Annotated in this window: 55 protein-coding genes, 1 other RNA gene and 1 pseudogene (1 of these 57 running past the window's edge); 26 read left to right on the top strand and 31 right to left on the bottom strand. The window is 62.3% G+C overall.

Translation table 11 applies throughout. From position 1 onward, the window contains the following. Window positions 1-605, bottom strand: partial view of a dienelactone hydrolase family protein gene (locus WD767_00920; GenBank protein MEX2614633.1) — the 5' portion only. The gene continues 109 nt to the left of window position 1, outside the view; the window shows 605 of its 714 coding nt (coding positions 1-605); the start codon lies at window positions 603-605; its stop codon lies beyond the left edge, outside the window. A 218-nt stretch (window positions 606-823) separates the two neighbouring features. On the opposite strand from WD767_00920, the gene WD767_00915 reads away from it, so the two are divergent. Beyond that, window positions 824-2026: a CoA transferase gene (locus WD767_00915; GenBank protein MEX2614632.1), complete on the top strand. Its 1203-nt coding sequence runs from the start codon at window positions 824-826 to the stop codon at window positions 2024-2026. Window positions 2027-2040: 14 nt separating this feature from the next. On the opposite strand, the gene WD767_00910 is transcribed toward WD767_00915, so the two are convergent. From WD767_00910 to WD767_00900, 3 genes are all read right to left on the bottom strand, one after another. Next, a complete protein-coding gene (locus WD767_00910; GenBank protein ID MEX2614631.1) occupies window positions 2041-2331 on the bottom strand; it encodes a type II toxin-antitoxin system RelE/ParE family toxin in 291 nt (96 codons plus the stop codon). A 10-nt stretch (window positions 2332-2341) separates the two neighbouring features. Beyond that, entirely contained in the window at window positions 2342-2587 is a 246-nt protein-coding gene (locus WD767_00905; GenBank protein ID MEX2614630.1) for a type II toxin-antitoxin system prevent-host-death family antitoxin, read from the bottom strand. An 81-nt stretch (window positions 2588-2668) separates the two neighbouring features. Next, window positions 2669-4762 (bottom strand): 3-hydroxyacyl-CoA dehydrogenase NAD-binding domain-containing protein, encoded by a 2094-nt coding sequence (locus WD767_00900; GenBank protein MEX2614629.1) that lies wholly within the window; start codon window positions 4760-4762, stop codon window positions 2669-2671. Window positions 4763-4863: 101 nt separating this feature from the next. Here WD767_00900 and WD767_00895 point away from each other — a divergent pair, with 101 nt between their 5' ends. Further along, the gene (locus WD767_00895; protein ID MEX2614628.1) at window positions 4864-6006 is read left to right on the top strand and encodes a CaiB/BaiF CoA-transferase family protein; all 1143 of its coding nucleotides are present in this window, start codon (window positions 4864-4866) and stop codon (window positions 6004-6006) included. A gap of 76 nt (window positions 6007-6082) precedes the next feature. Here the strand turns inward: WD767_00895 and WD767_00890 are convergent, their stop codons facing one another. Next, the gene (locus WD767_00890; protein MEX2614627.1) at window positions 6083-7183 is read right to left on the bottom strand and encodes a Gfo/Idh/MocA family oxidoreductase; all 1101 of its coding nucleotides are present in this window, start codon (window positions 7181-7183) and stop codon (window positions 6083-6085) included. 123 nt (window positions 7184-7306) lie between these two features. Continuing rightward, window positions 7307-8113 carry an amidohydrolase family protein gene (locus tag WD767_00885; GenBank protein MEX2614626.1) on the bottom strand — a complete coding sequence of 269 codons (807 nt, stop codon included), beginning with the start codon at window positions 8111-8113 and terminating at the stop codon, window positions 7307-7309. Between the two features lie 107 nt (window positions 8114-8220). Between WD767_00885 and WD767_00880 the strand changes: the two genes are divergently transcribed. Beyond that, on the top strand, window positions 8221-9021 hold the full coding sequence (locus tag WD767_00880; GenBank protein ID MEX2614625.1) for an alpha/beta fold hydrolase: 801 nt from the start codon (window positions 8221-8223) through the stop codon (window positions 9019-9021). 82 nt (window positions 9022-9103) lie between these two features. Here the strand turns inward: WD767_00880 and WD767_00875 are convergent, their stop codons facing one another. After that, window positions 9104-9670: a GNAT family N-acetyltransferase gene (locus tag WD767_00875; GenBank protein MEX2614624.1), complete on the bottom strand. Its 567-nt coding sequence runs from the start codon at window positions 9668-9670 to the stop codon at window positions 9104-9106. A gap of 200 nt (window positions 9671-9870) precedes the next feature. On the opposite strand from WD767_00875, the gene WD767_00870 reads away from it, so the two are divergent. Next, window positions 9871-10563 carry a CBS domain-containing protein gene (locus tag WD767_00870; protein ID MEX2614623.1) on the top strand — a complete coding sequence of 231 codons (693 nt, stop codon included), beginning with the start codon at window positions 9871-9873 and terminating at the stop codon, window positions 10561-10563. Between the two features lie 96 nt (window positions 10564-10659). Beyond that, complete coding sequence (locus WD767_00865; GenBank protein MEX2614622.1) at window positions 10660-11370, top strand: hypothetical protein; 711 nt, start codon at window positions 10660-10662, stop codon at window positions 11368-11370. 40 nt (window positions 11371-11410) lie between these two features. On the opposite strand, the gene WD767_00860 is transcribed toward WD767_00865, so the two are convergent. Beyond that, window positions 11411-12445, bottom strand: a complete 1035-nt coding sequence (locus WD767_00860; GenBank protein MEX2614621.1) for an LLM class flavin-dependent oxidoreductase — start codon at window positions 12443-12445, stop codon at window positions 11411-11413. Between the two features lie 157 nt (window positions 12446-12602). On the opposite strand from WD767_00860, the gene WD767_00855 reads away from it, so the two are divergent. The 3 genes from WD767_00855 (at window position 12603) to WD767_00845 (ending at window position 14949) form a co-directional block, all read left to right on the top strand. Beyond that, complete coding sequence (locus WD767_00855; protein ID MEX2614620.1) at window positions 12603-13454, top strand: phytanoyl-CoA dioxygenase family protein; 852 nt, start codon at window positions 12603-12605, stop codon at window positions 13452-13454. 32 nt (window positions 13455-13486) lie between these two features. Then, a complete protein-coding gene (locus WD767_00850; GenBank protein MEX2614619.1) occupies window positions 13487-13888 on the top strand; it encodes a heme-binding protein in 402 nt (133 codons plus the stop codon). 125 nt (window positions 13889-14013) lie between these two features. Continuing rightward, window positions 14014-14949, top strand: coding sequence for a glyoxylate/hydroxypyruvate reductase A (locus WD767_00845; protein ID MEX2614618.1), 936 nt, complete (start codon window positions 14014-14016; stop codon window positions 14947-14949). A gap of 24 nt (window positions 14950-14973) precedes the next feature. Here the strand turns inward: WD767_00845 and WD767_00840 are convergent, their stop codons facing one another. The 3 genes from WD767_00840 to merF form a co-directional block, all read right to left on the bottom strand. Next, a complete protein-coding gene (locus WD767_00840; protein MEX2614617.1) occupies window positions 14974-16614 on the bottom strand; it encodes an NAD(P)/FAD-dependent oxidoreductase in 1641 nt (546 codons plus the stop codon). A 158-nt stretch (window positions 16615-16772) separates the two neighbouring features. Then, complete coding sequence (locus WD767_00835; GenBank protein MEX2614616.1) at window positions 16773-16997, bottom strand: GDCCVxC domain-containing (seleno)protein; 225 nt, start codon at window positions 16995-16997, stop codon at window positions 16773-16775. Continuing rightward, on the bottom strand, window positions 16973-17179 hold the full coding sequence (gene merF / locus WD767_00830) for a mercury resistance system transport protein MerF (GenBank protein MEX2614615.1): 207 nt from the start codon (window positions 17177-17179) through the stop codon (window positions 16973-16975). Before merF ends, WD767_00835 begins: the two co-directional genes overlap by 25 nt. Before the next feature lie 56 nt (window positions 17180-17235). Between merF and WD767_00825 the strand changes: the two genes are divergently transcribed. After that, on the top strand, window positions 17236-17625 hold the full coding sequence (locus tag WD767_00825; GenBank protein MEX2614614.1) for a MerR family transcriptional regulator: 390 nt from the start codon (window positions 17236-17238) through the stop codon (window positions 17623-17625). Between the two features lie 3 nt (window positions 17626-17628). On the opposite strand, the gene WD767_00820 is transcribed toward WD767_00825, so the two are convergent. Both WD767_00820 and WD767_00815 read right to left on the bottom strand, forming a co-directional pair. Continuing rightward, window positions 17629-18855: a CoA transferase gene (locus WD767_00820; GenBank protein MEX2614613.1), complete on the bottom strand. Its 1227-nt coding sequence runs from the start codon at window positions 18853-18855 to the stop codon at window positions 17629-17631. A 7-nt stretch (window positions 18856-18862) separates the two neighbouring features. Beyond that, window positions 18863-19624 (bottom strand): SDR family oxidoreductase, encoded by a 762-nt coding sequence (locus WD767_00815; protein MEX2614612.1) that lies wholly within the window; start codon window positions 19622-19624, stop codon window positions 18863-18865. Between the two features lie 137 nt (window positions 19625-19761). On the opposite strand from WD767_00815, the gene WD767_00810 reads away from it, so the two are divergent. Further along, entirely contained in the window at window positions 19762-20523 is a 762-nt protein-coding gene (locus WD767_00810; GenBank protein ID MEX2614611.1) for a carboxymuconolactone decarboxylase family protein, read from the top strand. Between the two features lie 54 nt (window positions 20524-20577). Next, window positions 20578-21192 (top strand): flavin reductase family protein, encoded by a 615-nt coding sequence (locus WD767_00805; protein MEX2614610.1) that lies wholly within the window; start codon window positions 20578-20580, stop codon window positions 21190-21192. 16 nt (window positions 21193-21208) lie between these two features. On the opposite strand, the gene WD767_00800 is transcribed toward WD767_00805, so the two are convergent. The 6 genes from WD767_00800 to WD767_00775 all read right to left on the bottom strand — a co-directional run bounded on the left by WD767_00800 (window position 21209) and on the right by WD767_00775 (window position 30173). After that, window positions 21209-22936, bottom strand: a complete 1728-nt coding sequence (locus WD767_00800) for a chloride channel protein (protein ID MEX2614609.1) — start codon at window positions 22934-22936, stop codon at window positions 21209-21211. Between the two features lie 139 nt (window positions 22937-23075). Beyond that, the gene (locus WD767_00795; protein ID MEX2614608.1) at window positions 23076-24134 is read right to left on the bottom strand and encodes a diguanylate cyclase; all 1059 of its coding nucleotides are present in this window, start codon (window positions 24132-24134) and stop codon (window positions 23076-23078) included. A 109-nt stretch (window positions 24135-24243) separates the two neighbouring features. Further along, a complete protein-coding gene (locus WD767_00790; protein ID MEX2614607.1) occupies window positions 24244-24738 on the bottom strand; it encodes a thioesterase family protein in 495 nt (164 codons plus the stop codon). Between the two features lie 57 nt (window positions 24739-24795). After that, window positions 24796-28287: a methionine synthase gene (gene metH / locus WD767_00785; GenBank protein ID MEX2614606.1), complete on the bottom strand. Its 3492-nt coding sequence runs from the start codon at window positions 28285-28287 to the stop codon at window positions 24796-24798. Between the two features lie 3 nt (window positions 28288-28290). Next, a complete protein-coding gene (gene metF / locus WD767_00780; protein ID MEX2614605.1) occupies window positions 28291-29154 on the bottom strand; it encodes a methylenetetrahydrofolate reductase [NAD(P)H] in 864 nt (287 codons plus the stop codon). After that, window positions 29151-30173 (bottom strand): metalloregulator ArsR/SmtB family transcription factor, encoded by a 1023-nt coding sequence (locus WD767_00775; protein ID MEX2614604.1) that lies wholly within the window; start codon window positions 30171-30173, stop codon window positions 29151-29153. Before WD767_00775 ends, metF begins: the two co-directional genes overlap by 4 nt. Window positions 30174-30543: 370 nt before the next feature. On the opposite strand from WD767_00775, the gene WD767_00770 reads away from it, so the two are divergent. Together WD767_00770 and WD767_00765 are read left to right on the top strand one after the other, a co-directional pair. Beyond that, window positions 30544-31371, top strand: a complete 828-nt coding sequence (locus WD767_00770; protein ID MEX2614603.1) for a VacJ family lipoprotein — start codon at window positions 30544-30546, stop codon at window positions 31369-31371. Window positions 31372-31374: 3 nt separating this feature from the next. Next, window positions 31375-32004 (top strand): ABC transporter substrate-binding protein, encoded by a 630-nt coding sequence (locus WD767_00765; GenBank protein ID MEX2614602.1) that lies wholly within the window; start codon window positions 31375-31377, stop codon window positions 32002-32004. Between the two features lie 63 nt (window positions 32005-32067). Here the strand turns inward: WD767_00765 and ettA are convergent, their stop codons facing one another. The 4 genes from ettA to ssrA form a co-directional block, all read right to left on the bottom strand. Then, on the bottom strand, window positions 32068-33747 hold the full coding sequence (gene ettA, locus WD767_00760; protein MEX2614601.1) for an energy-dependent translational throttle protein EttA: 1680 nt from the start codon (window positions 33745-33747) through the stop codon (window positions 32068-32070). A 181-nt stretch (window positions 33748-33928) separates the two neighbouring features. Then, on the bottom strand, window positions 33929-35539 hold the full coding sequence (locus tag WD767_00755; protein MEX2614600.1) for a fumarate hydratase: 1611 nt from the start codon (window positions 35537-35539) through the stop codon (window positions 33929-33931). Between the two features lie 143 nt (window positions 35540-35682). After that, complete coding sequence (locus WD767_00750) at window positions 35683-36183, bottom strand: ClpXP protease specificity-enhancing factor SspB (protein MEX2614599.1); 501 nt, start codon at window positions 36181-36183, stop codon at window positions 35683-35685. 58 nt (window positions 36184-36241) lie between these two features. Further along, window positions 36242-36567: a transfer-messenger RNA gene (gene ssrA, locus WD767_00745) on the bottom strand. Window positions 36568-36620: 53 nt separating this feature from the next. On the opposite strand from ssrA, the gene WD767_00740 reads away from it, so the two are divergent. Further along, window positions 36621-37415, top strand: a complete 795-nt coding sequence (locus WD767_00740) for a thymidylate synthase (GenBank protein MEX2614598.1) — start codon at window positions 36621-36623, stop codon at window positions 37413-37415. Further along, the gene (locus WD767_00735) at window positions 37412-37918 is read left to right on the top strand and encodes a dihydrofolate reductase (protein ID MEX2614597.1); all 507 of its coding nucleotides are present in this window, start codon (window positions 37412-37414) and stop codon (window positions 37916-37918) included. The genes WD767_00740 and WD767_00735 overlap by 4 nt, the downstream gene beginning before the upstream one ends. Here the strand turns inward: WD767_00735 and WD767_00730 are convergent, their stop codons facing one another. The 4 genes from WD767_00730 to hppD all read right to left on the bottom strand — a co-directional run bounded on the left by WD767_00730 (window position 37919) and on the right by hppD (window position 42552). Further along, entirely contained in the window at window positions 37919-38980 is a 1062-nt protein-coding gene (locus WD767_00730) for a hypothetical protein (protein MEX2614596.1), read from the bottom strand. A gap of 25 nt (window positions 38981-39005) precedes the next feature. Continuing rightward, window positions 39006-40388, bottom strand: a complete 1383-nt coding sequence (locus WD767_00725) for an MBOAT family protein (GenBank protein MEX2614595.1) — start codon at window positions 40386-40388, stop codon at window positions 39006-39008. Window positions 40389-40457: 69 nt separating this feature from the next. Continuing rightward, window positions 40458-41435 (bottom strand): LLM class flavin-dependent oxidoreductase, encoded by a 978-nt coding sequence (locus tag WD767_00720; protein MEX2614594.1) that lies wholly within the window; start codon window positions 41433-41435, stop codon window positions 40458-40460. Window positions 41436-41469: 34 nt separating this feature from the next. Next, a complete protein-coding gene (gene hppD, locus WD767_00715; protein MEX2614593.1) occupies window positions 41470-42552 on the bottom strand; it encodes a 4-hydroxyphenylpyruvate dioxygenase in 1083 nt (360 codons plus the stop codon). 89 nt (window positions 42553-42641) lie between these two features. Here hppD and WD767_00710 point away from each other — a divergent pair, with 89 nt between their 5' ends. The 11 genes and pseudogenes from WD767_00710 (at window position 42642) to WD767_00660 (ending at window position 52761) form a co-directional block, all read left to right on the top strand. After that, window positions 42642-44078 carry an FAD-dependent oxidoreductase gene (locus WD767_00710; protein ID MEX2614592.1) on the top strand — a complete coding sequence of 479 codons (1437 nt, stop codon included), beginning with the start codon at window positions 42642-42644 and terminating at the stop codon, window positions 44076-44078. A 68-nt stretch (window positions 44079-44146) separates the two neighbouring features. Then, window positions 44147-44776 carry an EthD family reductase gene (locus tag WD767_00705; GenBank protein MEX2614591.1) on the top strand — a complete coding sequence of 210 codons (630 nt, stop codon included), beginning with the start codon at window positions 44147-44149 and terminating at the stop codon, window positions 44774-44776. Window positions 44777-45078: 302 nt separating this feature from the next. Continuing rightward, window positions 45079-45224 (top strand): annotated as a pseudogene (locus WD767_00700) (ATP-binding protein). A 215-nt stretch (window positions 45225-45439) separates the two neighbouring features. After that, window positions 45440-46114, top strand: coding sequence for a sigma-70 family RNA polymerase sigma factor (locus tag WD767_00695; GenBank protein MEX2614590.1), 675 nt, complete (start codon window positions 45440-45442; stop codon window positions 46112-46114). Further along, a complete protein-coding gene (locus WD767_00690; GenBank protein MEX2614589.1) occupies window positions 46107-46364 on the top strand; it encodes a zf-HC2 domain-containing protein in 258 nt (85 codons plus the stop codon). The genes WD767_00695 and WD767_00690 overlap by 8 nt, the downstream gene beginning before the upstream one ends. Window positions 46365-46408: 44 nt before the next feature. Continuing rightward, complete coding sequence (locus WD767_00685; protein MEX2614588.1) at window positions 46409-47671, top strand: MerC family mercury resistance protein; 1263 nt, start codon at window positions 46409-46411, stop codon at window positions 47669-47671. 27 nt (window positions 47672-47698) lie between these two features. Next, the gene (locus tag WD767_00680; GenBank protein MEX2614587.1) at window positions 47699-48316 is read left to right on the top strand and encodes a methyltransferase domain-containing protein; all 618 of its coding nucleotides are present in this window, start codon (window positions 47699-47701) and stop codon (window positions 48314-48316) included. 290 nt (window positions 48317-48606) lie between these two features. Then, window positions 48607-49098, top strand: a complete 492-nt coding sequence (locus WD767_00675; GenBank protein MEX2614586.1) for a cupin domain-containing protein — start codon at window positions 48607-48609, stop codon at window positions 49096-49098. 333 nt (window positions 49099-49431) lie between these two features. Next, window positions 49432-50337 carry a DUF6134 family protein gene (locus WD767_00670; protein MEX2614585.1) on the top strand — a complete coding sequence of 302 codons (906 nt, stop codon included), beginning with the start codon at window positions 49432-49434 and terminating at the stop codon, window positions 50335-50337. A 36-nt stretch (window positions 50338-50373) separates the two neighbouring features. Beyond that, the gene (locus WD767_00665; GenBank protein ID MEX2614584.1) at window positions 50374-51363 is read left to right on the top strand and encodes a TAXI family TRAP transporter solute-binding subunit; all 990 of its coding nucleotides are present in this window, start codon (window positions 50374-50376) and stop codon (window positions 51361-51363) included. Between the two features lie 366 nt (window positions 51364-51729). Next, complete coding sequence (locus tag WD767_00660) at window positions 51730-52761, top strand: hypothetical protein (protein MEX2614583.1); 1032 nt, start codon at window positions 51730-51732, stop codon at window positions 52759-52761. Window positions 52762-52987: 226 nt separating this feature from the next. On the opposite strand, the gene WD767_00655 is transcribed toward WD767_00660, so the two are convergent. The 4 genes from WD767_00655 to WD767_00640 form a co-directional block, all read right to left on the bottom strand. Next, window positions 52988-54202: a CoA transferase gene (locus tag WD767_00655; protein MEX2614582.1), complete on the bottom strand. Its 1215-nt coding sequence runs from the start codon at window positions 54200-54202 to the stop codon at window positions 52988-52990. A gap of 9 nt (window positions 54203-54211) precedes the next feature. Next, window positions 54212-55021 carry an enoyl-CoA hydratase/isomerase family protein gene (locus WD767_00650; GenBank protein MEX2614581.1) on the bottom strand — a complete coding sequence of 270 codons (810 nt, stop codon included), beginning with the start codon at window positions 55019-55021 and terminating at the stop codon, window positions 54212-54214. A gap of 123 nt (window positions 55022-55144) precedes the next feature. Next, window positions 55145-56014, bottom strand: coding sequence for an LLM class F420-dependent oxidoreductase (locus WD767_00645; GenBank protein MEX2614580.1), 870 nt, complete (start codon window positions 56012-56014; stop codon window positions 55145-55147). A gap of 23 nt (window positions 56015-56037) precedes the next feature. After that, the gene (locus WD767_00640; protein ID MEX2614579.1) at window positions 56038-56904 is read right to left on the bottom strand and encodes an LLM class F420-dependent oxidoreductase; all 867 of its coding nucleotides are present in this window, start codon (window positions 56902-56904) and stop codon (window positions 56038-56040) included. Window positions 56905-57053: the final 149 nt, after the last annotated feature.

Raw genomic sequence — 57053 nt, 5'->3', positions numbered from 1 at the left:
CCGTCATACCGATGGAATGTGTGTTCGACGCCGGCGCCGGTCAACGCCGCGTCCATGACATCGACGTCTTCCGGCGAGGGGCTCTGGTCCTCGTTGCCGAAGATGCCCAGCACCGGGCACTTGATCCGGTCCACCAGTTCGATGGCGGGAATGCCGCCCATGGGCAGCCGGACCCGCCCGCCATACAGCATCGTCATGGCCCGGTACCGGGGGTTGGTCGCGGCGCCGACCCAGGCGACCCGACCGCCCCAGCAGTGGCCCAGCAATCCGATGCGCGCGGCATCCACATCCTCCCGCGCCGCCAGGAAATCGAAGGCGGCGTTCAGGTCCGCGATGGTCCAGTCGTCGCGAAAACCCGCACGCTTGACCGCCATCTCGTCCGTCTTCGGCCACCAGTGGAAGATGAACGGAATTGCCGTGACATAGCCGTTCGCCGCCATTCTTTCGCCGACATCCAGCGTGAACGTATCGTTTTCCAGCCCGGTGTGCCCGACGGGAATATGCTGCGCCACGACCATGCCGGGAAACGGCCCCGCGCCTTCCGGTTCGAAGACGAAGACCTCCATGGGGCTGTCGTTCACAACCAGCGTTTCGATCCTGTACATGCTTTCCTCCCTGCATATTTGTACCGGTCGTTTGATCGACAGTACCGCGCATCCGGTTCGGCGGGTAGCCGAATTCGGGCTGTTGCTCCGGCGGTCGGCGGGTTCACGGGCGAAGACGGGCGACAAGTGCTGACCCGTGGTCTATTTTTCGCTGGATTCGGTCGCCCTGTTTCGGTCGAATGGCGCAATTCAGAAATGCAGCAAGGATATAGTGACCGATGAGTGACGACGATCTGGCGTTCCGTGGCGTAAAGGTTCTCGATGCCTCGCAGGGCGTGGCGGGGCCGCATTGCGGCATGCTGCTGGCGCAGCACGGCGCCGATGTGGTGAAGCTGGAACCGCTGGCGGGCGACTGGGGCCGGGCCATCGGCAAGCAGCACGGCCAGCACTGCGCGCACAGCATCCCCTTCAACCGGGGCAAGAAGAGCATCGCGCTGGACTTCAAGAGCGCCGACGGACTCGCCATCGCCAAAAAACTCGCCAGCGAAGCGGACGTCATCCTGGAGAACTACCGGCCGGGCGTGATGGCGCGCTTCGGGCTCGATTATCCCGGCGTCGTGAAGGGCAACCCGTCGGTGGTCTACCTGTCGATTACCGGCTTCGGCCAGGAAGGCCCGAACGCCAGCCTGCCGGCGACGGATTCGGTCATGCAGGCCTATTCCGGGCTGATGTCCGCCACCCGCGATTCCGGGGGCATGCCGACGCGTGTGGGGTTGCTGGCCATCGATATCTCCACCGGGCTGTACGCGTTCCAGGCCGTGGCGCCGGCGCTGTACCGCAGGGCGATGACCGGCAAGGGGAAACGGATCGCGACCAGCCTGATGGAAGCCATCGGCGCCTTCCAGGCGGCCAAGATGGTCGAGTACCAGCTTGAAGGGGACGCCGTTCTACCGTCCGGCGTACCGGTCGGCACCTTCGAATGCAGCGACGGCTATATCAATATCAACGGCCGCCGCGATGCCCATTACGTCGCCTTCTGCAAGGTGATCGGCCGCGACGATCTGGCGACCGACCCGCGCTATGCGACCGTTGCCGCCCGCTTCGAGAACGAAGCCGAACTGATGGCGATAATGCGCGAAGGGGCGAAGAAGCTGACCGTGGCGGAACTGCATGCGGCGCTGAACGACGGCGGCGTGCTGAACGCGCCCGTGCATGATTACGGCGATTATTTCAACGATCCGCATGTCAGGGCGGTGAATGCCGTGCAGTGGATCGACCATGCGGATGTCGGCCGCGTGCCCTTCCCCAACATTCCCGGCCTGCCGCCCGCGCGGCAGGGCGATCCGCTGGCGCATTCACCGTATATCGGCGAACACAGCCGGGAAATCCTGCGCGGAATCGGCTATGACGACGCCGCCATCGATGCGCTGGGCGCGAACGGCGCGGTCGGGATATGGGAACAGGCGCAGGCGGCGGAATGAGTCTTCGCTGAAGCTTACAACTGCGCCTCGTAGTCCATATCCGCACCGAGGACCCGGATGATATGGATCGTGGCATCGCTGATCCGATACAGGATCAGATGGCGGTTTGCGGGAAACTTTCTGTAACCTGGCCGGACTTCGTTGCAACGGACGCCAATTTCAGGGTTTTCGGCGATAAGCCTGAACGCTGCCGTCAATTGGTCGTGGTATCTGTCTGCTTGTCGCTCGCCCCAGTTCTCGAAAGAGTATCGCCAGATATCGATAATATCCTGCTCCGCCAGAGTCTGGATATGAAGACTGAACATCCCGGTTGTTTCAGGTTGTCAGTCGCCGGGCTTTCTGCCGGATCGCTTCCATATCCAGAATGCCGGCGTCGTCGCTCTGCTCTCCTTCGATCAGCGCCGCCCGCAACGCCTGCAATTTCAGGGCCCGATAGTCACTATCGGAAAGGATGACCGCAACGGGTTTGCCGTTTCGGGTCACACCGACGGGGGCTTTCTGCGATTTCATGAGCAATTCGCCAAATTCCCGTTTGGCATCGCTTGCGGTGTAAATATCCATCCAGACCGACCTGTAATCAAATTGATCAATTTAGATAAGATAATCAGTTTAATTACAGTTATCAAGGCAGGCCGCTGGTTCCTACGCCGCCAGAAATCCCTTGCCCGCCGCCGCGAGGTCGCTGATCAGTTTCGCCGGTTTCCAGCGGTCGCCGTAGCGGTCCTGCCATTGCAGCATCGTGTCGTGGATATTTTTCACGCCGATGCCGTCGGCCCAGTACATCAGCCCGCCCTTGTAGCGCGGAAAGCCGAAGCCGTTGACCCACATGACGTCCACATCGCTGGCGCGGTAGGCGATGCCCTCCTCGATGATCTTCGCCGCTTCGTTGACCGAGGCAAACAGCAGCCGCTGCAGGATTTCGTCATCGGTGAATTCGCGCTGCTCGATGGCCAGGTCCTTCACGACGCCGGCGATAACCTCGGTCACCAGCGGGTCGGGCCAGGGGGTGCGGTCGCCTTCCTTGTACAGATACCAGCCGGCGCGAGTCTTCTGGCCGTGACGGCCCATTTCGACCAGCTTGTCGGGAATCGGCAGCTTGCGGTAACCGTTCGGGTTCAGCGAGGCGCGGTATTTGCGGACCGCGTAGCTGATGTCCAGCCCGGCGAGGTCGGCGACCGCGAAGGGGCCCATCGGATAGCCGAATTCGACCATGACCCGGTCGACCTGCTGCGGCGTCGCCCCTTCCTCGACCAGGATGTTCATTTCGGTGCCGAAGGGCCCGCGGCTGCGGTTGGCCAGGAACCCGTCGCAATTGCCGCACACCACGCCGACCTTGTCGAGCCGCCGGGACAGTTTCGTGCAGGTGGCGACGATATCCTTGCCCGTCGCCTTGCCGCGCACGATTTCCAGCAGCTTCATGACATTGGCCGGGCTGAAGAAATGCGTGCCGATCACCGATTCCGGCCGGTTGGTCGCGCCGGCGATTTCATCGATATCCAGGGTCGAGGTGTTCGTCGCCAGCACCGCATCCGGTTTCATGATCTCGTCCAGCCGGGCGAAGACCGCCTTCTTGACGTTCATTTCCTCGTAAACGGCCTCGATGACCATATCGACGTTCCGGATCGCGTTGAAGTCGAGCACCGGTTCAATGAGCGCGAGGCGTTTGGGCAGGTCTTCCGCCGGCATGCTGCCGCGTTTCACGCTGGTTTCGTAATTGGCCGTGATCCTGGCGATACCGTAATCCAGCGCCTCCTGGCTCATATCCAGCAGCTTCACCGGAATGCCGGCATCGGCGAAAACCATGGCGATGCCGCCGCCCATGGTGCCGGAACCGATCACCGCGGCGCTGTCGACATTGCGCGCGGCGATGTCCTTGCCGATATCGGGAATCTTGTTGGCCTGGCGCTGGGCGAAGAACGCGTAGCGCATCGCCTTGCCCTGGTCGAGATTGGCGATTTCGTCGAACAGGTCGCGTTCCCGCTGCAGGCCCTCATCGAAGGGCAGGGTCACCGCGGCCTCGACGCATTTGATCGCCTGCAATGGCGCGATCTGGCCGCGCGCCCGTCGTTCCACCGTCTTTCGCGCGGCGTCGAACATGCCCGGATCGGCTTTCGCCTCGGCCAGTTTTTCGTCACGGTCGCGAATGCGCGGCAGCGGCCGGACATCGGCGATTTCCGCCGCGAAGGCGATGGCGGCGGATTGCAGGTCGTCGTCCGCGACCACCCGGTCCAGAATGCCCAGTTCGCAGGCTTCCGGGGCCGGGATATGACGGCCCGTGGTGATCAGTTCCAGCGCCTTCTTCGGGCCGACGATACGGGGCAGCCGCTGGGTGCCGCCGCCGCCCGGCAGCACGCCCAGCGTGACTTCCGGCAGGCCGACTTTGGCGCTTTTCGCGGCAATCCGGTACTGGCAGGACAGGGCGGTTTCCAGCCCGCCGCCCAGCGCGAAACCGTGGATCGCGGCGACGATCGGTTTCGAACTGTCGTCGATGATCGGGCGATAGGTCAGGCCGGCCTCGGTCTTGGGCTTGCCCAGGTGCTTGATATCCGCGCCGGCGATAAAGGCGCGCCCGGCCCCGGTGAACACCATGGCCTTCACTTCGGGGTCGGCATTGCCCTGGTTGACGCATTCGATAATGCCTTCCGGTACCCCGGGGCTCAACGCGTTGACCGGGGGATTATCGACCGTGATGATTCCGATCGCGCCCTGTTTTGAAAATTTCACCAGTTCGGCCATTTGTCCCGCTCCCCGTTTCGGTATTGAATTGCCGGTATTGTATGGGGCGCTGCCGGATTGTGGTAGTGACTACGGGGATGTGAAGCGAATCGGGGGAAATCATGGGACCGTTGACGGGGTTGAAGGTTGTCGAGATCGCCAGTATCGGGCCGGGGCCGATGTGCGCGATGCTGCTGTCCGATCTGGGCGCCGATGTGCTGCGGATCGACCGCGCCGCCGAAGTCGGCTCCAGCCCGCGTGTACCGCATGAATACATGCTGCATAACAGGGGGCGCCGTTCCGTCGCGGTAGACCTGAAAAACCCCGACGGCGTGGAAACCGTCCTGAAACTCATCGAAGGCGCGGATGCGCTGGTCGAGGGGATGCGTCCCGGCGTCACCGAGCGCCTCGGCGTCGGCCCGGAGGATTGCTTCGCCCGCAATCCGAAACTCGTCTACGGCCGGATGACCGGCTGGGGACAGGAGGGGCCGATGAAAATGGCCGCCGCGCATGACATCAACTACATCGCGCTGACCGGCGCGCTGCACGCCATAGGCACGCCGGAAGCGCCGATCCCGCCGCTCAACCTGGTGGCCGATTTCGGCGGCGGGGGCATTTATCTCGCCTTCGGAATCATGAGCGCGCTGTGGGAGGCGAACCGCACCGGCAAGGGACAGGTGGTCGATGCCGCGATGATCGACGGCGCCTCGTCGCTGATGGCGGCCTGCTACGGCTACCTGGCCGGCGGGTTCCACCGCGACGAGCGCGGGGTGAACCGGCTCGACGGCGGCTCGCATCACTACAATGTCTACAAGACCCGCGACGGGAAGTTCGTCAGCGTCGGATCGAACGAGCCGCATTTCTACGCAATGCTGCTCGATGCGCTTGGCCTCGCGGGCGAGGACCTTCCGGCGCAGGGCGATCAGTCGAAATGGCCGGAAATGAAGGCGCGCATCGGCGCGATTTTCCTGACAAGGACCCGCGACGAATGGTGCGCGATCATGGAAGGCACCGATATCTGTTTCGCCCCGGTGCTGAGCATGGGTGAAGCTCCGTCGCATCCCCACAACGTGGCGCGCGAAACCTTCATCACCAACGCCGGTATCGTGCAGCCGGGCCCGGCGCCGCGGTTCAGCCGCACACCGGGCAAGATCCAGCGACCGCCCTCGACGCCGGGTCAGCATACGGATGAGGCGCTGGCCGACTGGGGCATTTCCGCGGACCGGATCGCCGCGCTGCGAAAATCCGGCGCGGTTGCGGGTTAGCCCGGATCGCGGTCGGTTGGAATCGCATGTGGCGATCCAACCGACCGTTTGAATCCGCTTTTTCCATTGATTCGTTTCAGGTCAGCTTGATGACCTTGCCGTCCCGGTGCGACCGCTCCATGGCGTCGATAAGCGCATGGCGCACGATGGCGTCGCTGAAATCGGGCGTGTCCGCCTTCCCCGACTGCAACGCGCCGGCAAAGCGGGCATAGGCCTGCGCGACGTTCCTGCCCGGATCGGACGCCAGGCCCGCCGGAATCACCGTATAGTGGGCCGGCGGGGTTACTTCCGCCAAAGTCCCGCTGCCGACGGCCATGTGAAGTTTTGTCGGCCCGATGTTGAGCGAATTGGATGTCAGCACCAGGGTTCCCTTGCGGCCGTAGATCTCCATGCAGATGCCGCTTGCGTTCTGGGGCACGCTGGCCACCTGATAGGCCACTTCCGCACCGCTTTTCAGTACGCCCGCGGCGGTGACGGTATCCGGCGCGTCAACGGGGAAATCCGCCCCCGTCACTTCATGCTTCCACATCGTGATACGCGTCGTTACCCGCGCGCTGATCTCGGCGAATTCGCCCAGGATATGGCACAAGGCATCGATGGAATGCCCGCCCGGGATGGTCATCGGGTTCGCGCCGTTCTTGCGGATTCCCTGCCAGATGCGGCCATCGCCGCGCGTGGGGATCGAATTGACCATCACCTTCAGGTTGGCGGTCACGATGTCCCCGATATCGCCATTGGCGACAATGTCGCAGGCATACATTATCGCCGGATCACTTCGCCCCTGCAGCCCGACCAGCGTCTTTACCCCGGCCGCTTTTGCGCCGTCAGCCATTGCCGTCGCATCCGCCAGGTCGGCCCCCAGCGGCCATTCGCAGCATACGGGCTTCTTCGCCTTTATCGCCGCCATGACCAGTTGCTTGTGCAGCGGCACGCGCACAACGACCGCGACAAGGTCGATTTCCGGATGCGCGACCATCTCGTTCATATCGCTGAAGGCGAGCCCGGCGCCGAACTTCGCCGCCGAGGCTTTCGCGGTCTCTTCATGCGCGGTGCAAACGGCCTTCAGCTCGTAGCCCGGCAAGGCCTGCAATGCCGGCACATGCGCATTGGCGCCCCAGCCGCTACCGCCCGGCGTCACGGTCGCCCCGACAATTCCCACCCTGATTCTGTCTGCCATGATTTTTTCCTTTGCTTGCGTTCAATTGCCAGGCATCGCCTGACGGTAGATCGTAGCACGCCACGCCGCACAGGCCGACTCCCGCAATAAGCTCCGGGCGTGCGGCTGTCCCAATCGTGGGCGTTATCGCCGCCAGTCGATCCAGTCGCACAGGGCCTCGCCCATGATCCGCTTCTTGTCGGCGTCGGTAAGCCAGTCGATCTCCTGGAAGTGCGTCACGCATTGCCGCCACGAGCAGGGCATCTTCGTGATGTCGGTGCCCCAGAACAGCCGGTCCGGGCCGAAGGCGTCATACATGGCGCGGTAGTGTTTGTGCAGGCTCTTGAAGGGATATGCGTCATCCGCGTAGAACGGACCGCCCGTCAGCTTGACCGCGACATTGGGAAAACGCGACAGCGCCGTCAGCTCGTTCATCTTCGGAAACGCCGCATCGCCCTTCGCGCCCCGCAGCGCGCCCATATGGTCCACCATCAGCTTCAGTCCCGGGTGGCGTTCCGCAATTTCGCCCAACTGCGGCATCCAGTCGCCGGCCAGCAGGGCCAGCGGCATGCCGGCTTCCTCCGCGGCGGGCCACAGCCAGTCCAGCGTGCCGTCCACCGGCCAGTTCCGGTTTGCCGGCTTGTTGAAATAGAACCGGAAACCCAGTACGCCGGGACGGTCTTTCCAGGTTCTGATGAAGGTCGGACTCTCCGGCCGGTCGAGCGGCGGGTAGGCGAGGATCCGGAAACGGTCGGGAAAGGCCTGCACGGCCTCGACCGCCTGTTCGTTGGAATCCGGGTCCCAGCTCGCGGGCGGATGGATGACAGCGCCGTCGATGCCCGCCGCGTCCATGTCGCGGATGGCGTCCTCGACCAGATAGGGCGCCGTCTGATGGGGCGGCGTCCCGATCCCCTTGCGCCAGAGATGGATTTGCGCGTCTATAATCGGCATCTGTTTTCCCCCTCAGCCTGCCTGGGGCCTTGCCTTGTGGGGCCGGCCCTGCGATTCGTTCCCGCCATCAGTGTAGCCCAACATCGATTTCCGGAGAAACAGCAGCCATGAAGGTCAAGGCGAACGGCATCACCATCAACTGCCGTATCGACGGCAACTCGGTCGGTGACTGGGTGACTCTGGTGCCCGGCATCGGCAATGACCTGACCTTCTGGGACGCGCTGGCGCCGGCGCTGGCGCAGGATTTCCGGATATTGCGTTACGACCCGCGCGGTCATGCCGGAAGCGATACGCCGACGGGGCCGTATTCCTTCGACGATGCCGTCGGAGACGTTGCCGGACTGTGGGATGCGCTCGCCATCAAGCGGTCGCATGTCGTCGGACTGGGATTCGGCGGCTCGACCGCCTTCGGCATCGCAATCGGCCATCCGCGTCGCACCATCAGCCTGGTGCCGTGCTGCTGCCGGGCGGTCATGACCGAAGAATTTGCCGCCAACTGGCGCCAACGCCTCACGATGGTGGAAGAGACCGGCATGGAGGGTCTGGGCGCGGCGACCGTCGAGCGCTGGTTTACCGAGCCTTTCCGTCGCGAAAATCCCGAGACAATAGAGGCGGTGCGCCGTATGTTCCTGCGCACGACCGAAGCCGGCTTTCGCGGTTTTATCGCGGCGTTCCTGGGCCTCGACTACCGTGCGGGCATCGGCGGCATCAGCGCGCCGACTCTCCTGATTGGCGGCGGCGAGGACCGCGGCGGCGGGCCGCGCGAGATCATGGCGCAACTGGCGACCGAAATACCGAACGCCCGCCACCATGTCATCGAAGGCGCCAGCCATATCTGCAACATCGAACGCCCGGATGCCTTCAACACCGCGGTCGCCGCGTTTCTGCGCGAGCACCGGGAGAGATAAGATGCTATATCTTCAATAAGATAAATCAGATTCACATGTTGGTTGGATCGCCTCTGGCGATTCCAGACAGACACGATCTGATCTAGTAAACCGCCTTGCGGAAGAACAGCGCCTGGCAATTGCATTTGTCGGTGCGCTGTGCGCACAGAAATTCGCCGCGGTCGCATTGTTCGCGCCAGTAGCTGTCCTGCCGGGTCCAGAATTCGAATCCCAGGCGTTCCATCACGCCCTCGATATTGGTGGAGCCGGGCCCGCGCTTGAAGGTGGCGATCAGCTTGTCGCCGCCCAGCCCGACCAGCTTGTCATGCACGATGGTCAGCAGTTTCGAGCCGATTCGCTCGCCCCGGTATTCGGGCAGCACGCCGACTGTCTGGATCACGCCGATGGTGCCTTCCTCATCCGCCTTGCGCAGGTCGTCCGGAAAGTCCGTTACCCGGTTATCGAGGAATTCTGCCAGCGTGTTCTTCTTCAACACGGTGCCATGCGCGAAGCCGATGAGTTCGTCGTCATCCGACAGGCACAGCACCATATAGGCATTCGGCCCTTTCGAAATCGCCGACGGGTTCGGGAAATAACCCTTGCCCGAAATGCGGTCGGCCAGCGCCAGAACCTGTTCCTGAAACAGTGGGGTATAATCTTCGAAATGCATCTCCGGATCCTCCTGCGCCGATGGATCGCCTGTGTTACAGCGGTATCGGCGCCTCATTGTAACGCGAATTTATCCAAAAGGGTCCCGTGAATACGTTCACAGGAACCCGGCGGCAAATACACCGTTGATTCAAGTCAAGGCGGCGTGCGCATCGTAAGGCGCATTCTGGTCGCAATTCCACGAGGAAAGGGAGTTCTGCCATGCAGGCCAAGGATATCATGACGGTCAATGTCATTTCGGTTACCGAGGATACGGCGGTGCATGAAGTCGTGTCGCTGCTGCTGCAACACCGGATCAGTGCGGTCCCGGTTGTCGACCAGGACAGGAAGGTCATCGGTATCGTGAGCGAAGGCGACCTGCTGCGGCCGGAAGGCGACGCGCGAAGCCCGCTCAATCGGCCCTGGTGGCTGGAGGCTGTGTTCGCGGGGAAAACCGTTGATTTCGAAAAATCGCACGGCCGTACGGTTGGTTCGGTCATGACGCGGAACGTATTTACCGTTGATCCGGAAATGCAGGCGACCGAAATCGCCGGGCTTCTGGAACGACATCACATAAAGCGCGTCCCGGTGGTCGACGGCGGAAAACTGGTCGGGATCGTCAGTCGCGCCAATCTGCTGCACGGCCTTGCCGGCGCGATCGTCGAACGGCACGATCCGGGTGCCGCAAAGGACCGGGAAATGCGCGATAAACTGCAGCAGATGCTGCTGGACGAGCACGAACTGGATACGGTTCTGGTCAATGTCATGGTTTCCGATGGCAGGGTAAGGCTATGGGGCGTGGTCGAAAACGCGGAGGAAGCCGAAGCGGCCGAGCGGGCGGCGAAGGCCTTGCCCGGTGTGACGCAGGTCGAAAACAATCTCGGTCGGGGGCCGCTGACGGGCGTTCCGGTCTGATTCGTGTGATGGACGCGGCGGCAGGTCCCTCTTGGCCGGCGCGGCCCGATCCTCCATAGTTGGCGCAATTATGGAACACTTCAGGGGGACCAGACCATGACGCGGCATATCGGGGCGCTGCTGCCGGCGACCAACACGACCATCGAAACCGAATACAGCCGGCTGCCGCAGGATGTGCTGCAGTTCCACTATGCGCGCTGCGACAAGGGCGGCGGTTCGCCCTTCCATCCCAGCAAGGATGAAGACGTCGCCTATCAGTCGAAGATGCTGGGCAAGGCCAGGGTCGAGGTGATCGGTCTGATCCAGACCTCCGCCAGCCTGTTCGAGGATGGCTATGACGCGCGGGTGAAGACGCTGATCACCGACAATTCCGGCATTCCGGCCCTGACCTCGGCGGAGGCCATCGGGGCCGCGGCCAAAGCGCTGGGAGTCAAGCGGGTCGCCATCGTCACCCCCTATTCGACCGAGGTGATCGAGCGCGCGGCGGCATACTACAGGACCGGCTTCGGGCTGGAGGCCGCGGCGCTGGAAGCCTTCCAGGCGACCGACGCCTATGCGATTTTCAGCCTCGGCGCCGAAAATGCGACCGCGGCCTTCGAGCGGCTGGATTCGCCGGAGGTCGAGGCCTTTATCGTCCCTGGCGGCAACTTCCAGACCATGCCGCATATCGAGGGCTGGGAAAAACAGTTCGGCAAGCCCGTGATCGCCACCAACCCGGCGCTGGTCTGGGCCAGCATGAACCTGCTCGGCATCACCGACAGGATGCCGGGGCTGGGCCGGCTGCTGGCGGAGATGCCGAAGGGGTAACCGGCCCCTTTTTCCCTTACGGCATGCCCTTCTGCTTCCCTTACGGCATGCCCTTCTGCACTTTCGGGAAGACTTCCTCCGCCATCAGATGAAAGGAATCGAGCACCTGCCCCTGCGGCATGCCGATGCCCTGCACGCTCATGATGATGTGGTTCACGCCCAGCACTTCGTTGTAGCGCAGCATTTCCTCCGCCACCTCGTCCGGGTCGCCGACGATGAAGCGGTCGCGGGCCAGTTCCTCGTAATCCTGGGTGATGTCGCGGTCGCCCGCCGCCATCGCCTTGTCCTGTCCCCATTCGGCATAGACGTCATACATGGACTTGATATACGGCCCGGCGACCTTCACCGCCTCGTCATGGGTGCGGGCGCAGAACACCTCGCGCCGCATCGGCAGTTCCTTCGGGAAGGGCTTGCCGACCCGGTCCAGTTCCTCCCGGTAGATATCCATCTGGCGCCGGAAGGTTTCCATTTTCTGGTGCGGATTCAGGTACCAGCAATCGCCCAGCCGCGCGGCGCGGCGGATCGCGTTGTCCGCATTCGCGCCGATCCAGACCGGCGGGTGCGGGTCCTGCTGCAGCGGCGAGGAAATGCCCGCATTGTCCAGCTCGAACCTGTCGCCCTTCATGGTGACGCTTTCCTCGGTCCACAGCCGCCTGATCGCTTCCAGGTTCTGCTCGAATCCCTTCACGCCTTCGCCCTTCTTCACGCCGAAGGCCTTGTACTCCACATCCCGGTAGCCGAGCGCACAGCCGAAGATCATGCGCCCGCCGGACATCAGGTCCATGGTCGCGAACGTCTCCGCCACCTCCAGCGGGTTGTGCAGGGTCAGCAGCACGATGCCCGCGTTCAGCCGCATGTCCGGCGCCTCCGCCATGACCCGGCAGAGATAGGGAATCTGCGTCATCTCCCGGTGCGGATAGGAGGAAAAATGCGAGCCCTTGGTGATCGAATCATAGCCGAGCCGGTTGAGAACCCGGGCCTGCTCCATCAACTCCTCGAACCGGGCCGGCATGTCGTCGTTCCAGTCGAACACGCCGCGCTGCATCACGCCGAACTGCATTTTCTTCTCGGTCATTATTTTCTCCTCGATTACGCCGCCCGTCATCGCGCGGACGCTCATTCCGGTGGCCATGTTAAACGCCTTCGCCCGCGCCGCCCAGCGCGGGGCTTGCGTCGACGCGCCGGCCTCGCCGATACTTGGCCTATCGGACGACAGCGTCGGGAGGCAATCCATGACCAGCGTACTGACGGCGGAACAGGTTGCGGGATACCGTCATGACGGTTTTTATTTTCCCGTGGCCGGTATCGGTGCGGAACACGCGCGCCGGGCACGGGCGGACCTGGAAGCCTACGAGGCCGCCATGGGCGGCAAGCTGACTGAACTTGGCCGCGCCGCCCGCTACAAGCTGCATGTGAAGTTGCCCTGGGCGCATGGCATCGTCACCCATCCCGCGATCCTGGATGCGGTGCAAGCCCTGATCGGCCCGGACATCCTGGTCTGGACGAGCACGTTTTTCATCAAGGAACCGAAGACCCCGGCGGTCACCCTGTGGCACCAGGACGCGACCTATTTCGGCCTGCGCCCGCATGACCACGTCACCGCCTGGGTGGCGCTGAGCGAAGCCTCGGCGGTATCGGGCTGCATGACCTTCATTCCGGAAAACGGCGCGCCGCGGCTGTATCACCACAAGGCGAAGGCCGACCCGAACAGCATGAATGGCGGCGGCCAGACCATCGTCGAGGATTTCGACCGCGAATCCGGCGTGCGCGGCATGCTGAATGCCGGCGAATTCTCGCTGCATCACACGCTGTGTATCCACAGTTCCCCGCCGAACGAATCGGATGACCGGCGCATCGGCTACGGCATCAGCTATATTCCCGCCAGCACCCGGCATATCGGCACGACGCGGCAGCGCGCGATGCTGGTGCGGGGCGCGGACCGCTATGGGAATTTCGAGCTGGAGCCGCATCCCGGCGCGGATGCGGCCGCGAACCAGGCCGAATACGACAAGAGCATCGAAAGCTACAATACCGGCTATGCGGAACAGATCGCCTGGCACGAGGAAGGCCGCGTCCGCAGCTGACACGGGAAAAGCGCAACGAGGGAGAGGACGCCATGTCACTGACACGCAAGGAAGCCAACCGGATCGCCGATGCGGCAATCGCGAAGGCCGAAGCACTGGGCATCGGCATCAATGTCGCCGTGGTGGACAGCGGCGGGCGGCTGATCGTCTTCCAGCGCATGGATAACACCACCTGGGCGGGGATGTATGGCAGCCAGGGCAAGGCCATCGCTTCCGCCGCCTTCGGCCGCTCAAGCGCCGAGTTGCAGGAACGCGCCGGTCATCCGACCCTGATCGGCATCCGCGTGGCGGAAGGCGATCACATGATCTTCGGTCAGGGGGCGATGCCGGTCTTCCGCGACGGAAGGGTCATCGGCGCCTGCGGCGTCGGCGGCGGCACCGCGCAGGAGGACGAGGATTGCGCCGTCGCGGGAATTGCCGCGCTTGGGCAATAACGCGCCGTCAGCTCGATTCTGGTTTCCATTACAGGATTCAAGGCGGCCTGCCATAATCTGACTGACACGCCCGGTCCGCACGCGTAACGTCGGCGGATGGCGGTATCAAATCTTTGGGGGATGGCATGGCGTTACTTATCGTCAATCTGGACAGGATGATCGGCAACGCGGCGGAGTGGATTGACACTATCGCCCGGCAGATGCCCGGAATGGAGGTCCGGATATGGCCCGATATCGGCGATCCGGCAGATATCGAGTATCTTGCCTTCATGCGGCCCGATTTTGGCGTCCTGCCGGACCTGCCCAATCTGAAGGCGATGTTCTCCCGCTCCGCCGGCGTGGACGACTTCATCAACCATCCGAGAATCCCCAAGGTGCCGCTCGGCAAGGTGGAGCCGTCGCGCGGCGACCCGATGATGACCGAATATGTCGTCATGCATGTGCTGCGGCTGCACCGCGACATGCCCCGCTACCAGCAGGCCCAGGCCGAGAAGGAATGGTACCGGGTGCCGATTGTCCGGCCGGAACAGCGGCGCATCGGGTTCCTGGGCTATGGCATGATGGCCAAGGCGCCGGCGCTGGTGCTGAAATCGCTGGAATTCGACGTGAAGGCCTGGGTCCGCAGCCCGCGGGAAAAGGAAGAAGTGCCGATTTTCCACGGCAAGGACCAGCTTGCGGCCTTCCTCAGCGAAACCGATATCGCGGTCTGCCTGCTGCCGCTGACAAGGGAAACCGAAGGCATCTTCTGCGCCCGCACCTTCGCGATGATGCCGAAGGGCGCGATGCTGGTGAATGTCGGCCGCGGCAGGCATGTGGTCACGGAAGACCTGATCGCTGCGCTGGATTCCGGGCAGTTGTCCTATGCCGCGCTGGACGCGCATCACCCGGAACCGCTGCCGCCGGAAAGCCCGTTATGGGCGCATCCGAAGGTTACGGTCATGCCGCATGTGGCGCGGCGGCCAACCGTCGCCCTGCTGGTGGCCGGGATCGCCGAAAACATCAAACGGGTCGAAGCCGGCCAGTCGCTGCTGCAGGAAATCGACCCCGCATCGGGCTACTGAACGGCGGCGCCTGTTGCCGCGGAATTACGACAGCGTCAGTTCCCTGAAGCCGCCTTCGGCCACCGCGTCGCACCGTTTGCGGTAATCCGGGGCGCTGCCGCTGTAGCGGGCGAGGATGCGGGTCTGCTTGCCCTCGACATTCTGGTTCACGCCGGTCATCCAGGAATCGATCTCGTTGGACAGCAGCCCCTCGGCCTTTTCCCGCACGAAGCCGGTCCATTCCGCCATCGCTTCGGCTGTCGCATCCGCACGGGTCAGTCCGCGTTCGCGCATGAAGCGGATCAGGCGCTGGATCCATTCCACATTGTATTCGATGCTGCGCGGGATATTACCCAGCGCCGTATGCGGCCCCATCACCATGAACATGTTGGGGAAGTTTTCCACCATGACACCGACAAAGGTCTGCGGGCCGCCGGCCCATTTCCGCTTCAGTGGCAACCCGTTGCTCCCCCTGATATCGATATGGTCGAAGCTGCCGGTGATCGCATCGAAACCGGTAGCGTAGATGATGAGATCGAATTCGTAATCCTTCTCGCTGGTCCGCAGCCCCTTCGCCGTAATGCGCTCGATGGGCGTGTCCAGGATGCTCACCAGTTCCACATTGGGCTGGTTATAGACCTCGTAGTAGCCGGATTCCTGCGGCACGCGCCGCGTCCCGAAACCGTGATCGTCGGGGATCAGCATTGCCGCCGTCTTCGGGTCCTTCACCCGTTCGCGGATCTTTTCGGCGACGAAATCGGACAGTTCCCGGTTCGCGTCCCGGTCGGTCAGGATATCGCGGAAATTGCCCTGCCAGATGCCGAAGCCGGGCGAGGCGTAGAGTTTTTCCCAGAAGGCCCGGCGTTCTTCCGGCGTCACCTCGAAGGTGCCGCGCGGGTCGATCGTATGGACGAAGCAGGCAAAGGTTTCCCGGCAGCGCCTGAACAGTTCCGGGTATCCTTCTCGGATCCGCTGCATTTCGGCCTTGTCGATGGGCCGGTTGTGCAGCGGCGTGCACCAGTTGGGCCGGCGCTGGAACACGGTCAGGTGGCCGACCGTTTTGGCGACTTCCTGAATGGTCTGCACCCCGGTCGCGCCGGTGCCGATGACGGCGACGCGCTTGCCTTCGAAACTGACGGGTTCATGCGGCCAGCGCGCGGTGTGGAAGGACGGCCCCTCGAAATCCTCGATCCCCGGGACGCGCGGCATGGTCGGCATCGACAGCGGCCCGATCGCCATGACCAGGAACCGCGTCCGGTGGCGGCTGCCGTCCTCCAGGATGACGTCCCAGCTGCTGGTGGCGTCGTCGTAATGGGTGGCGGTCACGCGGCTGGAAAACTGTATGTCGCGGCGCAGGTCGAACTTGTCCGCGACATAATTGAGATAGCGCAGGGTTTCCGGCTGCGGCGAAAAATGCTCGGTCCAGTCCCATTCATCCAGCAGTTCCTGGGAAAAGGAATAGCCATAGGAATAGCTTTCGGAATCGAACCGTGCGCCGGGATAACGGTTCCAGTACCAGGTGCCGCCGACACCGGTGCCCGACTCGAACACCCGCACCCGCATGCCCAGCTGGCGCAGCAGATGCAGCTGGTACAGGCCGGAAATACCCGCACCGACAATGACGGCGTCGTAGTCCAGGTCGTCTTCCGGCCTTTCGCTGGCCTGTTCTTCCTGCAGGGCGCTCATTTGCAGTCCTTTTTAAATATTTGGAGGCAATTTACGGCGGCGATCCGCCAGACTGCACTCAGGCTATCCATTGAATTCGTGCCATGCAAGCGGCGACAAAAGGTTTGTGGCACCGGATATCGGCATTTTACAGGCATTGCCGGGACCCGCATCCAGATTTACCCGCCGCAATTTTTCCGGGCCTGGATCGGTGGGCAGGGCACCGTGCCGTAGGAACAGAACACGCAACAATCGCCCCGATTTGGCTTGAGTACTGTAGCGCAGCCCTTGCAGTCATAGAACCACTGGCACGTATCGGTCGGCATGGTTTCCGTTTCGGTATGCCCGCATTCGGGGCAGGTGATATCCGATTGCAGGGTTAGCTCACGCGGCGACGTTTCCATAGCGCATATCCGGTAATGAAAAGGAATATTCCAAGCAGCGGCAGCAGGACCGCATCCAGCATCCCCAGCACCGAGGACAGCCCCACGGCGCCAAGGACAATGACCAGCAGCGGCGTGAAACAGCACAGCGCCGTGACCATGGCGCCGATAACGCCCAGGCGGAGGAGTGATTTATTCGTCATGAATGCAGTATCCTTCCTGTAGCGACTACAGGATCAAGCGAAAAAGGAACGATGCGATGGCGACAATAGGCGAGGCATCCAGGCGCAGCGGAGTCAAGATTGAAACGATCCGCTATTACGAGCGGGAAGGCGTTACGCCAGCCCCCGACCGAACCGCAACGGGTCGCCGGGTCTACACGGAAAACGGGGTCTCGGTTCTGGTGTTTGTCAAACGGTGCCGTGACATGGGTTTTTCCCTGTCCGATGCGCGCGCATTATTGGCGTTGCGGAACGCAACAGACGACCAGTGCGACGAGGTTCGGTCGATATCCGAACGGCATATCGCGGATGTGCGCAATCGGATAGTAGCGCTGCGGCAACTGGAGGCAGCGCTGGAAGCGCTGGTTTCGGAATGCCGCAAAGGGCATACCGCATGCCCGGCCCTGGAAGAGCTCTTCACCGGCTGAAGATTAAGTGGATAGAAGGATCGTGCCCGCCGCCGCCAGCGCGGCGACCCGGTCGTCGTCATAGCCCAGCATATCCCGCAATATCTCCCGCGAATGCTGGCCCAGCACCGGCGCCCCCGCCGGGTCGCGGACCGGCGTGCCGCCCAGCCGCATCGGCGATCCCACGACCGGCACGGCGCCGAGGCTCGCATGCGGCGCCTGCCTGATCAGCCCGCTGGTCGTCATTTCTTCCGATTGCATGGCTTCGGCAATCGTGCGGATCGGTCCCGCCGGGACGCCGGCGGCGCGCATGGCGGCGATCCAGTTGCCGCGATCATCGCCGGCGAACAGCCCGTTCAGTATTTCGTTCAGCCGGTCCTTGTTGTTGACCCGCCCTTCATTGGTGGCGAATTCGGGGTTGCCCGGCAGGTCGGGACGTTTCAGCACTGTCAGGCAGAGCTTTCGGAAGACGGCATCGCCGGCGACTGTCAGCATGAAGGGGCCGTCGGCGGCGCTGTACGTGCCGACCGGCTGCGCCACCGGCGAGGAATTGCCAAATCGGGTGGCGTCCACCCCGGCGGTCAGGTAGCCGCTGGCGTAGGGGATCATTACCGCGCTGGCGGAATCGAACAGCGGCACGTCGATGCGCTGGCCCCTGCCCGAAACCTTGCGGCTGTACAGCGCGCCGAGGATCGCCTGCGATGCAAACATCCCGGCGAAGATGTCGATCAGCGACACGCCCATCCGCATCGGTTCGCCCGCCGGATCGCCGGTGACCGCCATCAACCCGCTTTCCGCCTGGATCACCGGATCGTACCCCGCCCGCGCGGCGAAGGGCCCGTCGCGGCCATAACCGGAAATCGAACAATAGATCACGCCGGGGTTGGTCGGCGTCAGGCTGTCGTAGTCCAGCCCGAAGCGCTGCATGATCCCGGCGCTGAAATTCTCCACCACCACATCGGCGCGGTCGGCAAGGTCCCGCGCCACCTGCCGGCCTTCCGGCGAAGCCATGTTCAGGGCGATGCTTTTCTTGTTGCGGTTGATGGCCAGGAAATAGCTCGATTCATCGCCCTTGGCCGGCGGCCGGAAGGCGCGGCTGTCATCGCCGCCTTTCGGATTCTCGACCTTGACGATTTCCGCGCCCAGGTCACCCAGTTGCATGGTGCAATAGGGGCCGGCAAGGACGCGGGTGAAATCCAGCACGGTGACGCCGGAAAGCGCGCCGGGTCGTTGTTCCGTTTTGTCGATCATGCACGGATCAGTACTGGATGCGCCGGGTCATCGCGCCGTCGACCACGAGGTTGACGCCGGTGATGAAGCTGGCCGCCGGGCTGGCCAGAAAGACGACCGCGTTGGCGACTTCCTGCGGGGTCGCCATGCGGCCCAGCGGGTTGTGTTCCAGGCTGGCCTGGAACAGTTCCGGGCTTTCCTTCCTGCGGATGTCCCAGACGCCGCCCTCGAAAAAGACATTGCCCGGCGACACCGTATTGGCGCGGATGCCCAGTTCGGCCCAGGCATTCGAGGCATTGGCCATATAGGCGATGATCGCGGCCTTCATGCCGCTGTAGGCGCGGATACCCTGCGAGGATTCCAGCGCCGCGGTGCTGGAAATGGATACGAACGAAGCCGCGTCCGATTTTTCCAGCCAGGGCAGCGCCGCTTCGGCGACACGGACCGTGCCCAGCATGTCCACTTCCATCATGCGGCGCCAGGCGTCTTCCCCCGCGCCGCCGGCCAGCGCGCTCACATTGGCGATCACGATATCGATCCCGCCCAGTTCGGCGGCGGCATCCCCGACCCATTTTGCGGTGGCTTCGGTGTCGGTCACATCGACGGCGCGGCCCGTCGCCTTCACGCCCTTCGCCGCCAGCGCCTTTACAATTTTGTCCACCGCCGCGCCGTCGCGGGCGCAGGTGGCGACGGCGCAGCCTTCCGCCGCCAGTGTTTCGGCGATGGCGCGGCCGATACCCCGCGTCCCGCCCGTCACAATCGCCTTTTTGCCCCTGAGTCCGAGATCCATGCCGATTCCTCCCTGTTGCGACCTGGGCTGATTATGCGCCATTCCATCCGGGATGCGAAGCCGGCTTGCCTGTCGCGGCGGCGGCTGTGCAGAATTGCCGCCGACGCGTATCCGCGCATGAAACGAAGGGAAAAATCATGACCACACGGGAAGAACTGCGGCAGAAGGGCGCCGCCATCCGCGAGAAACTGGGATTTGTCGGTACCAGCAATATCGGCACGCTGGCGCCGGGGCTGGAGCAGTTGACCGAGGAAATGGTGTTCGGGTCGGTCTGGGCGCGCCCGCACCTGGCGCTGGAAGACCGGATGCTGGCGGTGCTCGCCGCCCTGATGTCGCAGCAGCGGCTGCCGCAGTTGAAGCGCTATATTTCCGGGGCGCTGAACATCGGCGTACCTGCGCGGACGATCCAGGAGGTCTTCGTGCATTGCGCGCTGTATAACGGCTTTCCGGCGATGCTGAATGCGCTGATCGTGGCGAAGGAAGCCTTCGAGGCCGCCGGCGTCACGGTGCCCGAAACGGAAATGCCGAATCTCGATGCGGAGGCGCTGATGGGCCTTGGCGTCGAGACAATGAACAAGCTGCATGGCGACCGGGCGCAGAAGGGTTACGCCGCGCCGGACCACCCGGTGACCTCGCAACTCTATCCGACGGCGATTGCCTACGGCTACGGGGATATCTGGGGGCGGCCGGACCTCGACCACCGGCAGCGCGGAATCTGCGCCGTCGCCGCCTTTACCGCCATCGATTTCCTGCCGCAGGTGGCAAAATTCGGCCAGGCAGCCATGAATGCGGGGGTCACGAAACAGCAGGTGATCGAAACCATCATCCAGACCGGGCCCTATACCGGCTTTCCGCGCGCCCTGAACGCGCTGGTCGCCTTCAGCGAGGCAGTGGGCTGACGGCGCGGCGGGCTGTATGCTGCGCACGCGTATTTTTGTATTCAGGAGCATGCCATGTTTTACGATGACCCCAAGAAGCATAACCTGCGGCACAACCCGTTCAAGGCGCTGGTCGCGCCGCGCCCGATCGCCTGGGTCAGCACCATGGACGGCAATGGCGTGCTGAACCTGGCGCCGTTCAGCTATTTCAACGCGGTGGCGGACAGCCCGCCGATGGTGTTCTTCGCGCCGAACGGTCCCCGGCCCAGGGGCGGCGCGAAAGACACGCTGAACAATATCGAGGAAAGCAACGAATTCGTCGTCAATCTGTGCAGTTGGGAGCTGCGCGAGGCGATGAACAAATCCTCGGCGCATGTCGACCCCGGCGTGGATGAATTCGCGCTGGCCGGCGTGACGCCCGCCGATTGCGTGCATGTGAAGGCGCCGCGCGTGAAGGAAGCGCCGGCGAGCCTGGAATGCCGGTTCCTGACCCGCATCAGCATGCCGAGTTCCAACCCGGTATCGCGCAATACGATGATCATCGGCGAGGTGGTCGGCGTCCATATCGACGACCGGATCATCGAGGACGGGATGGTCAACACCGCCGCCTACCATCCGCTGGCCCGGCACGGCTACATGGATTACAGCGCGACCCAAACGGTCTTCGAAATGCTGCGGCCCGAAGATTGACCGGCTCGGGGCTTGCTTATACCTCGCCCTGTTCCTCCGCGCGGCTTTCCAGCACCGCCCGGTTATAAGCGGACATGACGTCCAGCTGATGGACGAAGCCGACGACCCGCATGACATAACGGTCGTTCACGACGGCGATATGTTCCTCATGGACGGAATCCATCAGCGCGATGGCCCGGTCCAGCGTGTCATCGGGGATCAGCGTCGGCGGGGGGCGCCGGGCGACATCATGCGCGGTCAGCCGGAAATCATTCGACATGTCGAAGGCAGAATCGCCGAGATCGTGCAGCGTGATCGTGCCCTCCAGTATCCCCATTTCGTCGACCACGAAGATTTCGCCGTAATAGGATTCCAGCAGCGATTGGCGGACCTCGCTCATGGAGGCCGTCGGGTCGACCGTTTCATATTCACTTTTCATTACGGTATCGATCCGGATCGAGCGCAGCAGGTTCTGTTCGCGGCCGCCCTTGACGTCCAGCCCGCGCAGCGCCAGCTGCCAGCTGAAAAAGGAATGCTTGAAGACGTGCCGGGTGATCAGCGATGCGGTTACCGTGGCGATCATCACGGCAATGGTGATTGCGTAGTTGTTGGTCAGTTCGAAAATCATCAGGATGGTCGAGATGGGCGCCCCCAGCACGGCGCCGGCGACAGCGCCCATACCGACAATCGTATAGGCGCCGTTGCCGGATGACAGTTCGGGAAACATCATCGTTGCGATGACGCCGAAGGCGCCGCCCAGCATCGCGCCCAGATACAGCGACGGCGAGAACACGCCGCCGCCGAAGCCGAATGCGAGGGTAATCGCCGTGGCCGCCGTCTTGGCGACCAGCAGGCCGATCAGCAGCCACAGCCCCATGCGCTCCTGTATCGCGGCGTCGGTCGCTTCATAGCCGACGCCCAGGACATGCGGGAAGGCCAGGGCGATGATCCCGACCAGCAGCCCGCCGCAGGCCGGACGCAGCCAGATCGGGATATTGGCCTTTTTCACGACATTCTGGGAGAAGGCGACGGAATGCATGAAGATGATCGCCATGATCGCGCTGATCACGCCCAGCAACGCAAAGGCCGGGAATTCAAGAAACGAGACGACCTGATATTCCCGGATGAGAAAGGCCGGGAAATCGCCGAAATAGATGCGGCTGACAATCGTGCCGGTCACCGACGCGATAACGATGGGCGCGAATGCTTTCAGCGCGTAATGGCCGATGACCACCTCCAGCGCGAAGAAGACGCCGGCGATCGGCGCGTTGAACGATGCCGCCACGGCCGCTGCGACGCCGCAGCCCAGCAGGGTCCGCGCCAGCGCCCGGCCGAGATGCAGCCTGTCGGCGACAAAGGCGCTGAGGGTCGCGCCCAGATGGACCACCGGCCCCTCGCGGCCTGCCGAGGCGCCGGCGCCAAGCGATATTGCGCTGATGACGGCGGATACGATACCGTCGCGCAGGTTCATTTCCGCATTGCGCAGGGTCGCGGCCTCGATGACGTCGGCAACCGCGTGCACGCGCTGGCCCGGCATCGCATACCGGAGCAGCAGCCCGACGACCAGCCCGCCGCCGGTGGTCGCCAGCAGGATCCGCCAGAAGGGCAGTTCGCCGGCCAGGGTGAAAACGGAATCGGAATCGAAACCGAGCGCGATTTCCTGGACCAGGGATATGGCTTCGCGGAAGACAATAGCCGCCCCGCCGCCGAGGAGGCCCACAACGGCCGCCAGGATCGTCAGAATGATCTGCTCGTTCTTGACCATCCGGCCAAGGCGCTGCAGGGGCTTTTCTAAGGGTCGAAAATGCAAAATCTTGCCATGAACATAGCGCTTGCCGCTATCGCTTGTGCATTAATACAAAGATTCGGTCTGGCGGCAACGTGCGTGCCGGTTGAGGCAACCGCTATCCCTCGAGCTCGGCGCGCTCCAGCTCCTGCTCGGTGACCACGCGGTTCCGGCCGGTGGCCTTCGCGTGATACAGGCCCTGGTCGGCGCGCTGGATCAGGTCGGGCAGCGGTTCGCCCGGCTTGAAGACCGCCACGCCCATCGACATGGTGATATTGCCGAAATCCTCGCCGGTCGCTTTCTTCCGTATCCGTTTGGATGCAACAGTGGTCCGGATTTTTTCGGCGAAGCTCTGCGCCCAGTCAATGTCGACCCTCGGCATGACGATGGCGAATTCCTCGCCGCCATAGCGCGCCGGCGTGATATTGTCGGTATCCTCGGTTGCCTGCCGCAGGATCATGCCGACAAGCTTCAGGACCTGGTCCCCAACCTGGTGCCCGTAATTGTCGTTGAATTTCTTGAAATGATCGATGTCGCCCAGCATCAGGCAGAGGCTGTCGCCGGACTCCATCACGTCGGCGGCTTCCTGGCGCAGGCAAGTGTCGAAATACTTGCGGTTCGCAATGCCGGTCAGGGCATCGGTCATCGCATCCTTCTGCGAATTTTCGAGATTCTGGCGAAGTGTCCGAATTTCGCCTGACGATTTTTCCAGACGGCTTTTCAGCAATGCATTCTGCGCCTGCATATCCTTGGTATCGGAAACCAGCGATTCGACGGCCCGACGCAGGGCGTCCAGATCATCGGCGCGCGCCATGTTGCCCAGGTTGTTTTCCAGGGATTCGCTGTAGGTATCGGCGCCGCTACTCGCTTCCTTCAGGAAACCGAGAACCGTTCCTATCGATTTTTTAATGGCCTCTCCCGCAGTTGCGACGGCCGACGCCGCGCTGTTTTCCGTCAGGTACTCATCGTACAGGGACTGGTTCTGTTCCGGCGTGAAGGGCTGGTTGTTCGAAACAAGGATATCCAGGGTCTTGCTGAGCCTGTCGTTCCGGCCGCTGGCATGCGTATACCAGATCTCGAAATTTTCCGGCGTTTTTGCGACCTTGTGCTCGGACATAAGCCGCATCGCGGATTCCGCATATTCAGCCGCCTGGTCCAGACCATCGTCATTTTTCATGCTAAACCGCCACAACCTGAAAATCAGCCGCCGCAATTATGCGGTAATAAAAGTAACCAAGACGTTACGGATATTGTGTGATTATCGCTTTTCTTAAGCCGACGCGACCTTAAATCAGCTTCTTTCGCCGAATTCCGATCTTTCTGCCGGCTTTTTCGGGTAATTCGAGTTGGCGGTGCCGATTCCCTATTTCGGCGATCCGATGCTGCAGACCGACCCCCATGGGGGCCATGCGGCGGTTCCCGAGGCTGATATGGACAGCCATTATTTCATTGGTCGCTGCGAGATACCCCTTTTCGGCATGAAACATTTCGTGAAAGAAATGCAGCCGCTTTTCGTCATAATCGAGAATGCGCGTGACAAAGCGCAACGGGTCGCCTTCCAGCACCTCGCAGAGGTAGGAAACATTCATGTCGACGATGAATGTCGTGCTGTTGTTCGCCGCTTTATAAGCATGGTCGAGACCGATATGGTCGAAAAACGCGTCAGTCGCATGGTCGAAGGCGAGCACGTAATACGCCACATTCATATGCCCGTTATAGTCGATCCATTCGGGACGGACGACATCGGTATACAGATGCAACAGCGCTTCTTCGTTGTCCATGTCGCCGGTCCCGTTCAGGATTCACCGATCTACAAAAAACAGAGCATCTTCACTGGGTTACACGGAAAAATATTTCGCGTCCGGATGCAGAATGACAATCGCGCTGGTCGATTGTTCGGGATGAAGCTGATATTCGTCCGACAGTTCTATACCGATTCGCTCCGCGCCGAGCAACGACAGGATCATGCTCTGGTCCTCCACATTCGGACAGGCCGGATACCCGAAGGAATACCGGCTGCCGCGATATTCCTGTTGCAGCATCCGTTCGATTTCGCGGGCTTCCTCGCCGGAATAACCCAGTTCGGCGCGGATGCGCTTATGGGTGTATTCCGCCATCGCTTCGGCCATTTCCACGCCGATCCCGTGCAGATACAGGTAATCCTGGTATCGGTCTTCGCCGAACCAGTCCCGCGCCACTTCCGAGGCGTGCTGCCCCATGGTGACAACCTGGAGGCCGACTACATCCCGGTTTTCCGGCCCCTGCGCAATATCGCGTACATAATCCGCGATGCACTTATTGTCGCCGTCCGGTTGCCGGGGCAGGGTAAAGCGGGCGACCTCGGTCTCGCCGTCGGTGTCGAACAGGACGAGATCATTCAGGTCACCGGCGGCTTTCCAGTAACCATAGGCGGCCTGCGGCACCAGAATGTCCTGCTGAATCGCCACATCGACCATGCGTTTGAGAATGGGGCGCAATTCCTTTTTCGCCCAGGCCATATATTCGCTGAGGCTGCGTCCGTCCTTCCGGTAGCCCCACTGGAACTGGTACAGCATGCGTTCGTTCAGAAACGGCATAAGCGTCGGCACAGGAACGCGCGCAAGGATGCGCGGGCCCCAGAACGGCGGCTCCGGTATTTCCGAATCCGGCACCATGTCGCGCCGCAAACGGATCTGTTCATCCGTTACCGGCGCCGCTTGCCGTTTCACCCCGCCTAGCGCCTTCTTTGTGTTGGTGGGACGGGTCGCGCGTTTCTCCGCCACCGACGAAATATGACTGCTGAACGCGCCGTTCACGACCTTGTCCATCAGGTGCAGGCCGTCGAAGGCGTCGCGCGCATAGGCGACCTGGCCGCATTCGTAAGCCCGGACACAATCCTCCTCGACATAGGCGCGCGTCAGGGCCGCTCCGCCCAGGATGACGGGAACTCCGATTCCGGCACGGCTCATCTCCTCCAGATTCTCGCGCATGACAACAGTGGATTTGACCAGCAGCCCCGACAGGCCGACCGCATTGGCATGGTGTTCCTCAACGGCCGTCATGATGTTCGCTATCGGCTGCTTGATGCCCAGATTCACGACTTCATAGCCATTATTGGTGAGGATGATGTCGACCAGATTCTTGCCGATATCGTGCACATCGCCCTTAACCGTCGCCAGGACGATCGTGCCCTTCTTCTGGCCTTCCACCCGCTCCATATGCGGTTCCAGGCAGGCAACCGCCGCCTTCATTGTTTCCGCCGATTTCAGGACGAACGGCAGCTGCATCTTGCCCGCGCCGAACAGTTCGCCGACCGTCTTCATGCCGTCCAGCAGGAAGGTGTTTACGATATGCAGCGGTTCATGTGTCGTCATCGCTTCCTCGAGGTCCGCTTCCAGGCCCTGCCGGTCGCCATCGACAATCCGAAGCGTCAGGCGCTCCTCGACTTTCTCGGGGCGCGATTTTTTCACGACTTCCGCCGCTGTCCTGCCCTCGAACAGGCCGAGGAATTCGCCGAGCGGATCGTAGCCCTCGCGCCGCCGATCGAAGATCAGGTCCTCGGCAACCGCGGCCTCCCGTTCGGGAATGGCATGCAGCGGCATGATCTTGCTCACATGCAGGATCGCGCCGGTCATGCCGCGCTTGACCGCATGGTCGAGGAACACCGAATTCAGGACGTGCCGCGCGGCTGCATTGATGCCGAAGGAGATATTGGAAAGCCCCAGAATAATCTGGCATTCCGGCATCTCCCGGGCGATCATCTCGATCGCGTCCAGGGTGTTCACGCCCAGCAGGCGGTCGTCCTCGTTGCCCGTACAGATGGTAAAGGTCAGCGGGTCGAACAGCAGGTCCGATGGCGGCAACCCGTGTTTGTTGACGGCAAAGTCATACAGGCGCTTCGCGATGCGCAGTTTTTCGTCTGCCGTTTTCGCCATGCCGTCTTCATCGATGGTCAGGGCGATGATGCCGGCGCCGAACTGCCGCGCCAGTTCCAGCCGTTTTGCCGCCGGTTCCTCGCCATCCTCGAAGTTGATGGAATTGATGATCGGCTTGCCGCCATACAGCCGCAACGCGGATTCCAGGACCGGCAGTTCCGTCGAATCGATCACCAGCGGCGCATCGATCGAGCCGCGCATGCTGGTGACGACCGCGTTCATTTCCCGGACTTCGTCCCGGCCGACAAACGCCGTGCAGACATCGATGGCGTGGCTGCCCTCGCGTACCTGATCGCGTCCCATTTCGACACAGGCATCCCAGTTCTGCGCTTCCTGGAGCTCGCGGAATTTCCGGCTGCCATTGGCATTGCAGCGTTCGCCGATGGAAAAAACGGCGTTTTCCTGCCGGTAGGCCATTGCGCCGTACAGCGACGCAACCGAGGGAACCCAGACCGGCGAACGGTCGACGGGGCGGGGCCTGTATCCATCCTCCGCGATCCCGCGCAGCATCGCATCAAGCGCGGCGATATGCGAGGCGTCGGTGCCGCAGCAGCCGCCGATCAGGTTGACGCCATCCTCGCCGACGAAACGCGTCAGCCAGTCGGCCATTTCGGTCGCGCCGAGCGGATAATGCGGCGCGCCGTCCAGAAGTTCCGGCAGTCCCGCATTGGGCTGCACGGAAATCAGCTTGGGCCAGTTCTCACCGAGCCATTTGACATGTTCCGACATTTCCTGCGGCCCGGTCGCGCAGTTCAGACCGAGCAGATCGACGTCGAGCGAATGAATTATCGTGGCGGCGGCGGCGATATCCGTGCCGACCAGCAGCGTGCCGGTGGTTTCGACCGTCACCTGGACGAAAACCGGTATGGTTGCGCCGGCGTCGCGTTTTGCGCGCCGGACACCATTCACCGCCGCCTTTATCTGCAGCGGATCCTGACAGGTCTCGATCAGGAACCCGTCGACCCTGCCCTCGATCAGCCCCCCCGCCTGTATGTATATAGCGGCTTCGAGGCTGTCGTAATCGATATGCCCCAGGCTGGGCAGCCGGGTTCCCGGGCCGATCGAACCGAGCACAAACCGCTGCCTTCCGTCGTCGGGCATGGCGGCGATGGCCTCCCGCGCCAGTTCGCCGGTGATGCGGTTTATTTCCGGCGCCTTGTCGGCCAAGTCGAATTCCGAGAGGGTGATCGGGGAACCGCCGAAACTGTTGGTCTGGATGATATCGGAACCGGCCGTGAGATATGTCTGGTGGACGCCGATGACGAAATCCGGTCTTGAGAGATTCAGAATTTCCGTGCAGTTTTCCGCGCCGCGATAGTCCCGGTCGGTATCAAGATCCGCCGCCTGGGCATGGCTTCCCATGCCGCCGTCGCAGAGCAGGACCCGTTCGCGTAACGCCGTCAGTAAGTCAGTCAATATTCAGGCCTTTATTTTGCCGGGGCGTAGCCCAAGACGCCAGCAGATGGCGTAGCTCAGATCCGCCCGGTTCAGTGTGTAGAAGTGAAAGTTATCGATTCCCTCGGATTGCAGACGCTGGCACTGGTCGTCGGCGACAGATACAGCGACGAACTTCCGGGTTTCCGGATCGTCGTCCAGACCTTCGAACAGATCCGCCATCCATCCAGGGACCGTCGCGCCGCATCGGGCGCTGAATTCGACGACCTTGGCAAAATTTGTCACCGGCAAAATACCCGGCGTAACGGGGACCGTGATCCCCGCCGCAACGGCACGGTCCCGGAACCGCAGAAACAGGTCCGTGTCGAAGAAATACTGGGTAATGGCCCGGGTCGCCCCGGCGTCGATCTTGCGCTTGAGATTGTCGATGTCGGCTTCCGGCGAAAGCGAGTCCGGATGCGATTCCGGATAGGCCGCAACGGAAATTTCGAAATCCGCGATGCGTTTCAGGCCGCCGACCAGGTCTTCGGCGTTCCGGTAACCTTCCGGATGGGGGTTGTAGGCGCCGGCGCCGGGCGGCATGTCGCCGCGCAGCGCCACGATCTTTCTAATTCCGGCCTCCCACCAGCCGGTGGCGATTTCATCGATGTCCGCCTTGCTGGCGCCGACGCAGGTGAGATGCGCCGCGACATCGATACCCGTCTCCGACTGGATCCTTCGAACGACCCGGTCCGTTCGAACCCGCGTCGATCCTCCCGCGCCATAGGTGACGGACACGAACGCGGGGGCAAGTGGCTCCAGCCGCGCCGTAACGTCCCATAGCCGCTTCTCGCCGTCATCGTTATGCGGCGGGAAAAATTCGAAACTCACGGATGGAATGTTGCTCACGACACCTCTCTTTGCGGTCTGCTTCTGTTCTTGTTGTCTGGCGAAAGCCGTTCGTCGGCATCGCTGCGCCAATGCGCCGGTGCCGTTTTCACGGCAGGACGCCTTGCGCACCACAGGCATATTGTTAACGGATCGCCATGTAAACGTGTCGGCGCAGCAGCGACCAGCCCCGCCCGTTTCAGCCAGTTGGCAATCTCCGTATCCGTAAACCCGAGCCGCCGGTGCGCGTGGTCCACCCGCAGCGACTCCTCGCGATGCGGCGCAAAATCGATGACGATCAACCGCCCGCCCGGCCGAAGCACCCGGGCCGCCTCCAGAATGGCGTCGCCTGGTGCGTCGGCATAGTGCAGCACCTGATGGATCATGACCGAATCGAATGACCCGCTGGGTACGGGCAGCTGATACATGTCGCCAAGCCTGACCTGACAGTTTCGCAGTCCCGCCCGCTCCAGGTTGGCGCGCGCCACGGCCAGCATTTCCCGGGACATGTCTATTCCGACCGCCCGTTTAGCCGATTTACCATACAACTCCAGCATGCGGCCGGTGCCCGTGCCGATATCGAGCAACTCGCCGATTTCGGCGGGCGGCATCAGCTTCTGGATGGCCTGTTCGATTTCCGAATCACCAATATGGAATTTGCGGATCTCGTCCCACTTCGGTGCGCTCATCCGGAAATAGGCGGCGGCCTGTTCGGCGCGGTTCTGCTTGATCGCATTGAGCCGTTCGAGATCAAGTGCCAGAACGTGGTCATCCTGCGGGATAAGATCCACAATCTGCCGGCCCAGCGCCGCACAAATGCTTTGTTCGGCCAGGCGATAAAAGGCCCAGGTTCCTTCCCGGAACCTGTCCAGCAATCCAGCGTCGACCAGGAGCTTCAGATGCCTGGAAACCCTCGGCTGACTTTGCCCCAGAATCTGCGTCAATTCGGTCACCGTCAATTCCGCATGCGCGCACAGCGCCAGAACCCGCAACCGCGTCGGCTCCGCAACCGCCCTCATTCCCTGCAATAGCGCGTCCATCTGCCGACCGTCGGTCTGTTTGAGTATCTTGCACCAATACATATATAAACATATCGTTATGTATCGCAAGGAAAATGTAAGTCGCGCTTTCAAGTGAGAGATATATTTGCAACAGTGATGTGATCATGCACACTGTCCCGCGGGAAGCCATATGGCCATATTGCTTGACTTGTGTTACGTCATTCAGGTGACTGTCAGCACTGTGCATTGCCTGGGCAAGGTTGTCGGAGAAATCGAAAAAAGGTAATATTTATAAAGACTTATAAATATCCGCGACGGCAATTGCCGTCGCGGAGCTTGTTGACTAGAAGCATGGAACGGGCATGACGGGTTGCGTTGTGCCTGCCGGGAACAAGTCTGAGGCTGTGGCGTGAACTCCAATCGTTACAAGATTTTCCAGAATGCAAGAAACGGCGTTCTCGTGGCGTGCACCAGCCTGATGCTGCTGGGCGGTTGTGCCGGTGTTCCGACGGACAAGGCCGGACAGGAAGCCTATTACGAGGCTAACGACCCCATCGAACCCTTCAACAGGGCCATTTTTTCGCTGAACAGGGGGTTGGACGCCGTCCTGTTCAAGCCGGCAGCCACCTTGTATCGCGATGCCCTGCCGCAGACGATGCGTGACGGGATTCGTAATTTCCTGAACAATCTCAGGACGCCGGTCATTCTGGCGAACAACCTGCTGCAGGGTGACGTGGATGCGGCAAAGGTGACGGTGTCCCGATTTACGACCAATACGATTATCGGATTCGCCGGATTCGGGGACCCCGCCGGAGACCTTGGGGCGAAGTTCCGCGACGAGGATTTTGGCCAGACACTTGCCGTCTGGGGCGCCGGTGAAGGGCCCTATCTCATGCTGCCGGTCCTTGGCCCCTCCAATCCGCGCGATGCTGTCGGGCTGGTTGTCGATACCCTGATCGACCCGATTAATATATGGGCTGCGAATACCGATCGCGATGAAATCCCGCTGGCCCGGACTGTGGTGCGCGGGCTCGACGAGCGCTCCCGTTATCTGAAAACGCTGGACGATCTCGAAAAATCATCGCTGGATTTTTATGTAACCGTTCGCAGCCTGTATCGGCAGCTTCGTAATGACGGCATCCGAAATGGCGGTTCGGACGATCCGATTCCAACGCCAAGCATTTCGCTGGATGAAGATGAACAATTGCTTGGACCGCGTGCAGAACTCGTCAAATAATCGATGACCAGACTTACCCGTACATTATTCGTTTGTTCCGCGCTGGTGTATTGCGTCCTGTCGTTTCAGGCCGCTTCCGCGGCGCCGGACAGCGGTGCAGGCGCCTTCGTCAAGCAATTGGGTGACAGGGCGATACAGACGCTGACGGTAAAGGAAATTTCGGAAGCGGAGCGCGAAGAGCGATTCCGCGCCCTGCTGCGCGATGGGTTCGACGTCAGGAGGATCGGACGATTCGTTTTGGGCCGTTATGTCCGGAGCATGAAGCCCGCACTGGTGGAGGAATACAACGCGCTGTTCGAAGACCTTATCGTGGCGACATATGCCGCGCGGTTCGCGGAATATTCCGGACAGACGTTCGACATCAAGCGCGTTACGACCCAGGGCAACGAAGGCGATTCTATTGTCATGAGTGAAATAAGGCCCGCGGACGGTGGCACGCCTATCCGGGTCGACTGGCAGGTCCGCGGTGAAGGCAACGATGCGAAAATCATCGATGTCCGGGTCGAAGGGGTGAGCATGAGCCTTACCCAGCGCGAGGAATTCACCGCCGTGATTCAACAGGGTGGCGGCAATGTCGATTCGCTGCTGGACGCCCTGCGCAAGAAAACAGGAAACCTGAAATCACGGCAGTAGACAATCTGCCGTCCTTTCCTGCCTCGGACGCAGCGATGCCGCGCGACGTAGTCCCGCCCTTCCTCAGCGCCGCAACGGCTTGTATTTGATCCGGTGCGGCTGATCGGCGATGGCGCCAAGGCGCTGCCGACGGTCTGCTTCGTAATCCTGGTAATTCCCTTCGAACCAGACAACCTGGCTGTTGCCTTCGAAGGCGAGCATATGGGTGCAGATCCTGTCGAGGAACCAGCGATCATGGCTGATGACGATGGCGCATCCGGCAAAATCGGCGATCGCCGATTCCAGGGCCCGCAGGGTATCGACGTCCAGGTCGTTGGTCGGCTCGTCAAGCAGCAGCAGATTGGCGCTCTTGCGCAGCATTTTGGCCAGATGGACCCGGTTTCGTTCGCCGCCGGACAACTGGCCGACCTTCTTCTGCTGGTCGGGCCCCCGGAAATTGAACGCCCCCACATAAGCCCGGCTCGACATCCGTCGCTTGCCGAGATCGATTTCCTCTTCACCCTGGCTGATTTCCTGCCAGACCGAGCTATCCGCGGACAGCGAATCGCGTGACTGGTCGACATATCCCGGGACCACCGTGTCGCCAATCCGCAATTCGCCCGAATCCGGTTGTTCCTGGCCGGTAAACATCCGGAACAGCGTCGTTTTGCCGGCGCCGTTCGGGCCGATCACCCCGACGATGGCGCCGGGTGGAATGCGAAAGCTCAAATCCTCGATCAGCAAGGTATTGCCGAAGCCCTTCCGCAGATTTTCCGCCGTGATCACCACATCGCCAAGACGCGGGCCGGGCGGGACGATGATCTGCGCATTGCCCGGTCCCTGGTCCCGGCTTTCCGCCAGCATTTTTTCATAGGCGCTGATTCGCGCTTTCGATTTTGCCTGACGCGCCCGCGGACTGGACGCAATCCATTCCTGCTCCATCGCCAGTGTCCGCAGTCGCGCCTGATCGGCGCGATCTTCATGCGCCATGCGTTTCTGCTTCTGTTCGACCCAGGCGGAATAATTGCCCTCATAGGGAATACCGCTTCCGCGGTCCAGTTCCAGGATCCAGCCTGTTACGTTATCGAGAAAATACCGGTCATGGGTCACCATGACGACGGTGCCCTCATATTCACGCAGGTGCCGTTCCAGCCAGGCGACCGATTCCGCGTCCAGATGGTTGGTCGGTTCGTCCAGAAGCAGCAGGGACGGTTTCTGAAGCAGTAGCCGGCACAACGCCACGCGGCGGCGTTCGCCGCCGGACAGTTTCGCGACACTGGCTTCGCCGTCGGGGCACCGCAGGGCGTCCATGGCGATTTCCACGGTCCGCGAAAGGTTCCAGGCGTCCGCGGCATCGATTTTTTCCTGAAGTTCGGACTGTTCCTCGATCAGCGCGGTCATTTCATCGGGATCGGTAACCTCGCCGAGCTGCATGCTGACTTCCTCGAAACGGTCGACAATCCGTTTCTGTTCGGCCAGTCCTTCGAGGACGTTCTCATATACGGTCTTGTCCGGATCGAGATCGGGCTCCTGCGGCAGGAAACCGACCGTCGCGCTGTCCGCTGCGCGCGCTTCCCCGGTGTAGTCCGTTTCCTGCCCCGCCATGATACGCAGCAATGTCGACTTTCCGGCGCCGTTATATCCCAGGACACCGATTTTCGCGCCCGGCAGAAATGCCAGCGTAACGTCTTTCAGGACTTCCCGGCCCCCCGGATACGTCTTGCTGAGGGACTGCATTGTAAAAATGTACTGATACGAAGCCATATTTCGCGCACCGCCATGTCACTTGAGGGAATCGGGGTTGTCTGGGCCCGGCGACCCGGCCCCAACTGGTGTTTTACTATAGCACATCTGGTTTAAACGTAAGCGAAACAGGTTCCGTTTAAACCAATGAAGGTGCTGTATTTCAATAAGATAGAAGCGTCGCCCGGCGATGCCGTACTCCTTATAGCGACTTGAAAAAATCGTTGCCCTTGTCGTCGATCACGATAAAGGCGGGAAAATTTTCAACTTCGATCCGCCAGATCGCCTCCATACCGAGGTCTTCATACGCCATCACCTCGACCTTCCTGATGCAGTCCTGCGCCAGCCGCGCCGCGGGGCCGCCGATGGATCCCAGATAGAAGCCGCCATGTTTCTGGCAGGCCTGGCGGACCATGTCGGACCGGTTGCCCTTGGCGAGCATGATCATGCTGCCGCCCGCCGCCTGGAACTGATCGACATACGAATCCATCCGGCCGGCGGTGGTCGGTCCGAAGGATCCGGACGCGAAGCCTTCGGGCGTCTTCGCCGGGCCGGCGTAGTAAACCGGGTGATCCTTCATGTATTGCGGCAGTTCCTTGCCCGAATCGAGCAGGGATTTCAGCCTCGCATGGGCCAGGTCCCGGGCAACGATAATCGTGCCGGTCAGCGACAACCGGGTCTTGATGGGGTAGCGGCTCAGGGTGCCGAGGATTTCGCGCATCGGCCGGGTCAGGTCGATCTCGACCACCTCCCCGCCCAGTTCTTCCGATACCGTTTCGGGCATGAAACGCGCCGGGTTGGTTTCAAGCTGCTCCAGGAACACGCCGTCGGCGGTAATCTTGCCGGCGGCCTGCCGGTCGGCGGAACACGACACGCCGATGCCGATCGGCAGGCTGGCGCCGTGTCGCGGCAGCCGGATGACGCGGACGTCGTGGCAAAAATATTTGCCGCCGAACTGTGCGCCGATCCCCATCTTCTGGCTCATTTTGAAGACCGCTTCCTCCATGTCCAGGTCGCGGAACGCCTGTCCCCTGTCGCCGCCTTCGGTCGACAGCGTGTCGAGATAATGACAACTCGCCAGCTTGACAGTCTTCAGGTTGAATTCCGCCGACGTCCCGCCGATGACCACGGACAGGTGATAGGGCGGGCAGGCGGCGGTGCCGAGCGCGCGGATTTTTTCCTCCAGGAAGGGAAGCAGCTTTTCCGGGTTCAGCATCGCCGGGGTTTCCTGGAACAGGTAGGTCTTGTTGGCGGAGCCGCCGCCCTTGGCGACGAACAGGAACTTGTACGCATCGCCCGGTTCCGCGTAGAGCTCGATCTGCCCCGGCAGGTTGGTGCGGGTGTTCGTTTCCTCATACATGGAAACGGGGGAAACCTGGCTGTAGCGCAGGTTGCGCTTGGCATAGGTGCGCAGAATGCCATCGGAAATGGCGGCTTCGTCGTTGCCGCCGGTCCAGACCTGCTGCCCCTTTTTGCCCATGACGATCGCTGTGCCGGTATCCTGGCACATGGGCAGCACGCCGCCCGCGGCGATATTGGCATTCTTGAGCAGGTCGAGGGCGACAAAGCGATCATTGTCCGACGCTTCCGGGTCATCGAGAATTTTAGCAAGTTGCCCCAGATGATCCGGACGCAGCAGATGGTTGATATCGCCGAAGGCTTCTTCGGCCAGCAGGGAAAGCGCTTCGGGGTCGACCTTCAGGACCGGCTTGCCGTCAAATTCGCCCGTGCTGACGTAATCGCCGGTCAGTTTTCGATACGGCGTCCTGTCCGCGCCCATGGGAAACATTGTAAAATGTGTTGTGTCGGCCATGTTCCTTGTCCCCTCTGCCGCAGTATGCGCCTGCTTCCGCAATACTCCTGTAATCCGGAGCATGCAGCTTACTGCTTTGGAATGCGGGATGCCACCGCGAGCGGGGCAGGGGCCGTGAAAATACGGGACGGTCCGAATCGACGTTATTTCCGGCGGAACTGATCCAGGGCGACGACCTTTTCGCCGGGATCGCTGCTGCTGTCGCTTTCCGGCGCGGACGGATTCAACGACGGCGCACCGGGCCCGGATTTTGAGGGCGCATCGCCATCCGCCTCGGCGTTTGCTTTTTCACCGGACCGGAACTGCAGGCCGAAATTCACCGATGGATCCGCAAAGGCGTTCAGCGATGCAAACGGAATGCGCAATTGTTCGCGTTTATCGTTGAAGCTGAGCGATATGGAAAAGCCGAGGTCATCGACCTGCAGCGAATCGAACTGGTGCTGCAGCACGATGGTCATTTCCGCAGGATATTTCTCGCGCAGATATTGCGGTACGACGACATCGGCATCCATTGTCCGGAACGTTATGTAAAAATGATGATCGCCCGGCATGCCGCGGGTTGCGACGCGGACCAGCGCATCATGGACGACCCGCCGCAGCGCGCCCTCGACCAGCACATCGTATTGCATCAGATCCTGAGCCATGACGTTCCGGGATACCCTTCTCATTACACGACAGCCGGCGTGCAGCCGGCCAGAAACAGGTGGGGGGCTTCTGTTGCCCGGCGCCCCCCGGGCCGCGCTTACTTAGTCAGACTAAGCAGCGAGACGGGCTTCGCCCGCAAAGTTATCGTTCGCAATTAGCGAATTGGTCCGATATCGGCGGTACCATGCCGGGCGCAGACCAGGTTTTTACCACGCGCGTCGATCCTATTTCGCCCCCGTGATCCCTTCCGGAGAAGGGGAGACTGGTGGAGGCGCCGGGTACCGCCCCCGGGTCCGCAACGCTTATTCTACAAAGCCCTGTAACGCCATAGTCGGTTGCCCGACAGGTTCAATATAGGCGTTCCGCGCCGGGGAAAAAAGGCCTGTCGGTATAATAGGGGGCTTTACAGCGTTCGAATCGGATACATTATGCGGCCATGCAGCAATATCTCGATCTGATACGCCGTGTCCGCGATACCGGGGTCTTCAAGGAGGATCGGACAGGGACAGGGACCGTCAGCCTGTTCGGCCAGCAGATGCGCTTCGATCTGGCCGACGGTTTCCCCATGATGACGACGAAGAAGCTGCACCTGCGCTCCATCATCCACGAATTGCTGTGGTTTCTCGCCGGCGATACGAACACCCGCTATCTGAACGAAAACGGCGTCCGGATATGGGATGATTGGGCCGATGAACAGGGTGACCTGGGGCCGGTATACGGCGCGCAGTGGCGGTCATGGCCGGCGCCCGACGGGCGCCATATCGACCAGATTTCACAGGTTGTCGAACAGATCCGTTCCAACCCGAATTCGCGCCGCCATATTGTCTGTTCGTGGAATGTGGGGCAGATAGATGCGATGGCGCTGCCCCCCTGTCACTGCCTGTTCCAGTTCCAGGTCGCCAACGGAAAGCTGTCATGCCTGTTGTATCAGCGCAGTGCGGACATGTTTCTCGGCGTGCCGTTCAATATCGCGTCCTACGCCCTGCTGACCATGATGGTGGCGCAGGTGACCGGGCTGGAACCGGGCGAATTCATTCACTGCCTGGGCGATACCCATATCTATATGAACCATCTGGAACAGGTCGACCTGCAACTGCAGCGGGAGCCCTACCCCCTGCCGGTCATGCGGCTCGATCCCGATGTTAAAGACCTTTTCGCGTTCCGGTATGAGCATTTCACCCTCGAGAACTACCGCACCCACGCGCATATCCCCGGCAAGGTCGCGGTGTGACGCTGCGCTGCTGTCTGGTCGTGGCCATGGCGTCGAACCGGGTCATCGGGCGCGATGGCGGCATGCCGTGGCATATCCCGGCCGATCTGCGGCATTTCAGGGCGGTGACGATGGGCAGGCCGCTGATCATGGGCCGCAAGACGTTTCAGTCGATCGGCCGGCCGCTCCCCGGCCGCACGAATATCGTGGTGACGCGGGACCGGACATTCGCCGCGCCCGGAATTACCGTGGTTCGCAGCGCGGATGAGGCATTACGGGAAGCCGGGGCAACGGCGCGCCGCGACGGCGTCGATGAAATCATGGCGATTGGCGGCGGCGAAATGTATGCGCGCTTATTACCGATGGCTTCGCGCATCCATCTGACCGAGATTCACGATACCCCCGATGGCGACGTTTTCTTCCCGGATATCGATCCCGCGATGTGGCGGGAAATCGCCCGGGAGGATATCGCCGCCGACGGCGAAACCCCGGCCTATTCCTTCGTGACGCTCGACCGGGCCTGACTACCAGGCCGGTTCCATACCCGGCTGCAGGTACCGATAGTAACCTGCCTGGTCTTCGCGGCGTTCGATGGCTTCCGCAATGAATCGGACGAGTTCATTCGAAACGGCGGCCGAATAATGCAGCGCATCCCAATAATTTTCATCCCGCCGGGTTATCTCGGAATAGAACATGAAATCGATGACATGGGTGTTCGGCCGTGCGCCGGCCAATGCGGTCAATCGCATCTTGCATTCTGTCCAGCGGGCGGCATCCAGGCTACCCGGCGCCGGTTGCATGACGTGATGATAGGGCACGAACACCAGCACCGCGGTGGTCGCTGCGGGGAGGCGCGACAGCATCGCAGACATCCGTGCATGGGCGGGATAATTCCAGGCGGATCGTTGCGGTCCATAGCCGTCAGCGGGACTTGCCTCCCGCTCGCGGCGCCGGGGTTCGGTCCCGCCGTAAATATGTTTCCGGGCGCGGACCAGGTCGTATTCCGCCGCCGGCGGCAGAAAATTCATATAGCCGTCCGGCCCGTATTTCGCCGGGCGCAGGCCGCTCAGATATCCAACCTGACGGATCGCCTGCTCGACAGAGAAGGCATCGAACAAATGCAGCGCGTCGTTCCAGGGGTTGCCGTCATAGAGCCAGGGTGGAAACGGCCGGAAGGTGAACCGGGGCAGATCAGGCGCCGTGCTGCACCATTCGTCGTCGATACCGAAAATCACGAAACGGGGAGCGGGATGGTGGTCGGTAAACAGGTCGAAGATCCGCAGCTGTTCATAGGTCGTGCCGCTGTTCATCGACAGATTGGCGAACCGGGCGCTCAGTGCAACGTTCAATCGGTCGGGCCGGAGCAGGCGCGTCGTGGAAGTGCCGAAAACCGCGCTGTCGAATGCAGGACTGGCGGCAACGGCGGGATAGGAAAACCGCTGATTGGTGGCGACGGGTTGCCGGTCCAGCGGCGGCGAGAACGGCAAGGTATCGTATGGATCGACGACCAGGACGAATCCATACAGCAGCCCCGCCGTCGAGAGGGCGGCGATGCAAAACCATCGCCAGAATTTTTGCCACTGCATTGCCGCCGCGATGCCCCCGATCCGGTCAGAACTGAAAGTAGATGAATTCCTGGCCGGATTCGCCGCCGACATGCAACACGATGGCGGCCAGCGCAAGGCCGCCGGCGACCGCGATCATCCGGTTTGGATGAAGCCGTGCGTGCACCAGCATCTGCGATGTCGGACCCAGCGCGGCCACCAGAAAGGCCACGGGGATAATCCAGTTGGCGGTCAAGTCGGTCAGGGCGCCGGTCAGACCGTTCAGCCCCGCCATCGAATTCAGCATGCCCCATGCCGCTGGAAACGTTTCCGCACGGAAAATCACCCAGGTGGCAAAAACGAATAGCATCGTGACCAGCCATCCGGCAGCGGCCGGCATGCGGTATCCCGCATTGCGCCACAAATGGTAAATGCCCAGCGCCGCGCCATGCAGCCCGCCCCAGACGACGAATGTCCACGCGGCGCCATGCCATAGCCCGCCCAGCAGCATGGTGACCGCCAGCGCCAGCGCCTGGCGCGCCGGGCCGAACCGGTTACCGCCCAGCGGAATGTACAGGTAGTCCCGCAGGAACCGGGACAGGGTCATATGCCAGCGGCGCCAGAAATCGCCGATCGAAGCGGCCCGGTACGGCACGTTGAAATTGATCGGCAGGACAAGACCGAACATCAGCGCGAGGCCTATCGCCATGTCCGAATAACCGGAAAAATCGAAATAGATCTGCAGGCCGAAGGCGAGGCAGGCCATCCAGGAATCGGCGAATGTCGCCGTCGCACCGTCCGCCGCCGCACCGAAAACCGGGTTGGCGATCAGGGCCAGCCGGTCGGCGATGAACAGCTTCTTTACGAGGCCGCATAACAGCAGCATCGCGCCCCGCGAGAGGTTTTCATGGACAGGCCCCTGGCGCGGGTCGGCGTCGAACTGGAAGATGATTTCGTTGTGGCGAATGATCGGCCCGGCAATGAGCTGCGGGAAGAAACTCACATACAATGCGTATTCATGAAACCGGTAACGCGGGGCGTCGCCCCGGCTGACATCCACGATGTAGGAAATCTGCTGAAAGGTGAAAAAGCTGATCCCGAGCGGCAGGATGATCGACCAGTTCTCGTGCTGCCCGCCGGCGATCCAGGCAATCGACGAGGCGGCAAAATCGGCGTATTTGAACACGCCTATCAGGCCCAGGTTGAGGAACACGCCGATGCCGATCAGATAGCGCAGGCGCCAGCGGTAATGCAGCCGGACAAGCAGCCAGTTCATGGCGATGGAACCGGCCAGCAGCGGCAGCAGCCGGTAGTCCCAATACCCGTAGAAGAACAGCGACGCCGCGATCAGCCAGCAGATCCGCAGGTCGCGGCTTGCCGCCATCCGGTGATAGCCGATGAGCGCCACCGGCAGGAACAGGGCGAGGAAGACCTGGCTATGAAACAGCATGTGCGGGCGATTCAGGTCTGCGGAACATCCGGTGTGACGGCACGGCGAACACGATCGTCAAGCCGCTGGTCAGGCGGCAAAGCCCTTCGCGTGGACGACGGGCAGAACCTCGTCGATCAGCAATTCCGTCTGGCGCATCGTATCCGCATCGCCGTCCGAAATCGGCCGCAGGACGAACTTGTAGGCGCCGGCGCCGACGAAATTTCGCAGCCGCTCGATAATGTCCTCTGCATTGCCGACGCCGAAATATTCCGGCGCATGCCGCCCGGTACGCTTTTCGAACGCCGCCGCCGCGCGCTGCACGACCGCATCATCCATGCGGCCGAAACGGAAGGGAAAGCTGGCGCCGAAATGGTCCTCGTCTATCGGCCTGCCCGCTTCCTTCGCGGCCGCCTTTATGCCGGCGATGACCGGGGCGACGACCGCCGGCGTTTCCAGCCCGGCCAGCCAGCCGGTGCCGAACCGCGCCGTCCGCCGGACCGCGGCGGGGCTGGATCCGCCCAGCCAGAAGGGGATGCGTTTCTGCACCGGTTTGGGTGCGATGCACGCATCGGTATATTTGTAGAATTCGCCGTCGAAATTCACGCTGTCTTCGGTCCACAATCGCTGGATCAGTTCCAGCGCCTCGTTGGTGCGCTTGCCGCGCGCTTTCGTCACCTGATTCGTTGCCGACCAGATCGAGGTGGAGGCGCTGCCGATCCCGAAGGCGGGCAGCAGCCGCCCTTCGCTCAGCATGTCCACCGTGGCGCATTGCTTGGCGAGCAAAAGCGGGTCGCGCAACCCGGCGGAGGCCACGTTCATGCCGAATTTCAGCTTCCTGGTGGCCCCGGCCAGCGCCGCCATGGTCGTCATGCATTCCAGAAACGGTTCCCTGGAGGCCAGGCGGTCGATCTGCCAGATCGAGTCTACGCCGCGCTCCTCGCACATACCGACCCATTCCCAGTATCCCCTCGCACCCGCGAAGGTGAATTCCGCCAGCCCCAAACCGACTCCGACGCCCATTTTCGTATTCCCTGCCAGTTTCGCCGCCGCGACGCGACCGTTCAATGCTTATCCTAGCGGATCGCGCGCGCAAGCGCGATCAGGCCGGTTTCCTGTCGATGATTCCCCGGCGCACCTGGTCGCGCTCGATGGATTCGAACAACGCCTTGAAATTGCCTTCGCCGAAGCCGTCATCCTTCTTGCGCTGGATGAATTCGAAGAAAACCGGCCCGATCAATGTTTCGGAAAATATCTGCAACAGGAGCCGTGGATCGCCCTTTTCGGTCGATCCATCCATCAGGATGCCCCGCGCCTTCAGTTGATCCACCGGTTCGCCATGGCCCGGCAGGCGCTCTTCCAGCATATCGTAATAGGCGTCCGGCGGGGCGGTCATGAAGGGCACGCCATTCGCCTTCAGCCGATCCCAGGTATCCGGCAGGTCGTCGGTCGCCAGCGCGATATGCTGGATGCCCTCGCCGTTATAGGCCATCAGGAATTCCTCGATCTGGCCGCTACCCTGCGAGGCCTCCTCGTTCAGCGGGATGCGGATCCTGCCATCCGGCGCGGTCATCGCGCGAGAGGTCAGGCCGGTGTATTCGCCCCTGATGTCGAAATGGCGGATTTCCCGGAAATTGAAAAGCTTCTCGTAGAAGCGCCCCCAATGCGCCATTCGCCCGCGATAGACATTATGGGTCAGGTGGTCGATTTCCGTCAGCCCGCATCCGGCCGGATGCCGGTCCACCCCGTCGAGATAGGTGAAGTCGATGTCGTAGATGGATAACTCGTCGCCATAGCGGTCGATCAGGTAAAGCGGCGCGCCGCCGATCCCCTTGATCGCAGGCAGCCGCAGTTCCATCGGCCCGGTCGGAATATCGACCGGCCGGGCGCCCAGTTCCAGCGCCCGGGCATAGGCCTTGTGCGCATCGGCCACGCGGAAGGCCATGCCGCAGGCGGACGGCCCGTGCTCTTCCGCGAAATAGGCGGCGTCGCTGTGCGGTTCGCTGTTGACGATGAAATTGATGCCGCCCTGCCGGTACAGCGACACGCGTTTCGAACGGTGCGTCGCGATCTTCGAGAATCCCAGCATCTCGAAAACCGGCTCCAGGACGTTCGGTTGCCGCGACGCGAATTCGACGAACTCGAATCCGTTCAGCCCCATCGGATTGTCAAACAGATCGGCCATCGGGTTCCCTCCAGGACATTGGGTCGTCGGGATTCCCGCCAGTCTAGCCGACCCCTCGCATCGGCTGCTAGGGTCCCCCGGAGGACTTCATGAGGAACTTCAGCATGGCGAAGAGCCCCGAACCGACCGGCCGGGCCGCGAATGAACGACGCATTTTCGATGCCCGCGCCGGCGAAGCGCCGCGGATACGGGGCGATCTCGGCCATATTGTCGAACCGGCGCGGGAAACCCCCGTCTTCGCGACGACCGATGTGCTGGTGGTCGGCGGCGGGCCCGCGGGAACGACGGCGGCGGTCGCCGCGGCGCGGCTGGGCGCGAATGTCATCCTTACAGAGCGTTACAACCATCTGGGCGGGCTATCCACCGGCGGGCTGGTGATCTGGATCGACCGCATGTCGGACTGGAACGGCGAGCACATTATCCGTGGCCTTGCCGAGGAAATCCTCGACCGGTTGCCGCGTGACGCGATTTACGGTCCGCCGCGGGAACAGTGGGGATCGCGCGACGCGGTCCTGTCCGCGCAATGGCAGAAACGCCACGCCGCCTTCCATGGCACGGTGACCTGGGCGCCCATGATCGATCCCGAATGGCTGAAACTAGAACTGCTGCGCATGGTGCGCGAAGCCGGCGTCGAACTGCTGCTGCACAGCTGGGTGGCGGCGCCGCTGGTCGAGGATGGCAAGGCAACCGGCGCGATCCTGGAATCGAAACAGGGCCGCATGGCGATCCGCGCCCGGGTCGTCGTCGATACCACCGGCGATGGCGACATGTTCGCCGGGGCCGGTGAAGCCTTCGACGGCGATATCGACAGCGATGATATCCATCACACGGCCAATACCGCCTCGCTGCTTTGCGGGGTCGATAACGCCCGCTGGCTGCGATTCATGGATGACCCGCCGGACGCCTTCCGGGATTTCATGCGCCGGGGCCGCGAGCAGGTGAAGCATTTCGTGCTGCCCTTTCCCGGCTGGCGCAACGATGTCACCGTCTTCATGGGCCCGCGCTTCGCCGGGTTCGACGTGCTGAAGATCGATGACCTGACGACGCTGGAAACCCTGTCCCGGGAAAGCCTGGTCGACCTGCTGAACTATTACCGGGGCAATGCGCCGGGATTCGAGAACGCCTGGATCATGCTCAGCGCCCCGCAACTCGGCGCGCGGCACAGCCGCCGCCTCGTCGGGCTTGGGCGGATGACCGGCGAACGGACGAAAACCGGCGCGGTCGAAGCGGATGAAATCGGCGTCAGCCCGAGCCTCAGCCCGAACCTGCCGAATGTTTCCGTACCCTATGGCGCGCTGCTGCCGCGGGCGACCGAAAACCTGCTTGTGGCCGGGCGGCACATCTCCACCGACGCGCAGACCCACACCTATATGCGCGAAATCCCGCAATGCTGGCTGACCGGCCATGCCGCCGGAGTCGCCGCCGCGCTCAGCGTGCAGGCCGGCGTGTCGCCAAGGGATGTGTCTGTTCCCGACCTGCAGGCGGCGCTGCGCCGGCAGGGGGCGCATCTGCGCGATCCCGCCTGACCCGCCGGCAATTGACACGGGACGCCAACGCCCGCCACTCTTGATCCATACAGTACGGGGGTTGAAGCATGCGCAAGACGATGTCGTTCCTGAAACGCCGCGCCGATATGAGCCAGCAGGAATTTTTCGACTGGTGGCTGAACGAACACCGGCCGCTGGGATCGAAGATTCCGGGGCTGCGGCATTACACGATCTCGCTGGTTGCCGACGGCGCGGACGAAGCGTTCGACGGCGTTGCCGAATTGTGGTTCGACGACACCGCCGCGGCGCAGGCCGGTTACGCCAGCCCGGAAGGACAGGCCGCCCGGGCCAGCGGCCAGGCACATACCTCGCGCCGGGAATCGGTCGAACTGGTCGAACATAAATTTATCGACACAGGCGAACCGGCGCCGTTCAAGATGATCTCCATTCTCAAGCGCGCCGCGCATATGACCCGCCCGGAATTCAAGACCTGGTGGCTCGACAGCCATGTCGCGATGGTCCTGGAATTTCCCGAACTGCGCCACTACCAGGTGGTCCTGGCCGAGGACGGCCCCGACGGCGCCATCGACGGCTGCGCGGAACTGTCCTTCAAGGATCTGGAGACGCTGAAACGCGTCACCTCGTCCGAACAGGTGCGCAGCGTGCAGCAGAACGACTCGGTCAGCCACACCTCATCGATCATCCGGATGTATGTGGAGAAACATCCGGTCTTCTAATATCCCGGCATTGCTGAACGGGTAGCGGCGGTCCGGGCCCAAGCGGCTCATATTCGCAAGCGGCGAAATGCGTCTGTCTATCGTCGATTTGGAAACCGGGATAATGGCTTTGTCAAAGCAACGGGGCTGATACGGGGAGGAGTGGTCCGTAGCCTCGGAGGATGAAGAATCTATTCCGTTATTTCAACACCTCATCCATGCACATGGAGGCGGCCGTTCCTTCAGCATGGTGGTGAACCCTTTCCTTGTTGTCGAGGTCAGTGAAAACATCAGCTGCAGTTGGGATCCGGTCGGCGGCGGTCTCGATCCTGCTGACCTCCAGTCTGCCTTTCGACGAGACCGAAGTATTCGATTACGAATGTCTAACCGAAGCGTTGCCGACCGCCTCACCCGCCACGTTCATATCTTGGAGATGAACGGAGACAGCTACCGCCTCAACCAAAGTAAAAAATCGGGTGACGGCGAGATGCGCTTCACGCTGTTCCGTTGCCAGGCAGACCGATCGGCCATCTCCCCGTCGAAGGCATCCGATGTTTTTGGGAACTTTCAGCAGCGGGATACGTCTTGGTTGGCGAGAAAGGAAACAGGTTCAGTATGACCAATGGCGCTGCCCTCAGATACAGGCAGAGACGCAGGAACGGGAAACCATCCGGCTCCGACCGCATGCTTCCAAACCGTGGCGAGAGAGAGCTTCCCACGGATAGTCAGTGCGACGAGGATCGCCGTACCGCCCGCGCGTTCTTCGAGGTCGAGGTTTCGAAGCTGATGGACCGACTGTACGGCACAGCGCTGAGGCTGACGCGCAACGGACCGGACGCGGAGGATCTCGTCGCGGAGAGCGTCGCCAAGGCATGGGAGGCGCTGCCAAAGCTGCGTGACCGCCGGACTTTCCCCGTATGGACGCTTCGCATTCTGACCAACACCTTCATCAGCGACTGGCGACGCCGCCGCACCCGCTTGACGACCGAACCTCCGGCTCGCGCGGCGCAGGACGGTCCCGAAGAGGAATTTTCGCTGTTCCGCCGTTTGCACCAGCCGTTTCTTCTGTGGTGGGGGACCCCGGAGCATACGCTTCTCAACAAGCTGCTCGCGGAGGACCTCAAGCGGGCGTTCGACGCCCTTCCCGAGCCCTATCGCGTCGTCATGGTCATGGTCGAGCTTGAGGGGTGGTCCTATGCCGAAACGGCCGAAGCGCTCGAACTGCCGGTCGGGACGGTCCGATCGCGGCTGGCGCGCGCGCGAAGCCGCCTGCAGCGGTCGCTTTGGACGCAAGGAAAGGAAGCCGGACTGGTCGGCGCGACGGCGCAGCCCCTACGGGAAGGCGGTGACAATGCCTAAGGATCATGAGCATCACGAGCACCGGGAGCTGAACTGCGAAGAAGTGATGGAACAACTCTTCACCTACCTCGACGGCGAACTGGACGAGAACGCCCAGATCGTTATCGACCGGCATCTCGAAGCATGCCGCGACTGCTTCAGCCGGGTCGAGTTCGAACGACGGCTCAAGGCCAGGCTGGCCGAGCTCGCCCGGGTGCCGGCGCCAGAGAGGCTGCGCGAGCGGGTGCGGACAATAATCGGGCGCTTCTGAGGCAGGGGCATCGCCCCCAGGCAAAGTAAACGGAGAGGTATCGCATGGTTGCGGCTTTGGGCTACTCGCGAGACGAGATCACGGCAGCGGTAAAGGACATGTACACCGCGGTCGCGGCGACGCCACAAGCACACTTCCATTTCCCGGTCGGCCGCGACGGATGTCGGGTCGCCGGCTATACGGAGTCGCTGCTGCAAGAGGTGCCGGAAGAGGCCGTCGACTCGTTCGCCGGCGTGGGTTGTCCCTTCAACGCCGGCACGCCGCGCCCGGGCGAGCGTATACTTGATATCGGATCGGGCGCCGGCGTCGACAGCATGATCGCGGCACGGGCGGTCGGCCCGTCGGGCAAGGTGTATGCACTGGACATTACCCCGGCGATGGTCGAAAAGCTGCGCCACACCGCCGCCAGGGCCGGCCTCGATAATATCGACGCGATCGAGGGCGACGCAGAGCGCATACCTTTGCCTGACGCCAGCGTCGATGCGATTATCAGCAACGGCGCAATCAATCTTGTGCCCGACAAGCGCCGTGCCGCCCGGGAGATGTTCCGGGTGCTGAAACCCGGCGGCCGGATGCAGATCGCCGACATCGTGATCCACCGCCCGGTCACACCCGACTGTCTCGACGACCCGAAGCAGTGGGCGGAATGCGTGGTCGGCGCCACCGTCGACGACGATTATCTCGACATGTTCCGCGACGCCGGGTTCGAGGCCGTCGAGATCGTGCGGAGCTACGATTACTTCGCTCACAGCCCGAGCGCCGAGACCCGAGAGATTGCGGAGGGATTCGGGGCGCGGGCATTCGAGATTCGCATGCGCCGGCGCGCCGCCGCTCCCGCCTGGATCACGGTGCTGGCGCGGCGCGTCCATCCGCGGCGGATCGCACGCAGTCTTGGCCGTCGGGGTCTATGGGGACTCGCGACGCTGATTCTGGCGCTCGCCGCCTGCTACGGCACGCTCGCCGCGGTCACCCTCCTCGCGGCGATGGGGACAACGCTCATGATCGACGAAGGCGCGTGGGCTGCGACCATCGTTGTGCTGAGCATTGCCGCGGCAGCCGTCGTCACGGCGGGAATTCGCAAGCATCGGCGGATCGGCCCGACGCTCCTGGCGATCCTGGGAGCGGTCGCAGTGGCCTACAGTATGACCGTCAGCTACGACCGGGCCATCGAAGCGGCCGGTTTTCTCGTGCTCGCCGCTGGCGTCGGATGGGATCACTGGATCCGGCGCTACCGCCCCGTTCGCCGGTCGCATCGGCCCTTACAGCGTGCCGGTCTGGCCGCCGAGGAATCCGCCGACTCTTTTTGAACCCGAATAGAAGAAAGGAGAACGCTCATGAGCGACACAAAAGACGTGGCCTTACCGGTCGACGCCGAAATCCTGCGGGAGGCCGTCAAGAGCAAGTACCGCGACGTCGCAGTCGACCCGCACGGTACCTATCACTTCCATACAGGGCGGCCACTCGCGGCGCATCTTGGATACGATGCACTGACGGTCGACTCCTTACCCGACGCGGCGGTGGAGTCGTTCGCCGGCGTCGCCAATCCTTTCTCGCTCCGTCCGCTGGTAAACGGCGAACGGGTCGTCGATTTGGGCTCCGGCGCCGGCTTCGACTGTTTCGTCGCCGCGCGTCAGGTCGGCCCCGGCGGCCGGGTCGTCGGCATCGACATGACCGAAGAAATGCTCGACAAGGCACGGTCGACGACGGAGCACCTCGGCTTCGGCCACGTTGAGTTCCGGGAAGGCCTGCTTGAGGAATTGCCGGTGGACGATGGCTGGGCCGACGTCGTGATCAGCAACGGCGTCATCAATCTCTGTGCGGACAAGGCACGCGTGTTCGACGAGATCCGCCGCGTCCTGCGTCCGGGGGGACATTTGCAGTTCGCCGACATTGCATCCGGCAAGCCGGTGCCCGAGGCCGCCACGCGCAACGTCGACCTATGGACTGCGTGAATCGCTGGCGGCCTGCCGTGTGCAGGCTGGCGGGAACTGCTGGCGCGCGCTAGTTTCGTCGATATTCGGATCAGCAACCCGGTGGATACGTTTTCCGGCGCAGGTGGCGAAGAAAAGGCTCGCCTGTTTGAAGTATATGGCTATAGCTTCCTCGCACGGAAGCCCGAGTAGGTGAGTCCCCGACCAATAAATATTGGTCGGGGCGACGTCTTTTCACTTTCCTGGAACTCTTTATCACTTGTCGCGTCACAAATAATGCAGCGACATATGCTGCAACACCTGCGGAAACGATGAAAGAGGACGCCATGAATATTTCCCGATCCGTATCGACGATCGCCGCCGCTGCCTTGGTTCTCGGATTGCACGGCATACCGGCTTCGGCGAAAGACGACCACGTCATGACCACGCCGAAAGAGATAGAATGGGGACCGGGTCCCGCTTCCATCCCGGACGGAGCGAAGGCAGCGACGCTCTATGGCAATCCTGGCGAAGAAGGGTTATTCGCACTCCGGCTGAAGCTGCCGGCGAATTACGTCCTGCCGCCCCACCGCCATCCGCGACCCGAGGTCGTCACGGTGGTCTCGGGGACGTTCCACATCGGCATGGGCGAAAAGATTGTTCGCGATAAGGCCCGGGCGCTCGAAGCCGGAAGCTTCTTCGCGTTCCCGCCAGGAATGGCCCATTTTGCCTATACCGCGGAAGAGACGGTCATCCAACTCAACAGCACCGGTCCGTGGGGCCTCACCTACGTCGATCCAACGGACGACCCCCGCACGCAGTAGCCCAACAAGGCGGTGGGACGGGTCCTGTCGGCCCGTTCCGCCGCGGCCCCTTACTCCCACAGCGACGCCACACTTGAAGCGGACCCTTCGGCCGCCGATCAGCGCGACTTCGATCCCGGGCGGCGGAAAAGCAGCTTGCCCGCCGCGGCCGGTTCTTCGTGTTTGGGCGCCGCCCGCCAGTTTCCGAATCGCTTGAGCGGCAACCCGCAACTCCGGGTGTGCGGGCGCTGGCTCAACAACCGGGCCGAAAATTCGCATCGGCCGTTCCGACGACGGGGGGCATGTACCAGGTCGATTCGGAGCCGATTTCCTTGAACACGAAAGCAATGTAACATGGTGTTCGAGGAGGGCCATGTTGTGGTCGACTTTCCTGAGAAGGCCGTTACGATCGATAGGCCGTCGGAAAACGGGGGAGAACGCAGCTGCTCCACGGTTTCCGACGGCCAGGGAATGTCGGCACGACTGTTGGTCAGCAGGCAGCCGCAGAGCGTGGCCCGCAAGCGAGGGGTTGCCGCGCGGCTTCGCCGTGGCGAACCGGTATTGCCGGTCGCATCGAGCAGGGAACTAATCCCGCGGCGAAAATTCCTGGTGTCTGCGCTTGCCGGTGCGGCGGTGTACGCTCTGCCGCGTTTCGCGGGCGCGTCGACGCCCATCGCCGTGCCGACTTCGATCGCCAATAGGCGGTTCAGCGTCTTCTACGCGAACGAACGGATCGGCGAGCATACGATTACGTATTCGGAGATAACCGGGGATGCGCGGATTTCCACCGAAATCGCTCTCGCGGTCAAGGCGCTGTTCTTCAGCGTGTTCGCCTACAGCCACCGCTCGGAGGAGATCTGGCGTGATGGACGTCTGATGTCGCTCAGCAGTCAAACGGTGGAGGATGGCGAGACGCTCAATGTCGCTGGCGCCGCAACGCCCGGGGGATTTCGCGTCGTCGGCAAGGGCGGCCCCTTTATCGCGTCGGCCACGACCCTGACGTCCAACAGCCTTTGGACCCCGGCAGTGCTGAGCCAGGAGACCGTGGTCGACGCGCAGCATGGTGGCGTCATTGGCGTCAGCGCCCGCAGGGTCGGCGATGAGCCAGTCGCGGTCGGCGGACGCCCGGTGCATGCGACGCGCTATAGCTTTGTTACGCCGTATCTCTCCGGCAGCATCTGGTACGATGAGGCAAATCTCTGGGTGCGCGGCGATTTCGAGCGCGACGGCTCGACGATTCAGTATCGGCTCGACCCGTGAGACCTGCCTGTCCAGCCGGCGTTGGAGAACGCACTCATGTCGATTAGACAGCTTTTACGTGTCGCCGCGGCGCTTATGGCGGGCGCCGTTGCCGGTTGCGCAGCGTTTTCCGTTGTCCTCGCGCCCAGCCCGGTTGCCATTGCAACCGACATCCCGGGCGGACAGTATCATCCAGTGGGAAATGCGATCTGTCGCGTTTACAACCTGGCGGGCCCATATGACGAGAAGCCGTGCGTCGCGGTGCGTTCCGACGGCTCGGTTGCCAATATCGGACGAATCAAAAGCGGCGAGACGACCTTCGGCCTGTCGCAGACGGACCTGGCCTATGCCGCCTTTCACGGTGAGGGGCCGTTTGCCGTCGCCGGCCCCGATCCGAAGCTGCGCACCCTGATCTCTCTTTACCCAGTGGCCTTTACCATCGTCGCGCGTGCCGATGCTGGCATCCGCGATTTCCGGGACCTGCGCGGCAAGCGCATCGGCATCGGCAAGAGCGGCGCCGGATACACCTTCACCCGTGACGTCCTCCTCGAATATTTCAACTGGATCATATCGGAACATGAGCGTCTCCTGGAATTAGGACCCGCCGAACAGTACCGGGCACTGTGCGACGATAGGGTCGACGCGATCATCATTGCGGCGGGGCACCCCGACGGGCTGACGCAGGAGGCGACGACAAGCTGCCGGGCGATGCTGGTGCGCGTTGCGGGACCGGAAATCGACCGACTGCTTGCGACGCATCCCTATTACATTGCCTCCGTCATTCCTGGCGGGATGTACGCCGGGAATCCCCATGATGTGCCCACATTCGGCACGCCGGCCCTGCTCATCACGACGAGCGATCAGCCGGATGCGCTGGCCTATGCCATGGTCAAGGCGGTGTTCGAAAACTTCGCCGTTTTCCGGCGCCTGCATCCCGCGCTATCGACCCTGGACATGAGGGACATGGCGCCGAGCGAAGCAGTGATGCCCATCCACCCGGGTGCGCACCGGTACTATCGCGAAGCGGGGCTGCTGCGTCGGCAATGACCGGCGGCAGCCGGTGCACGAACACGTCTTCTTTGCCATCAGTCCGGGGCGGAGAGCTCGCGGCGCACTACGCGTGACCGCCGGGCGCATTGCATGCCGGCCGGGTGCTCGTCGCCAAGCTTGTCCGACCCAAGCTTGTCCCGACCAGAGAACGTTCGACCCTGGTTCCACTTCCTCCGACGGCGGCAATCGCGACTGCAAGCGCTGTCTCGCGTAGCATGTCATCCCGCGAGGCCCCGTCCGATCCGGGTCCGGTACTTGGCGCCGGTCCGAAGCCCACCGGTCTTCATCGCCGTCCTTCGGAACAAAAGCCGCGGACTTGCGTTGGTCTGGTATCAACCGGACGATCCGCATAGGAGATGCCCCATGGCGAGCGAACTGAGAACCGAGACCCCGGCTCCGGCGGCATACGCCGAGACAGCGCTCGACCGCGGCGGCCGCGCGTCATGGGGGGCCTTCTTCGCCGGCACCGCCGTCGCCTTGGCCGTCAGCGCGCTGCTTACCCTGCTGGGCCTTGCGATCGGCATGAGCACCATCAATCCCGCGGTCGAACAGGACCCGATGACCGGCGTACCGGCGGCGTCGGCGTCGGCGTGGTGGACGGCGATCTCTGCGATCGTGGCGCTGGGCGTCGGCGGTTATGTCGCCGGCCGGCTTGCCGGCGTGTTGCACGGCCTCGGCTCGGCGCTGCACGGCGCCACCGTGTGGGCGCTGACCACGATCGTAGCCCTGTGGCTGGGCGCCAGTGCAGCGGTCGGCCTGGTGAACCTCACCGGTTCGGCGCTGTCGCAGGCATGGTCGGCGGTTTCTTCCGCCGCCGGCGCGGCGATTCCGGAGGATTTCGAACTGTCCGACATCACCGATATGGACATGCAGGATCTGCCGGACCCGGTGCGCCGGGCGATGGAGCGGGCCGGCATCACCACCGACAATTTCGGCCGCGAGATGCGCGAGATCTTCCGCGAGGTCGTCTCGCCGCAGGAACAGGAGCGTACCGCCGAGCTGGCGCAGGAGACGGCGGCGGAGGTGGTGATGGAGCCATCCGCGGCCGGTCAGACGATCGACGATATGATCGACGACATGTTCGGGCGCGGCGGTGTGCTCTCCGAAGAGGATCGCCAGGAGGCGCTGCAGGTCATGCAGGAGCGCTTCGGCGTGACGCCGCAGGAGGCCGAGGAACTTCTTCAGCAGGTCGAGGCGACCGTCCAGGAATACCGCCAGGGTGCGGAGGAGGCGTTGCAGACTGCGCAGCAGAGGGCTGCCGAGGCGGCGGGCGCCGCTGCCGACGCGACGGCCAGCGCGGCGTGGGGCGCCTTTTTCACGCTGCTGCTCGGCCTGCTCGCCGCCATCGGTGGCGCGATAGCTGGCCGGCCCGGACGCCCGCCGGTGCGGGGGTAGGCCGGCCGATCCCGCTTCTCGACCTTTGGTAGAAGGCTCTGAGTAAGCGCCCGGTCTGTCCGCTCTTGCGGGTGACGATTTGATCCCGTGAAACAGGAGGATCGTCGCCGGGAAAAGCGACTTAACGTGTCAGTGAACCCAAGGGAATCGCTTCAGGTTAATGCCCGGCAGCAGGCCTACCGGTTGCAATTCGAGAAATTGTCCGCGTATCCGGAATAAAGCGCGGTCAGCCCGGCCCGGACTTGAGGACCCCCGTTTCCTGAAGGCGGCGGATCCGGTCCTCGTCGTATCCCAGGTCCTCGCGCAGGATTTCCGCATTGTGCTGGCCCAGCAGGGGCGCCGGGCCCGTGACGCCGGATTCCGCATTTTTGTATCGGAAGGCTGAATTGATCTGCCGGACCGGCCCCATGACGGGATCGTCGACGGTGACGGTCAGGTTGCGTGCGGTCACCTGGGGCTGATCGACGGCCTTGTCGACGGTCTGAACGATGCCGCAGGCGACGTGATTGGCGGTCAGGATTCGCTCGGCGTCTTCCGAACGCATCGACTGCAACCAGCCCCGCATGATCGCGGCGGCTTCCGCCATGTTCTCCTCCAGCTTGGCCGTATCGGAAAACCGGGGGTCGTCCGCCAGTTCCGGCTGTCCCATGGCGATGCAGGTACCCTGCCAGGAGCGGTGATCCGGACCAACGGACGCGGTGATATAGCCGTCCCGCGTGGCATGGACAGGATGATAGAAGACATCAACTTCATTCGCGGTCAGATAGGTCTGAAGGCTGAAATCGTTCGATCCGAAAAGGCTGTCGAACAGGGCGATGTCGATATGATCGCCTTCGCCGGTCATGGCTTTCCGGTAAAGCGCGGCGGAAACAGCGCCGAACGCCGTCAGCCCCGCCGTCGTGTCGCCGATGGCGATGCCGGGCCCGCGCGGGACCTGCGGCGGATCGCAGTGCAGGAACTGCATCGCCAGCCATCCCGTCATCGCGTGGCTGATATGGGCATATCCCGGTCGGTTCGCATTCGGTCCGGTCTGGCCGAAACCGCTGATTGAGCACAGAATGATGGCAGGATTCAGTTTCTTCAGATCGTCATATCCCAGGCCGAGCTTGTCCATGACGCCGGGGGTGAACGCCTCGATCACCACATCGGCCCGGGCGGCCAGCGCCTTTGCCGCTTCGATACCCTCCGGCTGTTTCAGGTCGATGCACAAACCCCTCTTGCCGGCGTTCTGCTGCATATACATGGGGCTGCGCGGGGCATGCATCCGGTTATAGGCGCGCGATACGTCACCGAACGGGAAACGCTCCACCTTGATCACGTCCGCGCCGTGATCGGCCAGGTATTTGCCGCAGGAGGGGCCGGCGATCAGCGCGGCGAATTCCAGTACGCGGACGCCCTCGAAGGCGCGGGGTTTACGCTTTGTTTCGGGCAGGTCAGGCACGGTTTCTTGTCATTCCGTTTTTGAAATATTGCGCTGAATTGCATCCTTCGCGCGGGAATCGCCCGAGTGGATGCTTTCGATCTGGCTGTTCAGCATCAGGAGCTGGTTTAACTGATTGCCGAAATTCATCGCGCCATGCACCGCCATATCCTCCGCGAGCCGGTAGGTGGATTTCGTGCGCCGCACCGCCCAGGGCGCCTTGTCGGTAAAACAGGCGGCAAATTCCCGTGCTGTCTCCATCAGCCTGCCGGCATCCGCCAGCCGGTTGACGAGGCCATACCCGTGATACTGCTCCGCTGTATAAAGGTTGCCGGTCATCGCGATTTCAAGGCCGATACGGCGGCCGACCTGCCGGGTCAGTAGGGCGATATTCATGGCGGCCGGGAATCCGTAGGCCATTTCGACATTGCCGAATCTCGCGCCGGCTTCGGCGACAACGAAATCGCAGGCAAGGGACATAGCCTGCCCCCCGCCAAGCGCGACCCCGTGAATCGCGGCGATGGTCGGTTTCGGCGATTCCATGAGCAATGTGAGGGTTTCGAGGAAGATATCGACGGTTCTGTCGACGGATCCATCCTGCAGGATGGCCTTCCGGTTGAACTGTGAAATATCCCGGCCCGCAGTGAAGCAGCTACCGGCTCCTGTGATAATAATGGCGCGGACGGCATCGTCGGCATTGGCGGCGCGGACGGCGGCGATAAGCTGTTCCAGCAACGCGTCGCTCATGGCGTTTTTCTTTGCCGGGCGGTTCAACGTCAGTATGGCGGCATATCCGTCATGGTCGACGAGAACGAGCTTGTCTTCGGAATCGGCCATCATTCACTCTCCCGGTCGCCGGAACGCAGTATCGTTGCGATGCGATTGTCTGCGCTTTGATGGGGGCGGGCAAGCCGGCGGGTCGTTATTTCCGCCCGGGGGTCATTCTTGCAGGGGGAATGCCGTTCAGGCATCCGCGTATTTATCCAGTATATTCCGCCACCTCGGAATATCGTCCACGTTGCCGATGGTGTTGTTGAGGCCCATCATCGGCGTAACCGGCACCAGCAGCCGGCTGACTCCCAGTTTCGCCATTTCGGGAATCTGCTCCAGGTCCTCCGGCAGGCTGGCGGTGAATTCGATATCATCTGGGTTGCGCCCGCTTTCCACCGCCGATTGCCGCACCAGGTCGAACAGGGCCGCGGACGCGCCGCGCGCGGGGAAGAAACCGTCGCCCAGACGCCCGGCGCGTCGCGCCGCCGCCTTTGAATGGCCGCCCACGATGACGGGGACCGATCCATTGACCGGCCGCGGCCGGCAATGCGCGTTCTTGAAGCGAACAAATTCACCGTCAAACGTGGGCGATTCGGATGACCACAATTGCCGCATGGCGGCGACATATTCGTCGGTACGTCGTCCGCGGTCGGCGAAGGGCGTGCCGATGGCGTTGAACTCTTCCGCCAGCCAGCCGACGCCGATGCCGAGCAGAATGCGCCCGCCCGACAGATGATCCAGCGTTGCGACCTGTTTCGCCGTGACGACGGGATTTCGCTGGGGCAGAATCAGGATCCCGGTGGCCAGCCTGATTCGCGATGTTGCGGATGCGAGAAACGACATGAAAATCAAAGGGTCGGGTAGGGGGATATCGTTGACCCCGCCGGCCATCCTGCCGTCCTCGGCATATGGATATGCGGATTGGTAGCCTTCCGGCACGACCACATGATCGACGGTCCAGGCGGATTCGAAACCGGCTTCCTCGCCAGCCTGGACCAGTTCGATGGCCTGTGGCGGGTCGGTGTAGCGCCCGGTATTGATATAGCGCAATCCGAATTTCATGGAGTTCCTCTCTGGTCGGTTGATCAGGTATCCGCGTATTTTTCCACGATATCGCGCAGGCGCAGCACATCCTCCGGCGTCGATACGGATGTCAGGCCGGACATCGGCGAAACCGGAATCATCAGCCGGCTGACACCGAGCTTCGCCAGCGCCGGAATATCATCCGGATCCTCCGGCATGCTGAGGGTGATTTCCAGGTCAGCCGGATCGCGGCCGTTTTCGGCGGCTGTTCGACGGGCCAGTTCAATCACCGGTTTCGGCACACCCCGGGCCGGAAAAAATCCGTCGCCCAGTTTTCCGGCACGCCGCGCGGCTGCCCTGGAATGCCCGCCTATTACAATAGGGACCGTACCGTTCACCGGCTGCGGCCGGCAGTTCGCGTTCCGAAATTCGACGAAATCGCCTGTATAGGTCGGCGAGTCCGATTTCCACAATTCCCGCATTGCGGCGATATATTCGTCGGTCCGCTTGCCCCGCTGTGCAAAGGGGGCGCCGATGGCGTCGAATTCTTCAGCCAGCCAGCCGACGCCGATGCCGAGGATCAGCCGGCCGCCCGTCATGACGTCAAGCGTCGCGACCTGTTTTGCGGTCACAACCGGATTGCGTTGGGGCAGGATCAGGACACCGGTCGCCAGCTTGATCCTGGTGGTCACCGCGGCGGCATAGGCCAGCCAGATCAGCGGGTCCGGTCGCGGGTTGGTGTTAACGCCGGCGAATATCTTGCCGTCATCGGAATAGGGATAGGCGGATTCGTAGCCATCCGGCACGACGACATGATCGACCGTCCAGGCCGATTCGAATCCTGCTTCCTCGCCGGCCTGCAGCAGTTCCGTTGCCCTTGCGGGGTCGACGAAGGGGCCGGAATTGCACGACCGTAACCCGAATTTCATGCCTATCCTCCCCGGACAAACGCATTGGATGTATAATCGCGAACTATACGTACACGATCTGATTCAGGCAAAAAGAAGGGGCGTTTCCGCCCCTCCAGACCGCTGACAAACCCCTCGCCTTTGGTGAGGGGTTTGTGATTCAATGCGGG

It is taken from the genome of Alphaproteobacteria bacterium (assembly GCA_040905865.1).
Classification (GTDB): domain Bacteria; phylum Pseudomonadota; class Alphaproteobacteria; order UBA8366.
This window is presented reverse-complemented; position numbering and strand designations above follow the sequence as displayed.

Excerpts from the sequence above, each read along its gene's own strand:
- WD767_00710 (MEX2614592.1), top strand. The coding sequence starts at position 42,642 with ATGAGGAACTTCAGCATGGCGAAGAGCCCCGAACCGACCGGCCGGGCC.
- WD767_00730 (MEX2614596.1), bottom strand. The coding sequence starts at position 38,980 with ATGCAGTGGCAAAAATTCTGGCGATGGTTTTGCATCGCCGCCCTCTCG.
- WD767_00665 (MEX2614584.1), top strand. The coding sequence starts at position 50,374 with ATGTCGATTAGACAGCTTTTACGTGTCGCCGCGGCGCTTATGGCGGGC.
- WD767_00810 (MEX2614611.1), top strand. The coding sequence starts at position 19,762 with ATGACCACACGGGAAGAACTGCGGCAGAAGGGCGCCGCCATCCGCGAG.
- WD767_00915 (MEX2614632.1), top strand. The coding sequence starts at position 824 with ATGAGTGACGACGATCTGGCGTTCCGTGGCGTAAAGGTTCTCGATGCC.
- WD767_00815 (MEX2614612.1), bottom strand. The coding sequence starts at position 19,624 with ATGGATCTCGGACTCAGGGGCAAAAAGGCGATTGTGACGGGCGGGACG.
- WD767_00800 (MEX2614609.1), bottom strand. The coding sequence starts at position 22,936 with ATGGTCAAGAACGAGCAGATCATTCTGACGATCCTGGCGGCCGTTGTG.
- hppD (MEX2614593.1), bottom strand. The coding sequence starts at position 42,552 with ATGGCCGATCTGTTTGACAATCCGATGGGGCTGAACGGATTCGAGTTC.
- WD767_00840 (MEX2614617.1), bottom strand. The coding sequence starts at position 16,614 with ATGAGCGCCCTGCAGGAAGAACAGGCCAGCGAAAGGCCGGAAGACGAC.
- WD767_00790 (MEX2614607.1), bottom strand. The coding sequence starts at position 24,738 with ATGGACAACGAAGAAGCGCTGTTGCATCTGTATACCGATGTCGTCCGT.
- WD767_00845 (MEX2614618.1), top strand. The coding sequence starts at position 14,014 with ATGGCGTTACTTATCGTCAATCTGGACAGGATGATCGGCAACGCGGCG.
- WD767_00740 (MEX2614598.1), top strand. The coding sequence starts at position 36,621 with ATGCAGCAATATCTCGATCTGATACGCCGTGTCCGCGATACCGGGGTC.
- WD767_00690 (MEX2614589.1), top strand. The coding sequence starts at position 46,107 with ATGCCTAAGGATCATGAGCATCACGAGCACCGGGAGCTGAACTGCGAA.
- WD767_00870 (MEX2614623.1), top strand. The coding sequence starts at position 9,871 with ATGCAGGCCAAGGATATCATGACGGTCAATGTCATTTCGGTTACCGAG.
- WD767_00910 (MEX2614631.1), bottom strand. The coding sequence starts at position 2,331 with ATGTTCAGTCTTCATATCCAGACTCTGGCGGAGCAGGATATTATCGAT.
- WD767_00805 (MEX2614610.1), top strand. The coding sequence starts at position 20,578 with ATGTTTTACGATGACCCCAAGAAGCATAACCTGCGGCACAACCCGTTC.
- WD767_00660 (MEX2614583.1), top strand. The coding sequence starts at position 51,730 with ATGGCGAGCGAACTGAGAACCGAGACCCCGGCTCCGGCGGCATACGCC.
- WD767_00890 (MEX2614627.1), bottom strand. The coding sequence starts at position 7,183 with ATGGCAGACAGAATCAGGGTGGGAATTGTCGGGGCGACCGTGACGCCG.
- WD767_00695 (MEX2614590.1), top strand. The coding sequence starts at position 45,440 with ATGCTTCCAAACCGTGGCGAGAGAGAGCTTCCCACGGATAGTCAGTGC.
- WD767_00670 (MEX2614585.1), top strand. The coding sequence starts at position 49,432 with ATGGTGTTCGAGGAGGGCCATGTTGTGGTCGACTTTCCTGAGAAGGCC.
- WD767_00905 (MEX2614630.1), bottom strand. The coding sequence starts at position 2,587 with ATGGATATTTACACCGCAAGCGATGCCAAACGGGAATTTGGCGAATTG.
- WD767_00820 (MEX2614613.1), bottom strand. The coding sequence starts at position 18,855 with ATGATCGACAAAACGGAACAACGACCCGGCGCGCTTTCCGGCGTCACC.
- WD767_00895 (MEX2614628.1), top strand. The coding sequence starts at position 4,864 with ATGGGACCGTTGACGGGGTTGAAGGTTGTCGAGATCGCCAGTATCGGG.
- ettA (MEX2614601.1), bottom strand. The coding sequence starts at position 33,747 with ATGGCTTCGTATCAGTACATTTTTACAATGCAGTCCCTCAGCAAGACG.
- WD767_00865 (MEX2614622.1), top strand. The coding sequence starts at position 10,660 with ATGACGCGGCATATCGGGGCGCTGCTGCCGGCGACCAACACGACCATC.
- WD767_00860 (MEX2614621.1), bottom strand. The coding sequence starts at position 12,445 with ATGACCGAGAAGAAAATGCAGTTCGGCGTGATGCAGCGCGGCGTGTTC.
- WD767_00650 (MEX2614581.1), bottom strand. The coding sequence starts at position 55,021 with ATGATGGCCGATTCCGAAGACAAGCTCGTTCTCGTCGACCATGACGGA.
- WD767_00640 (MEX2614579.1), bottom strand. The coding sequence starts at position 56,904 with ATGAAATTCGGGTTACGGTCGTGCAATTCCGGCCCCTTCGTCGACCCC.
- WD767_00795 (MEX2614608.1), bottom strand. The coding sequence starts at position 24,134 with ATGAAAAATGACGATGGTCTGGACCAGGCGGCTGAATATGCGGAATCC.
- WD767_00775 (MEX2614604.1), bottom strand. The coding sequence starts at position 30,173 with ATGGACGCGCTATTGCAGGGAATGAGGGCGGTTGCGGAGCCGACGCGG.
- WD767_00875 (MEX2614624.1), bottom strand. The coding sequence starts at position 9,670 with ATGCATTTCGAAGATTATACCCCACTGTTTCAGGAACAGGTTCTGGCG.
- WD767_00880 (MEX2614625.1), top strand. The coding sequence starts at position 8,221 with ATGAAGGTCAAGGCGAACGGCATCACCATCAACTGCCGTATCGACGGC.
- WD767_00835 (MEX2614616.1), bottom strand. The coding sequence starts at position 16,997 with ATGGAAACGTCGCCGCGTGAGCTAACCCTGCAATCGGATATCACCTGC.
- WD767_00675 (MEX2614586.1), top strand. The coding sequence starts at position 48,607 with ATGAAAGAGGACGCCATGAATATTTCCCGATCCGTATCGACGATCGCC.
- WD767_00725 (MEX2614595.1), bottom strand. The coding sequence starts at position 40,388 with ATGCTGTTTCATAGCCAGGTCTTCCTCGCCCTGTTCCTGCCGGTGGCG.
- WD767_00685 (MEX2614588.1), top strand. The coding sequence starts at position 46,409 with ATGGTTGCGGCTTTGGGCTACTCGCGAGACGAGATCACGGCAGCGGTA.
- WD767_00680 (MEX2614587.1), top strand. The coding sequence starts at position 47,699 with ATGAGCGACACAAAAGACGTGGCCTTACCGGTCGACGCCGAAATCCTG.
- WD767_00750 (MEX2614599.1), bottom strand. The coding sequence starts at position 36,183 with ATGGCTCAGGATCTGATGCAATACGATGTGCTGGTCGAGGGCGCGCTG.
- WD767_00645 (MEX2614580.1), bottom strand. The coding sequence starts at position 56,014 with ATGAAATTCGGATTGCGCTATATCAATACCGGGCGCTACACCGACCCG.
- WD767_00705 (MEX2614591.1), top strand. The coding sequence starts at position 44,147 with ATGCGCAAGACGATGTCGTTCCTGAAACGCCGCGCCGATATGAGCCAG.
- WD767_00900 (MEX2614629.1), bottom strand. The coding sequence starts at position 4,762 with ATGGCCGAACTGGTGAAATTTTCAAAACAGGGCGCGATCGGAATCATC.
- WD767_00825 (MEX2614614.1), top strand. The coding sequence starts at position 17,236 with ATGGCGACAATAGGCGAGGCATCCAGGCGCAGCGGAGTCAAGATTGAA.
- merF (MEX2614615.1), bottom strand. The coding sequence starts at position 17,179 with ATGACGAATAAATCACTCCTCCGCCTGGGCGTTATCGGCGCCATGGTC.
- WD767_00755 (MEX2614600.1), bottom strand. The coding sequence starts at position 35,539 with ATGGCCGACACAACACATTTTACAATGTTTCCCATGGGCGCGGACAGG.
- WD767_00765 (MEX2614602.1), top strand. The coding sequence starts at position 31,375 with ATGACCAGACTTACCCGTACATTATTCGTTTGTTCCGCGCTGGTGTAT.
- WD767_00850 (MEX2614619.1), top strand. The coding sequence starts at position 13,487 with ATGTCACTGACACGCAAGGAAGCCAACCGGATCGCCGATGCGGCAATC.
- WD767_00885 (MEX2614626.1), bottom strand. The coding sequence starts at position 8,113 with ATGCCGATTATAGACGCGCAAATCCATCTCTGGCGCAAGGGGATCGGG.
- WD767_00855 (MEX2614620.1), top strand. The coding sequence starts at position 12,603 with ATGACCAGCGTACTGACGGCGGAACAGGTTGCGGGATACCGTCATGAC.